Raw genomic sequence first — 45,738 nt, 5'->3', positions numbered from 1 at the left:
TTACTAACCGCATGAGAGGTAAAAGCATTAGACATATAATTGAGGTTGTATCTAAAACTCCAAGGATGCCTAAAAATGCTTAACCAACCATGCATGTATCCCTCATTTAATATGAATAAAAAAAATAAGCTACGTAAAGTATAGATATCAAAGTGATAGTTAAGTAAATTTACAAGGAGGATCATGAGATACAGAGCATCCTTTTGGCCATTTTTCAGATCTCAAAATTGAACTGCAAATTTCATGGATCCCTTTTGTTAATGCCTCTTCATACCATTTTTTTGTACAGATATTAAGCTGCGTATTTAGACCAGGAACGAAAAAATATAGTATGCCACGGACTAGATGTCATATAGAGCTACGATTCACTGTTAATTTATTGATTTTAAAATATTTATTTTTAATGAAACTGAACTGAGTTTTGTTATAGTTGGAGGTTATAAGCTAATTTATTGATAATTTTTCCAATTTCTAAAACTACCGTAAATAAATTGTGTAACGGATCTTGTTTTGAAGATATTAACCAAAATCTTTTAGATTTTTGCACTACAATCTGTAGATACAGAAAGATCATTTTTTACTTTGAATCGAATTCGTTAATTTATCATGCTTGCTCTGATAGCAGCAGAAGTTTGGGGGAGTGTGTCTCATGTCCGATTTAAATTTATCCCTACAGCAGTTTATAGATGTTTCTAACGGCAGTAAAAATGCAGGTCAGGTTGATGTAGTGCGTGATGGTCGTAACGGTTACAAACTGACCAAGGTAAACCATCATGTTCACTTTACCGGACTGAATAATACTAAAATCTCACCTGATAATGTTGTAAGAATTAAAGAGAGTTTTATCAAAGCTCTTGAGAATGCTAATTATAATCAGGACGTGATAAACGAAATTAAAAAAGAACTGGGGCTTACTGAGGATGTACATAGTACCATGCAACAAAAAAAGGATATGTACAACCGTCGTTTTACCCCTCTTACCCGTCAGCAAATAAAAGATTATATCTCCCTTGCCAGTGGTCAGAATCCTGATGACAATCCAAATCTGAAGGTACAGCAGAATGTGCTGAAAGGTCTGCCAAAGGATCACAATAGGACCGCTTCAAAGGTATTTAAAATTGTGTCCTACCTTTCTGGTGTAAAAATTACCGATATGCCTGAATTAAATGAAGAAGGTCTTAGATTCTTTAAAAAGCAGCCTAAAATACTGGGTGAATTCTATAAGAAGGTCAACGAGCTTATCAGAATGCAGGCTGAGAATCCTGGTGCTCAGGAGCATCAGCTTTCTGTAAATTTATTCACAACCAATAATCATGACCATCTGACATTAAAAATTACAAGAAATGAAAATAACATTTCTATTCTGTCAGGTAGCATTAACATTGATGGTTATGAAATTCCACTTAATTATAATGTTTCCCCTCAGGAGTATCTGAATACTATCGATCGTAATCTGGTTGAATTCATGGATGTAATGCCGGATGCAAGAGATGAAAACAACATCAGTATTGGTCGTAACTATCTGCTTAAAAATCTTGCGGATTTAAAAAAAGATTTACTCTCTCAGGATGAGCTTAATGGAACTCAGCCAAATCATTTGCGTTCACTGGCATTGGAAATTTTGAAAAAAGATAACGAAAATCTACCTGAGAATATAGAACGTTTATCTACTGAAGTAATTGTAAATTTAGCAACAATTCGTCTGAGGGCTAATGATCTGTCAATAGCAGAGCTGAATTCTTTAGTCGGCAGAGCTGTGGACACTATGCAGGAGATGGCAAATTTCCTTGTACCAGGACACGTACAGCATGAAGAACCACAGCAGGTAAACAACAACGTAATTGTTGATAACAACCCTCAGCCACAGCAGGAAAATTACAACGTAATTGTTGAGAATAACCTTCAGCAGCCACAGCAGGGAAACAATAACGTTAATGTTAACAATAACCCTCAGCCACAGCAGAATGTCAACAATAACGCAAAAGTTGAATATGAAGTTGAGGACCCTAATGCAGAAGTTGAAGAAGAATATGAGCTTCCTGAATTCAACGATAATAAAACTCTTACATCTTTTGCAAATAAGCTTTTTGACCTGGGTAATGCGGATAATTTTGACTTTGCAGCTTTTAAGACTTTGCTATTAGAAAATTTTGATGTATTTGTTTCCTTTGGTGTTGAATATATCCAGCTTGGCGACTACGAAGAGGTTCAGGGCGATAAAACTGTTACCATCAAACCAAAATTTACCCCTGATCAGCTGTTATCCATATTTGATAAACTAGCAGCCGAAGCTAAAACAATAACCGGAACTGAAATGGATGGAGGCCATGCCGCCAGAGTTCCAACTGCAAATCTGAAAAAATTCTTACAGTTAGAGTCTAATCCTGAAAATCTGAAGGGAACCATCAAGAGGATCAAGGATTATGTAACGACTCAGCTTGTAAGAGCTCAACAGCCACCTGTGCAAAATCCTGAACCTCCTGTTCAGAACGAGGTTCCAAATCCTGTTCAAAACCAGGCGGTCAATGTCAATAATGTTCAGAACGAACCTGAACAGAATAATGTAAATGTAGAAGTCAACAACGTCAACGTTGATGCACAGGACAAGGTTGACGAAGTAAATATAAACGAAATCAATGAAATCAATGAAGAGGAAATCAAGAAGGATCCTCATTTAGCAGAGGCTATCAAAGTTGAAGACTCAGCTATTCGTGACATGTTAAATGTAATCATGGAAGTTCCTGGTACAGGAAGCAAAGCCTATCAGATACTTAGACTATATGAGTCTATGTACAATGGCAAGACCTTCAAAGCTTTAGTTTATGCAGTTGAAGATAAAGAGGCTCTGAAAAAAGCCTTATCACCAAAGCTTCAGCCTCTGGTCGATGATATTCACGCAATGCTTAAAGAGATCCTGAAAGGACTTCATAATATCTGGCAGGAAAATGATAGTTATAACAAAAAAATCAATATAAACAATCTTTCTGTAGATGATTTTGAAACTCTTAATTTTTATTTTTCTAATCAATCAAAAGTCTTGGATAGAGATAAAGAGATCTATGCAAAGATTATTGATACTTTTGCCAAGGCAACTGCTAATTCTTCTTTAGTAGAGAAGGCTGCTCAGAATTTCCAGAGTTTTATTAACGAAATCTTTAAACTCGAAGGCGAGTTAAAGATTGAGAGTTCCTACGATAAGATGTCTGTGGAAGAGATCAAAAACAGTCTTGCCAATAAGAATCTTGATCAGATTCTGGAGGATGCAAAGACAGGTAAGGGCCAGCCAGGAAAAACAGCCTTTAATCTTCTGGTTCTCAAGAACTATTTTATAATGCTTCCTAAGGAAGATATTATAAAGATCATGGGCGAAGCATTTATGAGTGAACCTTCGGATCCTGATAAGAATGAATTGGCCATTGCTCCAAACAAGCGTCTATTCAGTTCCATCCTCAAAGGCTGTGGACCTTTGATGCAGAAGATGCTTCAGGGTATGAGCAAGGATCTGGCAGATAAGAGCTATGGCGATGTATTTGATGAGCTGAAGAGTAATCTTAAGCACATTGACGACCAATATGTAAGCCAAACTGTAGAATCATATATATCTCAGAACAGAAATAAGCATGTTTATGTTACCGTGAAGGAATCACTGGGGTCTGCTTCTGTTGCTGAAACCTTTAAATGTAAAGTTAAAACTAAAACAAGATTACCGGAGTCCGGCTGGTATGAGAGAACTCGAGACTGTGTTGTCAAGGTTAAGCGCCCAGGTGTCCAGCAGCGTGCTGAAAATGAGGCCAAGATCTTTAATGAGATTGCTAAACAGGTTCCTGGTATGTCTGAGTCCTGGAATAACCAGCTTCAAAGCATCATGAGAGAGTTTGATTTTGAAAATGAAGCCAAAAACATTGATGAGTGCTACGATGTCTTTGAGGTTCAGCATAATAAAGAATCAAAAGATAAGGACATTGCTCCTCATGTAAGTTCATTGTCAAGAGACAATCTTATCCCGGTAACGAATGAGATTATTGTAACTCAGGTAATTAATGGAGACACTGTCGATAAGGTTTATACCGATCTTGAAAACGATATTAACAATGAGTTTAAGAATATCTTTAAGATTAACAGCGAGACTGGAACCTGGGAAGTTGATAAGAACGGCAATCCTGTTATCCGAGAAGATGTTCATATTAGAGACATCATACTTGCACGAAGAAATTTGCCTACATATATACAGCAAATCTTTGATTTAAACAGTCTTGTAAAAGAGGCAACCGGAAAGTGGCTTAAAGAGGTTATCTTCAACACCGGTGTTATTCATAATGATATTCATGGTGGTAACCTTATGATCACTCACGATGGTGCTGATGATACTATTACTTTCATTGACTTTGGTAATGTTATAAAAATCTCTAAGGAATCACAGGCTCAGTTTAAAGATCTGCTGTCCTATACTATGCAGCGCGATAGCCAGAAATTCACTGATACCATGCTCTTAATGATTCCAAATAAGCCTAATGCGGAGCAGAAGGCAAAAATGACTGCCATTGTTGAATCGATTATGCAGAAAGGTCATTCTACAGATGATGCCGGCTATCGATTATCAGCAATTATTGTTGAACTTAGAAAGCTTGGTATTACCTTCTCCTCAGAACTTGAAGGTATTGCCAACGGACTAAACAGAATGCAGGCATTTGCGGAGAATACCAATAGGCTATTAAAGGAAACCAAAAAACTCTACGAGTTAACAATTGGTAAGGAACAGCTTTCCCCTTATAAGAATACTCAGAGTGAAATTGAGGATGGATATGAAGGTGAGCTCTTTGATGGACTTATTGATTACTGTTTTGATAAGAACGCAGATTACGATGAATGTGTAGATAAGATTGATACTTTAAGAGAAACACTTAAGGATCCAAATTCTGAGGTAAGAGTAAAGCTTCCATTCAAGATTCTCAAGGACGCCTTTGACGGTAATTTCAGCTATACTGAAAAATTCGTTGAAAATTACATAAATAAGAATTACGTAAATGAGCTGGAGCTGGATCAACATAATTATGTTGAGAACATAACCAAGCTCAAAAACAGAGTTAAAGAGGCAAAAGAAGTCGGAATCAGTCTACAGCAGATCCAGTCAATTATGGAGAAAAAGACTATTCCTGAGGAACTTAAGCCTCATGAGCAGCTGATAAATCAGCTTATCTCTCAGCTTTCAGACTTTACAGGAAACGTGGTATATCTACTTGATAGACGAGCATATACAGCTAAGTTCAATACTAATGAGCTGCCTAGAATTAAAAATGTCGAGCCTACAGTAGATAAGAATGGCAAGGTCTTAAGTGATCCATTTGAGACGAACAGCCTTTCTGTAGAAGGCGTATTAGGTAATATGATTACTAAAGTTAATAATTTCACAATGACTCAGGTTAATCCTCCTGTTGCCGGTGAAATTGCTAATCAGAATAATCAGAAACCTCTGGTTGAAGTCTCAAACAATCCTCTGGGACATGAAAGGACTGAAGGTAAAATTGCAAGTTAACAAAACGAATTCTGTACAGCCATATAAGGCTGTACAGCCTTTATGAGATCCGGCTCGGCTCTCTAGTTTGTACTATTCAGTCAATAGAGGATGATCGTCTATACATTTTAAGCTCTTTCAAAAGAGCTTTTTTTCTGTCTAACGTTTTAATATCTTTAAGAATCTGATAATGCTCCGATACGATTTTCTGATCTGCAAAATTCTGTGATAGGAATACTCCAATTCGTACAGTATCAGGAAAAATGAAAATTCTGGCTTAATACTCTTATAGTAAAGGAGAAGAAGATTCTTCTGAATAACATTTGAATGCTTTTGTAATGAAAAAACGCTAATAAAACAGTGGAAAAGTTTTACAGGAGAAGGTGAATTGTTGTTTAGTTAGACTATTTTTCGGAGAGTAGCGAATGATTGTACGTGGATTACATCGTTGCCTGGAAATAAATAACCCCCGCCGAAACGAGGGTCATATTAGAAGTTCAAGCTAAAATTACTTGCCTGACTCTTCCATTGACTTGATTAACTCAAGAACCTTGTTTGAGTAACCGATCTCGTTGTCGTACCAAGCAACTAACTTAACGAAGTTGTCGGTTAAAGCGATACCAGCCTTCTCGTCGAAGATAGAAGTACGGGTGTCACCTAGGAAGTCTGATGATACAACAGCATCAGCAGTGTAACCTAGAATACCCTTTAATGAACCCTCTGAAGCAGCCTTAACAGCAGCACAGATGTCCTCATAAGAAGCACCCTTCTTTAAGGTACAGGTTAAGTCAACCATTGAAACGTCAAGAGTTGGAACACGAACTGACATACCGGTTAACTTGCCGTTTAATGATGGAATTACCTTACCAACAGCCTTAGCAGCACCAGTTGATGAAGGAATGATGTTACCAGCAGCTGCACGACCACCGCGCCAATCCTTCATTGAAGGACCGTCAACAGTCTTCTGAGTAGCAGTTGTTGAGTGAACAGTTGTCATTAAGCCGTTCTCTAAGCCGAACTCATCGTTGATAACCTTAGCTAAAGGAGCTAAACAGTTAGTGGTGCATGATGCATTTGAAACGATGTCCTGACCAGCATAAGTGTCATTGTTAACACCCATAACGAACATTGGGGTTGAATCCTTTGAAGGAGCTGACATAACAACACGCTTTGCACCAGCCTGGATGTGAGCACGTGCCTTCTCATCAGTTAAGAATAGGCCAGTTGACTCAACAACGTACTCTGCACCAACGTCACCCCACTTTAGATTTGCTGGATCACGCTCTGCAGTAACACGGATGGTGTTGCCGTTTACAACTAAGTTACCGTCAACAACATCGATGGTGCCGTTGAAAATGCCGTGCATGGTGTCATACTTTAACATGTATGCCATGTAATCTGGTGGGCATAGGTCATTGATACCAACAACCTGAATACCTAACTCTGGACGTAGGATTGATGCGCGGAATACGAAACGACCGATACGGCCAAAGCCGTTAATACCAACTTTAATAGTCATATTAAAAGTTACCCGTAGTTAACAATTGACAAAAAAATAAAAACATTAAAAAGATACTATATTTCTGACGATTGTCAAGATTAGCTCTTTTTAACTATACACTTTTATAAAAGTAGCTTTATCATCTAAAGCAGGTATAGTGTAGAACATTGTTTAAAATTTTCAAATCTATTTTTGGTATTAGTTCAAAAAAATTCCTTAAGATAAGCTTAAAAATTATTCTGCTTAATATAACATACTGATTTTTTTGTTAAAATACAGTAAGAAAAACGTTATTTTGTCTCTGAAAATTTTTTTCTTAATTTTTAAGTTAATTATATAAATGTGACCTACTTCAAAATAAAATAGTGCAGTGTGTCATATTTTTCTATCTCTTTAATTATTAGTGGTTTTTTAACAAAAAACACACAATATTAACCGTCAATGCATAATTTGAAACAGATCACAACTTATGTGCAGATTTTGAGCACAGCTCAAATTTCTGAATAAAAAAACAGTGCAATTCCCATATTGTGCAAGCATTTTTACCTCTTAATAGGTATCATACTCATGGATTAAATCCTAGGATCAATATTTATAAATATAACTCTTATTAAAGATCTCAGGTTTAATCTATATTTATAAAGGTACAGGTCTGCTTTTTCTGATCTTAAACCGGCAGTAATTCACCATCCTGTACCGGAGTCAAATTTGCTTTAAATTAAACCAACTATAAATAAAAATGGTAAAACCATGATTGACATTCAATTACTAGCAGATGAAAAGGGGATAGCTCGCACCTATCTGGATGCAACTAACAAGCTTGTTTATATTTCTGAAGAAAGTAGAAAATCTCTACTCGAAATATTGGGCTACCCTGTAAATGATGAACGTGCTCTTAAAAAGGTTCTCGATAAAGAGGAGCTTGAAGAGTTTTCTAATGTTCTTGATCCTGTAACCGTGCTTACAGATGATGAGAATCATCAGTTCCTGATCAGAACTCCTGAAGCTTTAGGGGAAGATGAATCAGCAGTTCTAACTGTAGTCCTTGGCCTGGAGGATGGACGCAAGATCGAGCGTTCTATTCCGCTTGAGCAGGTTGAGATCGCCGATTACAAAGAGGTTCAGGGTACTGTATATGATATCCGCCGCTATAAACTGATAAGCGCTCTTCCATTCGGTTATCACAACTGCACTGTTACCGTAACATCCAAGAAAAAGACTCTAAAATCCATCTGCATGTCTTTAATTGTCTGTCCATCAAAGGTATACACTCCAAAAGAAATCCTTGAGGGCAAAAAAGTATGGGGCGTAAGCTCACAGCTTTATACTGTAAGATCAAAGAATAACTGGGGTATCGGCGATTTTGAGGACTTAAAGCAGCTGCTATTAGGTGTTCACAGATGTGGCGGTCAGTTCGTCGGTCTTAATCCTATGCACGCAGGCTATCCTGCTGTCCCAGATGAGTCTGCAGTAAGTCCATACTCTCCATCCTCAAGAAACTTTATTAATGTTATTTATATTAGTGTTACCTCAGTACCTGAGTTATTAAACTGCAAACCAGCTCAGGATCTGATTCACTCAGAGAAGTTCCAGCAGCGTCTGCATGTTCTTCGTGATAAGGAATATGTTGATTACCGTGGTGTAATCGAGGCTAAGATAGAAGTTCTGCGTCTTATCTTTGACAATGTAAAGGTTGACGATAAACGTTCTGCTCGTGGCAACAAGTTCCTTCGCTTTATGGAGCAGGGCGGTGAGCAGCTTTTAAACATGGCTACCTACGATGCACTTCAGGCTCACTACTATGATATGGGAGTTAATGCATATTCATGGGAAGTCTTTGAAAAGGAATATCAGAACGTAAATTCTCCTTTTGTCGAACAGTGGCGAAAGGACCATTATAGGGATATCCTGTTCTACTGTTATCTTCAGTTCCTCGCTTCTGAACAGCTTGAGGATGCCTACAGATGTGCCAAGGATGCTGGCATGATGATTGGTACATATCGTGACTTAGCTGTTGGTGTGGCTAAACAGAGCTGCGATGTCTGGTCTGATGTAGATAATGTATTCTCTCCTACCGGCTCAATCGGTGCACCTCCTGATCCTTTAGGGCCACTGGGCCAGAGCTGGGGCTTATCACCTATGACTCCGAACGCCTTAAGAAAGGCAGCATACAGACCAATGATAAAAATGTATCAGTCCAACATGAAATCATGTGGAGCTATCAGAATCGATCATGCTGCAGGATTATTTAGACTTTGGATCACAAAGTTAGGATCTCCTGCTTGCGAAGGTGCATACGTTCATTATAGTATGCATGATTTACTCGGAATCATTTCTCTTGAGTCACACCGCAATAAATGTTTGGTTATTGCAGAGGATTTAGGAACGATTCCTGTGGAATTAACCCGTGCATTGAAGAAGGTTGGAGCTTTCTCCTATAAGATCTTTTTTGATGAGCGCGCTGAGGATGGCGGCTATATTGCGCCACGTGATTATCAGGCTCAGGCCATGTCTGCACTTACAACTCATGACATGCCGACTCTGGTAGGATGGTGGAGCTGCTTAGATCTGTCCTTAGGTAAGGAACTTGGCATTTACACCGAGGAGGAAGCTGTAAATCTTTCAGAAATAAGAGCGATTCAAAAACAGCGTATTCTCGACAGTATGCATGGACTTGGCAGTGTCAGTGCTGATTTTCCAAGAGACGCTAAAGACGTTCAGATGACTCTTGATTTTGCAAAAGCACTGCAGATTCACATGTGTAACGGTTCCTGCTCTTTATTCAGTACCCAGATTGAAGACTGGATTGGAGTTGAAAAGCCGGTTAATATTCCTGGAACGAATACTGAGTATCCAAACTGGCGCAGAAAGTTAACTGCGGATCTTGAATTCATATTTGATCAGGATCACGTAAAGTCAATGACTAAGGAAATGACTGACGCCAGAAATAAATAAAAAAAATATGTATTTTGAGGAGACAGCATAATGCTGATTGATGATTTAAATAACGCAAAGATTGGCAATCCTTTCGAAACACTTGGTCTTCAGAAGCTAGAGGGGAGCTCTTATATTTTAAGAGCCTGGCTTCCAAGTGCTCAGAGCGTTGAAGTCTATTCTATTGATGGAAAAGATTTCATCTGCACTCTGACTATGGTTCACCCTGATGGTCTGTTTGAAGAAAAGATTTCAACCGAGAAACCTTTTCACTATATGTTCAAGGTAACCTACAAAGATGCTACCGTGGACATTATTGATCCTTACCAGTTCAGAGACGAGGCTTTCTTTGGTCTGAACACCATGAATGAAGATCCTGAGAATATCTACAGAACCTTAGGTGCTCAGCTGATTGAACTGGATGTTGACGGTGTAAAGATCAAGGGTACCAAGTTTGCTGTGTATGCTCCATCTGCAACAGCAGTCAGTGTTATCGGTGATTTCAACTTCTGGGATGGCCGTCGTCTGCCAATGGCCAAGAGCCTTTTAGGTCACTGGGTTCTGTTTGTTCCTGGTTTAGGCGCTGGTCTACGCTATAAGTACGAGATTAAGGATCCGTTCGGCAACCGTCTTCCTCATAAGGCAGACCCTGTTGGTTTCTATCATGAGCAGTATCCTTCATTTGCTTCAATTATTTCTGATCAGCACTCCTATACCTGGCATGATCAGGAGTGGAAGAAGTCTCAGCTTAACAACAAGCTTGAGCAGCCTATCTCTATCTATGAGCTTCATCTGGGTTCATGGAAGAAGGATGAGAACGGTCAGCCTTTAACATATCGTGAGCTTGCAAAAGACCTATTAGATTATGTTAAGGAAATGGGCTATACCCACATCGAGCTAATGCCAATCATGGAGCATCCATTCTCAGGCTCATGGGGCTATCAGCCAACTGGTCTGTTTGCTCCTACCTCAAGATTCGGCAGTATTGATGACTTCAAGTTCTTTGTGGATACATTCCACCAGAACGGAATCGGTGTGATTTTAGACTGGGTTCCAGCTCACTTCCCAACCGATGCCTTTGGTCTTGCCAAGTTTGACGGTACCTGTGTTTACGAATACGAAGATCCTCGTCGTGGATGGCATCCTGACTGGAATTCTCTGATTTATGACTTCGGTCGAGAGACTGTTCGCAGATTCCTTATTGCTTCTGCTTTAGTATGGCTGGATTTATATCACATTGACGGTCTGCGTGTTGATGCTGTAGCTTCAATGCTTTACTGGGATTACTCAAGAAAAGACGGTGAGTGGATCCCTAACGTTGATGGCGGTAACATCAACTATGAGGCTGTAAGCTTCCTGAAGTGGTTCAACGAGGAAGTTTACAAGAAGTATCCTCATGCCTTCACTATCGCTGAAGAATCAACCGCCTTTACCGGCGTTTCACGTCCTACATTCTCTGGCGGCTTAGGCTTCGGCTTCAAGTGGAACATGGGCTGGATGCACGACTCATTAGAGTACATGCAGACTGATCCATTCTTCCGTAAGTATCACCACGGTGAGATGTCTTTCTCTATGATTTATGCCTTCAATGAGAACTTCATCCTGTCAATCTCTCATGATGAGGTTACTCACGGAAAGCATTCTCTGCTTTATAAGATGCCTGGTGATGAGTGGCAGCAGGCCGCTAATATGCGTGCTTATCTGACCTACATGTATGCTCACCCAGGTAAGAAGCTGAACTTCATGGGCTCAGAAATCGGTCAGGGTTCTGAGTGGAATGATGATGCTCAGTTAGACTGGTGGCTACTGAAGTATCCTAAGCATCAGGGTATTCAGAAACTGGTTAAGGATCTGAATAAGCTGTACAGATCAGAGCCATGTCTATGGAGAACCGACTACGATCCTGCCTCCTTCAAGTGGCTTGATGTTAACGATGCAGATCACAGCGTGTTTGCTATGCAGCGTAACAATGGCAAGGACTTCATTGTTGCAGTATCCAACTTCACTCCAGTTCCTTATGTTGCATACCGCCTAGGTGTACCTGAGCCAGGTACCTACGAGGTAATCTTCAACTCTGATGATAAGCAGTACTGGGGAAGTGCATACGGTACCGGTGAGAGCAAGCTGGTAGCTTCAAATATTTCATGGCAGAGCTGCTATCACTCAATCGTACTGGATCTGCCTCCACTATCAACTCTGATCATCAAGAAGATTTCTGACTAACAGGATAATCTTTGGATGAAAAAAAGGAGGAGCTCTTTAAAGAGCACCTCCTTTTTAAATTCTTTTTCAAAAGGATCTTTTGAACTCCCTCTAGAGTAAATCCCTCATTAGCTGTCTCTTCTTCTCTTTTCTTTTTCACCTAGTGAAGCTTCGTTTGTTCAACCTGAGGCATTTCTGAGAAGGTAATAGCTCCATATTTTTGTACATTTTTTACATCATTGAAACCATTGTCCAACCACCACTTGTTGTTCAGACTTGCCTTGTTTTCCTTTTTATCTGCGGTCAGGCCATTGTGGTCAGACCATTGGAATATAACCTTAATTCCTTTTGACTCGAAGAACTGCACTCCAAGTTTACCGGTCTGTCTGAAGAAGGCGTTAGCTATTATATTTCCAAATCCTTTTGCTTCGCTGTATTCATTGTGATGTTTATTCTTATTCTCCATCACGTGTCGATTAGGAAAATGCTTATCTAAAACTGCTTCATATTCCTGCTTGTTTAGAGCACCTTCCTTAGATTTAATGGCACATTCCTTAAGTACACTTATGTACTTATCAATGGTACCGTTAATGAGACAGTTCTTTCGATCCGAAGGTTCCATCTGTTTGAGAATAAAACCTTTTAAAGTGTCATCAATACCGTATTTTCTTACCTGCTCTGCCCAGCCGGTTGTCTTTGCTCCGTGTGAGCTAGGCTGACTTCCTTCGTTAATAAAGCTTGCAACTTTCTTGAAGATATCGACCTTATCGGCATTATCTTTTAGATACTGTTTCCACTCTGCGCGGATATCTAGGGTGATATCTTCCTTATGACCTATAACATCATCCGCTGATAAGCCTTTATCAATAGTGCCGTTTCTAATACTGTTAAACGTATTGATGGGGTCTTTACTTACATTTTCCTTTTCTATCCCAATGGATGAATTGTAAGTATCGATTGTCGTTGGCTTAAAGGCTTTTTTCACATTAACCACTTCATCTGAGGCAATCTTTGCTGGTTGTTTTACATCTGACATGCCATGAAGAATCACCTGCTTGATCTTTTCGTTATTACCGATTTCTTTTGCAATATTAAATTTTTCGCTAATCACGATCTTGTCTGCAGTTAATTTATCCTGAAGATGAGATTTTGTCTCTTTTGACATATTGAGGTTATTAAAATAACCGGCATTGATCTTGCTGTTATCAACTTTCACGCTGAAAAATGAATTCCCTAGACGGATTTTGCCGTTCTGCAGCGTATTGGTATCCTTCTCAACGAATGCAGATGCATCTATCTGATTGACTGAATTTACATTAAGTACAGGTCCTGACATATCCGCCTCTTTGTTCTAATACTCTAAAAATATCACTACATACATCAAATATAAACTGTTTCTCCATGGAATAAAAGTATCAGATAGATTCAGATCACATTATTAGAAATAATTAGTGAAAGTGAATTTATACAAATGAGCATACAGTCAGTAAACTATCTGTATTATCATCTGCGCCTACAGCAAAATAATAAAGGAGGCTTATCTAAGGCCTCCTTCCTGTTTGAGATTGAATGAAACAAACTAAAGAGAAACGTTCTGTATTCTCGGTATCTAACTAATTGTTCCTGTGTTATATTTTTTACAGTAACATTTTACATTTCTCTTTTTTTCTTGTAGTTAGCGATTCTTAGTTGTTAATTCTTCCGATTATTTCTGATGCTGAGCTTGAGCTTGAATCATCTGCTGTATCTGGTGTCTCGCTGAGTCTGTCACGGTAGTGTTTCTCAAACACCATGAATTCCTCAACAATTTCAGGAAATTCATTTTCTTCAATATCTTTGATATCAATACTTACATAGGCAAGTAGAACATCATCATCCTCGTCATAAGCTACTGTTGGTCCTGATTTGTATAGAGGATTGATGGCAGAAGACAGAAAATCAATAACCAGATCGTATTTCAAATCATCAGGCAACCCCTTTGCCAGTACGCCCAGAAGAACAATTCTTTCTTCATTCTCAAATTTGCGGATACAGCATCCAAGATCTAATTCCTCTATCTGTAGATTACAGCTGTCGTCCACGAATTCAAGCTTTATTCCCAGGGTTTTTCCTAATACTTCAAGTAGTTTGTCATACGATTCTTTTGAACTAATCACACTCTGCCTCTCATATAATCTGAAGTTCTAATAAGAGAACCACATATAATCATTATATACATCATAATTTTGTATAATAAAAGTATAAAAATGCTTAGGTTCACATTCTTTGGATATAAATTTGTAAAAAGCTGTTTTTTGTTGCAAAAATCTTCAATGTTATTCGCAACTGTATATATATCAGTAACAATATAAAATTCACCTCTGCTGAAACTTTTTTTGTGTCATTTGTCTGCTATTTTTTCTATAAGGTCAAAATTCACAAAAAGGTAGGTCTTTTTTACGATTTTTTTCAAAAATCAGATAACTTCACAGAGTTGATAAGAAAATCTGTTCTAAATTCCTATAAAGGTAAATTTGCTAAGTTTAATTTCCGATAATTAGGGAAAGTTCCGACTTAATTTTTCATAACAAAAAACAGCATTGAAGCTGTAAAAAAAGAATAATAATTTTTTAAGATAAAACAACAGAGCTTGAGAACTGAGGAATGTGGTATGAATCAACCTATCTCGCGGCATGTGGATTTCAGGCTTGTGCCTTTAGGCGTAACTGTAACTGAAGGCGGATGTTATTTTTCAGTATGGTCCCCGAATGCAGAGCAGATAGTGGTCCATCTCTATGATAAAAGCGAACACGAAATCCGAAAGGTAAGTCTTCCTGAAAAGAAGGGCAGTGTCTGGTATGGCTTCATAGATGGTGTACAGGTTGGTGATCTGTACGGATATGAGGCTATCGGTGAGTATGACCCTTCACGTGGCTTTTATTTCATGAAGGATCATATTCTGGTTGATCCATATGCCAAGGCCCTGTCAAAACCTTTTGTCTATACAGAGGATCGCTATAAAAATCACTATGATGACTTCATTCCTAAAGCTATCATCTGTGATGATTCCGATTTTGACTGGCAGGGAATTCAGAAGCCTGCTATTTCTTTAGATGATCTTCTAATCTATGAGTGCAATGTAAAAGGCATGACCATGCTTAACGAGGATGTTCCTCCTGAGCATAGGGGAAAATTCCTTGGTATGTGCCACGAGAAGGTTATTGCACACTTAAAGAGACTCGGAATTACTGCTGTTCAGTTAAATCCAATCTATGCCTACGTTTCAGAACCTCATTTATCTAAGATTGGCAAAGTTAACTACTGGGGCTACAATCCTGTATGTTACTTTGCTCCCGATCCAAGATTTGCGGTAAACCCAAGGAATGCCGTCAATGAGTTCAAGGAAATGGTTCGAGAGTTCCATCGAAACGGTATTGCTGTGATTCTTGATGTGGTTTACAACCATACCGGTGAAGGCGGCAATGGCGGCAGCGTTTTAAGTCTTAAGGGCTTTGATGCCCATAACTACTATGTTCATCCCCGCAATGAGGATGGTTCTTCTGATTTTGGAAATTTCTTTGATGTTACCGGCTGCGGTAACTCGGTCAACGTGGATTCCAGACCGACTCTGAATCTGGTACTTAATTCAATGACTCACTGGCTTGAAAATATGAAGGTTGACGGGTTCAGATTTGATCTCTGTGTAACCCTTTGTCGCGAGAGTCATGGTGATGTGTTCAATGATTTTGATCCTAACTGCGCATTTTTAAAGGGGTGTTTCTGCAATGATTCTATTAACAAGTCCATTCTTATTGCTGAGCCTTGGGATATTGGAAACAATGGTTATCATGTGGGCGGCTTTCCGCAGGGCTGGGCTGAGCAGAACGACAGATTCCGAGACACGGTAAGACGTTTCTGGCGAGGAGACAAGGGCCTTATCGGTGAGTACATCACCCGTATCATGGGCTCACGTGATATTTACTTAAAGGAGACCAGATCCATTAAATCCAGTCTGAATTTTGTAACTTATCACGACGGCTTTACTCTTCATGATCTGGTTTCCTACAACTCTAAGCACAATGAGGCTAATGGGGAGGATAACCGCGACGGCTGTAATGACAATTACTCCACCAACTGCGGAAAGGAAGGTCCTACCACTGACAAGAAGGTTAACGCCAAGCGCTGGCAGATGAAGCGCAATCTTATTGCATCCACCATTCTAAGTCAGGGTATTCCGCACCTATTAGGCGGAGATGAGTTCTCTCGTACTCAGCTAGGCAATAACAATGCCTACTGTCAGGATAATGAAATCTCCTGGACAAAATGGGATTACTCCGAGGAGAACAAGAATTTCATTTCCTTTATCTCCATGCTAAATCAGATTCGTCATGAATCCATGATGCTGCGAGAGCTTCTTCTGGTGGATGACAGCTACCGTGTGAGCTCAAAACGTGCCAGCTACGATGCCCACTGGTTCAGACCTGACGGAGCTCAGATGCATTCTGCTGACTGGAATAATCCCGATACTGATACCGTGATGCTGGTGGCAGGTGCAGTAAACGATGAGGAAGGTGAGAGCTGGTGTGTGGTTTTCACCCAGAGGGCCAAATCCCAGAGTGTGAAACTGCCTCTGGTTTCACCTGGAAGAGAATGGGTAGAGATTTTTAATACGGCAACTGACAATGGTCTGCCTGAATCAAGTCATGCGGTAAAGATCATTACTACCACCTGTCCATGTGTAAGAGTATTTAAGCTTCGAAATACAGTGGTTAAAAAGATTGTAGACTCAATCTCAATTGAGTCTAAGACCAGACATTCTAATCGTTCTTAGGAATGTTGTTTATCGTGGACGCTATACTTAGGCTCTGCTTTGGTATAGCGTTTTTTTTGAATTGAAGGCGTCTGATTTCAGACGCCTTCCTGTGTGGTTTAGAATACGTTTTTCTGTCTAAAGAGTAACATCTCTGATGGCGCCAATAGCCATAAGTTTTGGCTTATTTTCACCGGCAGCTGAGCTCTTATTCATAAGATCAAGAATAGTCTTTACGTACTCAGGGGCAAGAATACCAGATGCAGTCTTTATGAACAGGGATTTAAAGAGATTGGCCTTGTTTCCGATCTCAGATGACAGATGTAACAGAGAGATTTCATCATTATCATCATGCTGAACAGCTGCCTTGATTTCTTCAAATACCCCAAAGAGATCTTTAGAATCATCGATAAGTTTTAAAGACAGGGCATCCTGACAGAGGAAGACTTTTCCTTCGGCAAAGACTCGGTAGTCTGTGTTCTTTAAGTCTTTTCTGGAGTTTTTAACCAGGGAGATAAAGTTCTCGTAGATACCTTCTACCTCAAGGGTATTCATTCTGCGCTGAGACTCGGGCATTCTCACTGCAAGAGGTGATCTTTCCAGCTCGGAGGTTTCAACACCATCCTGTCTTACACCGTATTCGTTTAAGAGATCGTGTATACCAAGACCCACTGAGAAGACACCTATAGAACCTGTAATGGTAGTAGGTGTGGCATAGAGTCTGTCGCAGGCGGTACTGATCCAGTAGGCTCCAGAGGCACAGAGGGAGTTCATGGAAACATAAACCGGTATTTCACGGGTTTCCTTGAGCTTTAGAATCAGATTTCTGATTTTCTCTGAGGCGGAAACTGAGCCGCCAGGGGAGTTGATGTAGAAGATAACACCTTTAATATTTTTATCCTCAAGAATACTCTCAATCTGTGAGGCTATATTGTCAGGGGTAAATTCTGTTGGTCTCTCTGAGTAATCCATGATCTCACCGATGCCGTATAATACCGCAATCTCTGATTTACCCTCTGCACTTTCTACAGTTACACTCTTATCAGCACCATTCTTTCTGTGCTTCTTTTTTAGAGTTTTAGCTGCAGTAACTGGATTTACTGAGTCAGCAAGGTCCTGATAGTCGGTCATGAGTGGATTGAGCATATTATCTTCATAGCCGTAATCCTTTGAATAGGCATATTCAAGATTCAGCTGTGAGTTGATTTCATCCACCAGTCCCATATGCTTAAGCAGCTGAGCCTCAGAGCCTCTGAATCTCTCAAGCTCTTCAAGGAAGCGCTGCGGATTATCAAAGACTCTGGTTAAGGAGGCAGATGCATCAGCTCTTGAGTTTAACGAATCCTTGTAGAGCTTCCATAGAGAGTCAAAGATATGCTGATACTCTTTTTTTACCCCCTCAGACATTCTGTTCTCTGTAAAGATTTCCACGGCGCTCTTAAATTCACCGGCCTTGAAGACCAAAGGCTCCACTCTTAATCTGTCTAAGAGATCTTTAAAATACAGATTGGCACTGGCAAAGCCCTTAAAATCAAAGCCGCCTAACGGATCGATTACGATTCTATCGGCTGCAGTGGCGATTCTGTAGGCAGATGCTCCATAGCTTTCTGCAAAGGCGGTTATTTTTGTATCAGGCTTTTTCTTTTTGTACTCACGAACTGCATTATAGATACGTTCTGCAACCGGGAAGGTGGTCATGCAGTCGGTGAGGTTTAGGTATATTTCTTTTATTTCATTCTCATCCTGAGCCGCTTTTAGTGCTTTTTCTATGGAGAGAATATCATTGATGCGGCGGTTGTTGAGTTTCTCATCAAGGTTGCGGGTGAGCTTTGAGTAGTCATCATCCGGCAGAGGATACTCGTATACAGGACCGTTTAAATCAAAGCACAGTACCTGCTCAACCTGTCCGGTTTTATAGGAACTCTTTCCTGAGATCTCAGAAATGACCTCGGCCCCCCTGTCTGTAACTGTATTTACAAGTCCCACCAGAGCAAATATCGCAATGATTAGCAGAATAAAAATGATATTGAAAACCGTGTTGCGGATGAAGGTGATAATGGATCCTATCATCATAAAGATATGACAAAAACTTTTTATCAGGGAAGGGGAGTTACTGTGTTTAGAACTGCCGGTCTGAATAGTTATGTAGTCATTGCGGTTTTGGGAGGTGGAATTATCAGGATCTTTAAAATCCATAATGCATATCCTCAAAATAAGAAGACAGGACTGTCGGGTCCTGTCTTGGGAGAGTTGTTTGTGTTATTTGGTTGCAGCTGGAGCCTGAGAGGTTGACTGAACAATCTTCATAACAGAGCTTACCATGCCGGATACGTCTGATAGGTTGTTTGGCACAATCAGAGTATTGTTGGTCTTGGCAAGATTTGAGAAAGCCTCAATATACTGCTCTGCAACCTTTAGGTTTACAGCGGTGTTGCCGCCTTCAGCCTGAGTTGCCTGAGCAATGGTTTCAAGAGCCTTGGCTGTTGCATTGGCAATGGCGATGGTAGCCTGTGCCTTACCTTCAGCGATATTGATTTCAGACTGCTTCTCACCTTCAGATTTGGCAATGGCAGCCTCTCTGGCACCGTTAGCAAGGTTAATCTGTTCCTGCTTTCTACCCTCAGACTCGAAGATAACTGCTCTTTTCTCTCTTTCTGCGGTGATCTGTCGCTGCATTGCCTGCAGAATTACAGCTGGAGGAGTCAGATCCTTGATTTCATAGCGAAGTACCTTAACACCCCAGTTTAAGGCTGCCTCATCGATGGCTGCAACCACCTGATTGTTGATGACATCACGCTCCTCAAAGGTCTCGTCCAGAACCATCTTACCGATAACAGAACGCAGAGTGGTCTGAGCCAGCTGAGTGATGGCGATGATGTAGTTGGAGGTACCGTAGGAGGCCAGCTTAGGATCGGTTACCTGGAAGTAGAGAATACCGTCTACTGAAAGCTGGGTGTTATCACGGGTGATACATACCTGGCTTGGAGTATCCAGAGGAATTTCCTTTAGAGAATGCTTGTAGGCAACCTTGTCGATAAAAGGAATAATGAAGTTTAGACCAGGATTTAAAACCTTGTGGAATTTACCCAGTCTTTCAATAACCCATGCAGTCTGCTGCGGGATAACCTTGATGGCCTTAACAGCAAAAATGATTGCAATAATAATCAGGATCAGTGCAACGCTGCCGCCTGAAATGTCCATATCTAAATACATTTATATGCTCCTTTACTATTTGATTAAAATCAGTCTGGTACCGTCAACCTTCTCAATGTGGTATATTCCTGCCTCAAGTTTTCCTTCTTTAGCAAAGGCCTTCCACAAAGAACCTCTGTAGCTGACAGTGGCACCTCCGTCAGAATCGATTTTCTCGACGGTAATAATCTGTCCCTTATCAAGATTGTCACAGTCCTGATTTGGGGTAAGCTTTTTTCTGATATTGCGCCTGAAGATGAAGGCTGTAATCACACCTGCAATTGCCACCACTGCAGCAATGATGCACTGTGCGGTAAAAGTTGTTCCCATAAAGGCGAAGATACAGGCGATGGCACAGCCGGCTACCAGAGCCAGAAGATAGATACTGCCAATCATCATCTCCACACCTAAAAGCACCAGGCCTAAGATCAGCCAGATAAGATAGTTATCCATTTCCTATTTCTCCTTAGTGCTTTTTCTCTTGCTGAGCTTTGAGGAGACCACTGCTACAAAGATTATGTAGACGATCATAGGAAACAGTATGATTTCCTCATCCTCTGTATCAACTGTGACAGCTATAACTCCGGTGATGGTAGCTGCAAACAGAAATCCAATGAAGAGCAGAACCTTGAGTATTTTATTTATCGCAGATTCATAGGTTACAGAGCCTGAGCCGGTGGTATTTGAATAGCTCTGCGCTGGGGTTGTGTTCTGCGTGGTGCCGGGAATTTTTGCCTGTGCAGGGGAACGGTTCAGATTCTTTTGTGAAATGGTCTTTTCAATTGAAGGACTGTTCAGCACTCCTGCGTGCTGCTGATGTTCTTTCTGAGATTTGTAAATCTCATCCTTGATCTCATCAATTGAGGTTCTCCCCAGTCTTTCGATAAGAGATACATAATCTCCATCTTTAGGTTCAAAAGGAATATTGCTCATAGAATCCTTATATCTCTTTGTAAGAGCGGTGATTTTTTATCTAACTGCGTTTTGGTCAGAAAGTATCGTTTGTTCTTGTAGTGCAGATTAAGTCTGCTGTTTTGCATGAAAAATTATAGCACAGCCGTCTGTTTTAATCGGGAATGAGCTAGTCTTTTTTTAAATCCGTCAAAAAAAAGCTTCTGCATATACACTACTTTACTTATGCTTTTGTTAGCAGAAAGAATACAGGTTTTTTTGTAGGTGTTAATTTTTTTATAAATTAGAGAAAAAAAACATAAAAAAAATTTCTTTCTTATCATAAATATATTTATATTATATTAAAAATCAATAAGTAATATTGTTTACTGCTGTTTGGCTATATGTTTTTTTATGGTAGCTCACATTATTGAATTTCTACTACAAATGTAGGTCAAAAAATATCCTAATATTATATATAGTTCTACAATGTTTGTTGGGGATGCTTCTGTGTAAATTCAAAAGACTGCAGGTTGTCTTTCAAAATACCCTATGAAGTCCGTTTTGAGCATAGTTAATGGTTTGTATGTGGATTGAGGTGCAATATGTCTGAGCTAAACGTAAATAATATCAATAATGGTCAGAATAATTATGTAAATAACGATCAGAATAATCCTGATGACGAGAAAGTCAGTATACTTGCTGAGATAAACGGACTTAATACAGCTCATGAAGATCTGGATGTACTGGATGATAATGGTCCTGATGAGATAATCAATGATTTTGAAGTCATTGATGAGATTACTGATGTTCCAGAGCTGTCCGATGCTCTTGTAAGCAAGAACAAAGCACTGAAAATCTTCAAGTCTCCTCTTGAAACTCACGACAGCTTTGAGAGAACCTTAAAACGTAAGCATAAATTCAATTTCTTTGAAAAAGTTCTCTGTGTGGTAACCTTCGGTCTGGCATCAAAACTTATCAATCATCTTAATAAGAGCAATGACCACAGGGAGGCTATGGAGCTTAAGAACAACACCTTAGCCATTAACCAGACCCTGGCTCATATGTCAAAGGGGAATGAAAAAGAGCGTGTAGGCATTGACCTTTATGATGGCGGCAAAGCGATTCACTGTATCTTAGAACGTGATGAAAAAGCTCAGCTTTTTATCAAGCTCCCTGGCGTAGCACATAAAATCAAACTGCCTTACGATCTTGATCATATGAAGACTCTTATTGCCACCGATATCTGCTCTCACATTGATATTTTTGGCCTGGATTCTGCTCTTATTGGTCTGGATTCTCAGGATAAGGATATTAACCGCAGAGGCATGCTGACCAACATTCTCTCCCATATGACCGGAGGAGAGAAGAAATATCATGAGTTAAGTGTTATGGACTTTAATTCATTAGAGTCCATTGTTTCTCAAATTCGAGATAATTCAGATAATCTTCGACAAAGTGGTCAGAGTGATGAACAGATTCAGCAGAGTAACAAGACGTACCTTGATAATCAGCTGCAGCTGATTGAACAGAGGCATCTGCTTCTCAATTCTAAGATTAACAGTTCCGTAGGAAATAAATCTTCAGTTTATGAAAATTCGATTAAGGAGATTCAGCTCAGGCTTCATGAAAGTGAACTTGAGAAACTGAATCTTGAGCGTAAGCCTTTAAGGGTGCATTCTGATTTCCTGACAAAGACAATATCTGAACAGGAAAATTCCATCAAAGATCTGGAAGCAAAGAAAGATTTAAACGCTGAAGATCTGATGAACTTAAAGAATTTAAAGGTCTGGTTAAATGAAAACAAGGAAAAACTGGATTCTGTTTCAAAGCAGCTTCTGGATCTTGATATACAAATCAGGGATAAGCAGGTAGCTCTGGATGAAGAAAAGGAGGAATTTGCTAAGCCAAAAGAGCCTGAGCAGGTTGCTGAGGAGGGGGACAATGTTCCACAGAATCAGGACGAAATTGTAAAGCACAGTCCAAAAATCAACAGCTTATATGTAGATTCCATTATTGATAAGCTTGAAGCTGAGAAGAAGAAATCTCCTCAGGGGATTGATGATAAACTCAATACCTCTGTTATTCAGAAGGGAACAGATAACAAGTACACTCAGAAGATAGCTGATCTGCAGCAGAAGATTAGTCTGGTAAAAGAAGCCAATAAGGATGTTATCGAGAAGTATGATAATGATCTGAAGACTCTCAAGGGTAAATCTGAAAATGAGCTTAAAAACTTTTATGCTGCCGATGCTCTTGGCTCAAAGATTATAAATCTTAACAATGAGTTTACCAAGAACAGAGCTCTTAAGACCAGTTATGACGAGAAAGTAGCCAGCCTAAAGAGTGAAATCGACAAGCTCAAGCAGAGTCAGGACCCTGTCGCTCAGGAAAATCTTAAAACTCTCACTACAGAGCTTAATACTCTGACCAGTAATCCTTCTTATCTGACAGACGCTCAGATAATGAAGAACTTCGTGCTTGAAAACAAAGAGCTGTTCGCTTCATTGAATGCGGAGATAGCAAAGCTTAAGAAGGAGAATAACTCTTATGATGACATGCAGGCTTTCATGAATACTGCAATCGGTAAGCTCCTGAATAAGGAGATTGCTGACGTCGTTTATCAAATCTGTAGAGAGATAGGCTTTGACAAGCAGACATCTGACTCCGTTTATAGAGCGGTTACGGCCCATGAAGCGCAGTCGAATATTATCGACGGTTTTAACTTCTTCTTAAAAAAGCTGGGCAAGAGTATCTCTGAAAAACAGGATGTGCTGGGTGTTTCTTTTGCTCGTATAGCCGGAGATATCTCCAATCTGAGTGTTGTTAAGGCTCAGAATCTGGTTACCGAGCTTTCTATTGCTCTGGATGGAAAAAAGCTGAACTACCAGAGCTTCCAGGAACTTAAAAAGAAATACATTACCATCATGTATAACTTTGAGTCTGGGGCTAAGAAAAACTCAATAAACAAGCAGGTTCCTAATTACCTTCTAAATCTTTTAAAGGGTCTGACCAAAGCAAATAACAGTGACGAATTTGATAGGGTGCTTGACAGCTACGGAAAAGCACAGAATATGATGGTTACTGTTAAACAGATTCAGGATGATGTTAAAGTAGGACTTAATGCAAATGATGCACTGAAGATGATCTTTGCAGATGATAATGATCCTAATTCCATCGATGAGAACAAACCCGTTTTCAATTTATTCACTGATCTGGTTAAGAATCCGGACAAGAATGCAATCTATGCTGCTATAAATGCATTAAAACCTTATATGACAGAAGAATCCTTCTCTGTCTTAGAGGGAGTCGCTGGTATTTTCGTAAGCTTTGTCCTGTCTCCTCATGTGAAGGCGGAGCTGGCCAAAGACCCTAATACCGATCTGGGAGCTCTTTTCAAAAAGATGATGGGGGATGCCCTTAAGGGTAACTTTGTGTCGATAATTACCTTAATGGAAAAAAAGATTGAAAGTACCCCTATAACCGAGACAGAGGAACTTAAAAACCAGCTTTACGAGTATAGGTCGGATAACTGGAATTCAAGTAAAGACAGACTTTGTGTCAAGGTTAATGCTCTATTCAGCAGAATTGAGAATATCAATATTGCTAAAGGCTTTGAAAGACTCGAGCAGCTCAGTTCTTCAGGTAAGCTGACAGCGGAAGCTTTGAAAGCCGAATTAGCGAATAATCCATCTATTCTCATTGCGGTTGCTACAAAATCTCTGCCTGATAATCTAACTCCTCAGCAGAGGTATCTGGTAGCTCATCTGAATCTGGCCTTTAGCCCATTGATATCGGTTCTGACGAAATCATTTACCGATGGTAAGCCTACCTCAAGACTTGAGGATGATGATTTTAGAGAGCTGGTTTCAAAGCTCATACTAAGCCATAGTTATGATCCTATTACTCTGGGCGAGAATAAATATAACCCTATCACCGACGATATCAGAGGTGTTTATTCTACTGCCATAACTACTGCTGTTTCAATTATTCCTAAGGTTGTTACTTCTCTGGATACAGGCAGAGTGAAAATAGGTTCAGCAACTCTCTCTGATGAGGGTGCAGCTGATTATCATATGGCTTTGGGCGACCTGAACCGTATTATTGAAGAAGTTAACAATGATGAGAATTTATACTCAGGTCGAGTTAACAATATTAATCTGGGATTCGAGGCTAATCAGAAGCAGCTGTTACAGGAGCAGCGAGCCTTCTGGGTTCATAATTTCCTGGCGGATCTGATTTTGGAAGAGGATGGAAATCAGATAGATAAGGAAATTGATAAACTCAACAGCGGTGAGGGGAAAGTTGTCGAGCCAGGTGCAAAACTGCAGCGTCTAATGATGAAGCATGCCAAGGCACTGGCCTATATGATTAAAGACCCTCAGGCCTTAAATACTCTGCCATCGATGATTAAAACAAAGGTTGCCGATCTTATCGGACAGATAAAGGAATCCGGTATGGATTTTCTTGGTGGCGAAGGCGATACATTTACTGATGTGCAGCTTGAAAACAGTGCTGCCCTGATTCGCAACTTCCTTGATTTTGATGTTAAAAAGGGAGTCAGTGAACTTACAGACGCACAGCTTGAAGTTAAACTAAGTCTAATCAAGGCTGAAAAGGATCTGGACGAGTCAGTTGATTCAATTCTGGATGAGGTTTCTAATATGATTGTAGAGCCTGAACTGGAAGAGGGAGCTGCTGATAATGAAGCCAATGTTCAAGCTCAGCAGCCGGTGCAGAACAATGTTGAGGCTGTAGGTGATGAGGAGCCTGATGAAGATCTTGATGACGAAAACGCTCCTAAGGTTGTACGCAAAAATGTCGATCCTCTAGATCCTAATTCAACACTTCAGGATCTTGAAGCAGCTTCTGGCAATACAGAGAACGTCATGACACAGTTTGTTACCAATGTCCGTAAGACTTATTTCACTAAGCTTTCAAAACTGGACAAGCTTTCAATGGTGGCAGCTGCTATCAGATACTCAAGAGCTGAAATTGACGGTAAACTTTCTACAGACAAGATGATTGGTGCCGCTTTCAAGGGCGCAGGTCCTATTATGCAGAAACTGCTGCAGAAGACTCCTCAGAACGAAATCAGCGAAACTCTAAAGCAGTCTTTCTCTGACATGAAGAGTAATCTTGCTCCTATTCCTGAGAATGTGGTTCAGGCTCACCTTCTGGAGGTTATTAATAATTCAGATGGCAAGATCAAGAAAATTGATATTCAGCGCTCTTTAGGTGCTGCTTCTGTCGGCGAGGCTTTCTTATGTAAGGTTTATACCGCAGACAAACCTGAAGGTGTTGACTGTGTTATCAAGATCCTAAGACCTGATGTAATGAACAAGGCGCTGCGTGAGATGGAAATCTTTAGGGAAGCTGCCAAAAAGATTCCTGGTATGGATGTTACCTTTGAAGGTTCCCTAAAGACAATTATGGAGGAGCTTGATCTTACTATTGAGGCTCAGAATGTGGTTTCAGGTCAGATTTACAGTAATTTTGACAGTAAGGTGCAGAGCATGAAGCTCTTTGATCTGGTTCCTCCTTCAACCGATGTGCTGATTATTGAAAAGGCTCCGGGCGTAACTGTTAATAATGTTGTCACCTCTATGGAGGATAACCTTTTATATAATATTCTCAAACCGGTGAATACGATGGGACACGAGATTCCAGGCATTGACCCTGTACCATCCTATACCTCTGTTAACGAGTTTATTAACGGATATACTTCAATCTCTATTCCGGAAGAGACTTCGCAGGATATTCAGAAAAAACTTCTTGATGAATATGAAGCTCTGATTGAGCAGAGAAACAATCTGGTTAAATTCTCAAAAGAATGGGTTACTCAGGGTATCTTTGACACCGGTTTCTATCACGGAGACCTTCATGCCGGCAATATCATGACCTCAAAGGATAAGCTTACCGTTATTGACTTTGGTAACTGTGTTAAGCTGACAGCTCTTCAGCAGGAGAACATCATCAGAATGATGGCTGCTTCTTTAGACAAGAACGGTCCTGTATTTATGCAGGGACTTAAGTCTCTGCTCTCTGAAAAGAGTCTGGAGAGACTTGCAAATGTGAAGGAGGGCCAAGATAAGACTGTAGAACAGTATCTTACTGAGGTGATATCAGCAATTCTTAAGAAAGGCTCGGAAGAGGATACCGGTCTGAAGATTAAGCTGGTTATGGAGGCTATTTTAAAGGAAGGTATAGAGATTCCTGCTCCTATCTATAATTTTGAGGTATGTCAGCTCTCTATTCAGAATACCATTGAGGAGATGAACCAGCAGATTTCTACCATAAATGATATGTTCCTCGCCTTTGGTCAGGGCGTAAATGCAGATCATCATTTTAATCTCTGTCCAAGTATGGGCTTTGCTCAGAAAGCATCAGAGACATTCAAGGATGTTACTAATTTCAAGGAAGCTAGCAAGGCTCTTTTAAAACTCTATAACGAAGAGCTTGATAAGCTTCAGAATGATCCTGATGATGAGTTAAAGAAAAAGATTAAGCACATTGCTAAGCAGGCAACATCGTCTAATATAGATGAAGAACTCAATGAGCATGCAAAGGCTGCCTTTACTTTCAATGATGATGATCATTTCCGTGAGCTGTATTCTAACTGGCAGACACTTCGTATGGCCAACGCTAAGAAGGGAGATGAAAACGAAGAGCCAACTGTTCAGGAGATTAAGGCTGAGGATGATGCCTTTGAAGCATTCTTCGCCTATTACAAGGAAAAGCAGACCGTTATGATGCAGAAGGAATATGAACATCTCAAACGCTTCCTAGAACTTAGAAATAAGCCGGATGAGAGCTTCCTGACTGGTATGGCCGAGGTACTGCAGACCTATAAATGGGATGCAATGGGAACACTGGGAACCCTTAATAGTATCAAGTTTGCTGTAAAAAGTCTGTTTGCTTAGAAATCTTCAGAGGCGATACTGAGAGTATTGCACAGTCTCTCAGTTGGTCCTCTGAAATGCTAGGTCTACGCTCTGAGGAACAGGAGATAGCAATCTCCGGATGTTCTGATTATTGAAAAGGCTCCTGGTGTGACGGTAAACAGTGTTATCAATTCTCTTGAAAATAAGGTGTTAGATGACATTCTTTAGCCTATAACTCATCCTGTGTCCAGAATTCCTGGTCTGGAATTTGACTCAGAGTATGCGACTATTGATGACTTTGAAGCTTTCTTTTTTTGAAAACTTCAAACATAAAGGCTGTAATATAACACCTTGTATATTTTGGAAAAGAGCTAGTTTCTTCAAACCTTATATCTATATTCTGTGAACTCTTAAATAAATAATCAGTCTCATGTCACAATTACAAAAACTTTAAATAATGTAGTGCTAAAGAATGTTTATACTAAAAAGAAGAGTTTCTAATATTTTAAATAGCTAATAAGGTTGTGATTATGGTAGACGCAGTAAATGACTTACACTTGAGATCACAGTTTGCAGTAGATCTTTTAACCAAGAATGACGCAATTGCCTCAAAGAATATTACCGAGAAAAAGAGCTTTTCAATTTTTGACTGGGTAAAGAGCATCTTTTCCTTTGGTGCTGCTAAGTCAAGTATTGAAAGAACCAAAAGTGAGACGGCAAAGACACTTGTTTCAGATACCAATGAGCTATACAAGAACCTTCGTGATTTGGCCAACAATCCAACAAAGACTAGCTCAACTTTTGAGCTGTCAAAAGATTCAGAAAAACTTAATATCGAAATCAAGCGTCCGGATGCACAGTCTGGAAAAATAAGCGTAACCATCACCGGACGAGATGGTCGTCAGGAGCTTGAAGTTCCATTTAAACTTCAGGAACTAATTCGTCGTTTTGAAAATGATATTGTAAGTAATCCTGAGCTGTACGGAAGAGAGAATGCTCAGGATGTTATGAAAAACTCCATCTCTAGAAATCTGGATGAAAATGGAAATGCCAAGCTGGATTCTGCAGAGCTAGGAGGACAGGCACGAGAGCTTTGTATAAATGCAATCTGTGCTGCTACCGGTGCTGACCCTACCTCCTTTAACGATGTGCCTTTAGATCTGATGTACCGTATGGGCATGACTGCCGTTGACGGACGTTACAAGGACGATAAAGAGGCTTTTGACTATTACTTTGCCTTCTCAAAGGAAATGGGCCTGTACAATCAGACCAACAGCCCTGAAGTCAATGAAATGATCACCCATTTCGAGAATCTTCAGAAAAGCGGCAAACCAGAAGATATCAAGGTAAAGATTTCCTATACAGCTCCTGCTGAGCTTGAAGAGCCAAAGAAGGAGTCCGAGAAAGGGCCTCTGAAAACCACAGAGAAGGAAGTCAGAAATCTTGTTGCTGATCTTATCTCCGACAGTGAGAGCTGGAAGTCAGACGTGAAATCTGCGAAGGCTAATGCTACTCACATGAGAATGGTCTTTGCAAAGCATCTTAATACCATTGCGGATCTTTTAATCAAACCTGAGCTGGTGCTTAATGTTGAGCCATTAATTGTAGAACCTTTAAACAAATTCCTAGATAGTATCAAAGAGTTCAAAACTGAAGACACCGGAGAAAAACTCAAGCAGTTAATGCATGATCCGAATACTCTGGATCTGCCTGAGTTCAAAGATCTTGACCCAGATGTCAAGGCTCAACTTAAAAAGACAATCGACGGCATTCCAAAGGATCCTAACAGTACCTTTTTCCTGTTCAACAAGCTGGCTTTTTTAGGAAAACTGACCCTAATGACAGCATTTGTGCCAGACGATGCGCTTACCAAAGTATATGGTCAGATGGAAGAAGTTCTGGGCAAGGGTACGGAAATGTTCCAGGACACCATGAATGTCTATCTGATGAAGATCTGCGATGAGATTGATAAGACTCTTGGGGTTGTCAAAGGAAAAGAACGTTTTGTCGATATGGATCCTGAAAATACTGATGACTGCTTGAAGGTACAGGAGATGCTCCTTGAGCATGTAAACTTCATGAAGAATCCTCAGATTGAGATGCTGTGCAAGGCTGACAGTGCTCTTGCTGATGAAATAAAGCAATTCAAGGAATCCTCTGCAGAAAAGAGAGAGGAGCTGGCACCTGATCTGGTTCATAAGCTTCTTACTCATCCAAAGCTCAGTGTTCTCAACGGCTATAAGACCGATACGGTTGAACTTATGAAGCTCGAAGAAAACGCTATTAATGACACCAAGGATACCTCTGTTCTTTATTTAACTTTAAAGAATCATCTTGACGGTACCGCCTATAACAAGGATATCGCTAAGTTCCTGTCTCTGTGTGATCCTGTAAAGCTCGATGAAACCAAGAAGTTCTTTGCAGATCCTGAGACCGGAAAAAACAGCATTGATGATCTTGTAAAGCAGCTGAGCACTGAGCTTAAGAATGCATTGCAGATAAATGCTACCCTTGAAAACAAAAAGCTTGTCGACTGCTCTGATGAGGAGCTAACCAAGCTTATCAAATACAGAGATGTAACCGAAAATGCGGCTCTCAATAAGCTGATTAAGGAAAAGAAGGGCTTAAATGACAAGCTGGCTATGTTAAACATGTCAGAGGAAAACAGTCGTCTTTTAGCTATAGGTCAGCCAAAGAAATTCAATGCCGAGGATGTCAAGATCGAGACCTTTATAAGTGATATTAGGGAAGCTATGGATCGTGCTCCTTATATTGCAAATTCAGAGCCTAGCCGCTTTGTAAAAGTCGTGAATACCGAAAAACCGGTCTCTGAGATGACTGCCGAGGAAAAGAAGAACAAGCTGTCTGATATGGCTGCGGACAGTTTCTCTATGAACAGCGGTTACGGACGTTTTATAAGAAATACTCTGGCTCGATACTTTGTGAGTGTGGATACGAAGGACAGAAATCATATGATTGCCTCCCTTGTCCGTTACTCTAAAGGTTCAGATTCCTACGGTGCCAAGCTTGGTGCTCTGATTAAGGGTGTTGGTCCAATTATGCAGAAGGTTCTGCAGGCAATTCCTGTTCCTGAGCCATCAAGTGATACCGATCCTCAGAGCAAGCAGATCCTTGCAGATCTGAAGAAGGCTCTGGCAGATACCAAGTGTAATCTGGCTCCTATTCCTGATAAGGTTGTTCTGGCTCAGCTTCAGGAGATGGTCGAGAAGTCAAATGGCGCGGTTAAATCTATTGAGGTTGTTAAATCTCTGGGTTCAGCCTCTGTAGGTCAGGCTTTCTTAGTTAAGGTTTACTCTGATCAGAGTCCATTTGTAGAGGACTGTGTGGTGAAGATGATTAAACCTGACATCAAGAATCGTGCAGAACGTGAAAAGGATATTTTCTTAGGTGTTGCACGTGAGTATAAGGATGGTATGGAGCAGACTTTCAAGGGACAGCTGGACAGTATCTTAGCCGAGATGGACTTAAGAGAGGAGTCAGAGAATACCAAGAAAGCAAACTGCTATAACAATACCCCATATTCAAAGGTAAAGAGTGCAACCCTTAACGGTAAGGTTCATTCAACAAATTCTGTGATGATGCAGAATCTTGCAAAGGGACAGACTGTGTCCAACTATCTGAACGGCATTACCAAGAAGCTTGACGCAATCACTGAACCTAATATCGTTATGCAGGAGGTTGAAAAGACAGATCCTGTAACAGGTAAGACTTTTAAAGTTAAAGAACCTGTCATGAAGACGATATATAACTCTTCCGAGGCTATTAACGAACCTGCCTTCAAGCATGTAGACACTTTGCAGGATTACATCAGCAAGCGTAATGAGCTTAACGCTATCTACAAAGAACTAGTTGAATGTCAGAAATCTCTGACTGATATGACCCGTGTGTGGGTAACTCAGGCTCTGTATGATGGAGGCTTCTATCATGGAGATCTGCATTCAGGAAATATCATGTATGACAGCTCCACTCGTGAGATGACCATGATTGACTTTGGTAATACCACACAGATGACCTCAGATGAGCAGAAGAATATCTTCAAAACCATGGCAGCACTGATGTTCAAGAAACCAGAGCGTTTCTATTCTTCCTTTGAAGCTCTTTTAACGCCGGAAGGAAAGGCAAAGTTCAATGAGAACAGAGCTGCTATTGAGGATGTTGTTAAGGAGGTTATAGCCTTAGGTACCATGGATGATGTGGGTGCAATGCTAGGCGTATGTATCAACAAAATCTCCAATATGGGTATTGAGATTCCTCCTGCTTTATTCAAGTTCTCTCAGTGTCAGCTGAGACTGAATAACTCCATAGAGCAGGTAAATGATATGATTAAAAAGGTAGCTGCCACCATGTCCAGAATGGCTGGAAATCCAGTGGGTGGAACCAAGCAGTATTATCCACTAGATTTTGCAGGCCGCTGCCTGTATTACACCAGAAAAAACATCGGAAAGCAGTCTCTTGTTGATGCAGATACGATTCAGACTGAGCTTGATCAGATAAATATGCTGCGTAATGAGCTTGATAATGACGGCAACTTCAGTAGTGTGCCTGGATATATGTCTGATGAGCCAAACTATCATTTCTATCCAGAGGTACAACGCATTATGGCCGAGCACCTCGATAATGTTAAAAAAGGCAAACCTGACACTGATGAATACAACGTCTGTATTGCCCCTTACTTTAATCGTTTAAGACGTGAAATCGAAATGTATGAGTTTGACCCATCATTTGTTAATGTTCAGGCTGTTGCAGATAAACTCGATGAAATCCTGAGAGCTGATCTTTATGCCTATGAACAGAACTTTAAGGATACGATTATCAAGAGTAGTACAGAAATGCCTTCCTTTATGAAGGTTATGAATGAGGTAGGAAAGAGTAAGCCTATATCGACTGCTACCAAGGTTGGTATCTCAGCTACTTTTGATGCTATCTTAACTATGATTAGTGCAAATAATACCTAATCCTGATATACAAGGATCGTATTTTCTAACAATCATATTTTGTTCTTGATTAAGCCTGAGCAGACTTCGGTGTGTTCAGGCTATTTTGTTTCTGCAAAAAAAAGTTTGTGTCCTGAGCGCGTGAAAAATCTCCTTTACAGCATTAGTCTGTCTTAATTCCTCCTGTGATTAAGCTCTATAATCTGAAATTTCAGTTAGAGAGTCGCAACCACAATTGTGTTGCACTATTTTGGAAGAAAAAATGCTCTGTAAATCAAATATATAAAAAATATAGATATAACTGATACTAATAAGTTATTTTAGAGTATAATCACACAAATTTTTTTTAGGAGGATTTTATGTTACGCATTATGGAAGAGGCTCTAACATACGATGACGTTCTGTTAGTCCCAGCACACTCAACTGTTTTACCAAATACTGCTGATCTTCGTACCAGACTGACCTCCAATATTCAGCTGAATATTCCAATGATCTCTGCAGCAATGGATACTGTTACAGAATCCAATCTGGCAATTGCTTTAGCTCAGGAAGGCGGCATTGGCTTTATTCACAAAAACATGTCAATTGAGCGCCAGGCTCAGGAAATCGCCAGAGTAAAACGTTATGAAAACGGTATGGTAACCAAACCTGTTACCGTTCACCCTGAGGCAACCATTCGTGAGGTTCTGCAGCTGGCTGCAAAATGCGGTTTCAATGGATTCCCCGTAGTTGATGAGAAAGAGAATCTTCTAGGTATCATCACTGGCCGTGATACCAGATTCCTAACCAAGCTTGATGTTAAGGTTCACGAGGTAATGACTCCAAAGGACAGACTGGTTACAGTTCGTGAAAATGAGTCTCGTGAGAATGTTCAGGCTTTAATGCAGAAACATAGAATTGAAAAAGTTTTAGTTGTTGATTCTACATTCAAGTTAAAAGGTCTAATTACTGTTAAGGATTTCCAGAAATCCTCAAACAAACCAAATGCATGTAAGGATGCAATGGGCAGACTTCGTGTTGGTGGTGCTATTGGTGCCGGCGCAGGTAATGAGGAAAGAGCAAAGGCCCTTGTTGAAGCAGGTGTAGACGTTCTTTTAGTTGACTCTTCACACGGTCACTCACAGGGCGTTCTGGACAGATTAAAGTGGCTTCGCAAGGAATACCCTGAACTGCCAATCATCGGTGGTAACGTTGCAACAGCAGCTGGTGCTCTGGCATTAGCTGAGGCTGGTGTTAATGCTGTTAAGGTAGGTATCGGTCCTGGTTCTATCTGTACCACCCGTATTGTTACCGGTTGCGGTGTTCCTCAGATGACTGCAGTATCAAATGCTGTTGATGCTCTAAAGGGCTCAGATGTAACTGTTATCGCTGACGGTGGTATCCGTTATTCTGGTGATATTGCCAAGGCTCTGGCTGCAGGTGCCAACTGTGTAATGGTTGGTTCAATGTTTGCTGGTACTGAGGAAGCTCCTGGTGAGATTGAAATCTATCAGGGCCGTTCATTCAAGTCATATCGTGGCATGGGTTCTCTTGCTGCAATGTCAAAAGGTTCTGCAGACCGTTATTTCCAGTCTGACAATGCTGCTGACAAGCTTGTTCCTGAAGGTATCGAAGGTCGTGTAGCCTATAAGGGTATGCTAAAGGGCATTATTCATCAGCAGATGGGAGGTCTGCGTTCTGCAATGGGGCTGACCGGCTGTGCAACAATTGACGAGCTGCGTACTAAGGCTCAGTTTGTTCGCATCACCTCAGCAGGCTTCAGCGAGTCACATGTTCACGACGTTTCAATCACCAAGGAAGCTCCTAATTATCAGAGCCACGTATAAGAAACGTTAAAAAACAGAGCACCTGATGTATAATACTAAGGTGCTTTTTCATTTATGGTCCTGTAATATCTTTGATTTATTCAGCTTACAGGATAATCTCAACAAGAGTAGTAAATATGTCTTCACAGAACATACATTCTGAAAAAATCCTCATCCTAGATTTCGGTTCCCAGGTAACTCAGCTGATTGCCCGTCGTATCCGTGAAATCGGTGTATACTGCGAAATCTATCCATTTGATGCTGATTTAAGCTTAATTAAAGATTTCAATGCTCAGGGTATTATTCTTTCTGGAAGCCCTGAGTCTACTACTGAGGACAACTCTCCTCGTGCTCCTTCTTGGGTATTTGAGGCTGGTGTTCCTGTTTTAGGTATCTGTTACGGTCTTCAGACTATGACTGTCCAGTTAGGAGGTACCGTTCAGGGCTCAAGCAAGAGAGAATATGGCCATGCTACTGTTGAAGTAAAGGCAGCTTGTCCTCTTTTTGATGGTCTGACTGACCATGTCGGTGAGAAAAAGCTTGATGTGTGGATGTCACACGGTGACAAGGTAACCTCAATTCCTGAGGGCTTCGTAACCGTAGGCAGCACTGACACCTGCCCATATGCCGCTGTATATAATGCAGAGAAGCAGTTCTACGGTGTACAGTTCCACCCAGAGGTAACACACTCTGTTCAGGGCGCTGAGATGTTAAAGCGCTTTGCTTTAAATGTATGCGGTCTGCATGGGCTGTGGTCTCCTAGCGCAATTATCGATGACGCTGTTGCCAGAATCCGTGAGCAGGTTGGTGACAAGAAGGTTTTATTAGGTCTTTCAGGCGGTGTTGATTCATCTGTTACCGCCTTGCTGCTGCAGAAAGCAATCGGTAAACAGCTGACCTGTGTATTCGTTGATAACGGTCTTCTAAGACTGAACGAAGGTCAGCAGGTTAAGCAGATGTTTGAGCCTATGGATCTTAACTTTGTATATGCCGATGCATCAGACAGATTCCTTGAAGCTTTAAAGGGGATTTCTGATCCTGAGTTAAAGCGTAAGGCAATCGGCAAGACTTTTATTGATGTGTTTGCTGATGAGGCAAGAAAACTTGATGATGTTGAGTTCCTTGCTCAGGGTACTATTTACCCAGATGTTATTGAATCTGCTGCTGCAAAATCAGGAAAGGCTCATGTTATAAAGTCTCACCACAACGTTGGCGGTCTTCCAGATGATCTTAAGTTCAAGCTGGTTGAGCCATTACGTGAGCTTTTCAAGGATGAAGTAAGACGTATCGGTATTGCGTTAGGCCTTCCTGAGAGCATGGTAATGCGTCATCCTTTCCCAGGTCCTGGCTTAGGTGTTAGAGTTCTAGGTGAGGTTAAGAAAGAGTATCTTGATCTTCTAAGACGTGCTGATGCAATCTTTATGGAAGAACTAAACAAGACCGGCTGGTATCAGAAGGTAAGCCAAGCATTCACTGTATTCCTTCCAGTAAGAGCCGTTGGTGTTATGGGCGATCACCGTAGCTATGACTTCGTAGTATCTTTAAGAGCTGTAAAGACCATCGATTTTATGACTGCAAAGTGGGCAGAACTTCCATATGATCTGTTGGGCCATATCTCTAACAGAATCATCAATGAGATTAACGGTATTTCCCGTGTAGTCTATGATATTTCTGGAAAACCACCAGCAACTATTGAATGGGAATAGTAGATAGTCTCACAGCTATCTGAAGAAAGGAGTCTTGTTTGAGAAAATGAGACTCTTTTTTTTGAGTTATCTTTGCCGCCGGAAGACCCCTTGTAGCCATGGGGAGCAGGTCAACTTGAGTATATAAGCCAATATAAGAACATTTCTTTTGAAGAGAAAAGATGACACCCCCTCCGACACCCAACTAATGTTGGATGCAATTATTAGAGGCTTTTTGTAGTTCTAGACAGACAATGCTGTAACCATCATGTCTTTAACTGATTGAGTTGAAGTTTCCTTTTTATCATTTGTATCAAAGGAATTTCCTTTAACTCTTTCTTTGAGCTCCCTTAATTTGCTTACAAAATAAGACAAATTCTTCTCAAAGAGTTCATATTCACACTCATAGGTTACGACCATATTCAGACAAAGATCTTCAGTCGCAGGACTAATGCTTGTAAATACATCCCCTAAATGATTTTCCTGCAGCATTCCGTACAGTACCTTACTGTCGCAGTTTTCTGCAGAAATGATTGGAGCGTAGATGTATAAGACATTATCTCTGATTTCAAAATTGACAGGATCTCTATCAAAGATGAGACAGCAGGTGTTCTGCGGACTCATAATGATAGAGACCTTCAGTCTGGAACCTAATGTATCAATCAGTGATACAAAATTATTTTCCTTATTAAACATAATTCTTATTGAGTTCTATCTTAACCTCTCCGGTGTCGATTCCAATCGCAATCTGATCCAAAGTGATACCAGTATTATTAACAGCCATCATTCCCTCTGGAAGCTGGATCCAGCCCATGATTGCACTTGGACGGATTTTTGTAATGTTTACTTCTCCACCTGTTTCATCAATATTCTTCAGCTTGTTCTTCAGAAGAATATCCTTCATTGAATAGGAATGCTCACCTTCATCAAGTTTGTTTGTGTCTATAATATAAATTCGTCCTTTAGGATCTGTCAGATAATTCATGCAGCAGTGAATATTATCTGCAGATGAAACTCCACATCGACCGGTGGCACCTTTTGTCAATCCTAATCCCATTGCCTCTGTCTTTTTATCAGGAGCACTCAGATCTTCACGAGATAAGAAACCTCCTGCCTGCTTGATTTCGTCAGGAGAACGATTATCAGCTCTGAAAACCAGCCCCTTAAACTCATAGACATCGCGTTTGATATTTTCATTGTCCATTGCTTCAGATGTCTTAACTGCAGAACCTCTTGAAACATCATTTTTAAGCTGAAGTCTTACAAAGTCGGTAAGATCTGTCTCATTCCTGATTACAGGCATCTTACCTATAGAAATCTGTTCTCTTTCTTTTACAGCCATATGCAACAGCTGTAGTATTTTCTCATATTCTTTCTGATTTAACTTACGCTGTTCTCTCAAATCGTCAGAATCTTTTTTTGCTCTCTCAATATTTGCTTTAATTTCTTCGAGTTCGACACCTGCTTTTAGTACTTCAAAAGCACTGTTAGCGATACTAGCAGCAAAAGGGCTCAGTTCTGTAGCTACAATCTTGTCAATCTGCTTTCTAAGTTCAACAGGAGATTCTGGTAGCTCAGGCTTTTCAACTGGAGGAGGATTGTTTAACTTTGCGTTCTCCAGATTCTCAGGAACTTTGTTATCCTGAACTTTGATTTCATTATCCTGAGGAATAATTGGGCCGATGTTAATATTATTGATATCCAGTTTATCTGACATTTTAATTCTCCCCAAATCTAAACCGTATCATCACATACCTGAATTGTGAATTTTATTTGAATTATTTATCTGTTTTTTTTTATTCAAGATGAATAATTGTAACTACATTTAAATTTTAATTTATTATTGGAGAGTTTTGTAGTTAAATTAGCTGTTTTGTGACAATGAGCATTAATTTTTATAAAAAATAACAAATCTAGAACTAAGTTTCTTCTATTTTCGATATTCTAACAATGTGAATAATGTTTTGAGATGCCATTGTGAAAAGATATATAGTGTGTGCTTTGTTTTTTGCTTCTGTATTCAGCTTTGGCTGCAGAGATTATCAGAATAATAAAAACAGTGGCACAAATGAAATTGAGGTTAAGGTTGTAAGCCTCGAAAAAAAAGATGTGTCTCTCGTTGCCCATCTGAACGGTAGCGTGAGAGCTTATGAAAGTGCTGATATCAGACCACAGATCAGCGGAATTATTCGAGATCAGCTTTTCTCCGGAGGGGAGACTGTAAAAAAAGGGCAGCCCCTATATCAGATTGATGACCGTCCTTTTAAAAATCGATATAACTACACTGAGGCAGAATACCAGAAATACTGTGCCAAGTTCAATCTGGTTAAAATTAAGCTGGATAGATACCGAAATCTTCAGAAAACCAACTCGGTAAGTAATCAGGAGTTGGAAAATGTAAAATCAGAATACGCTGAAGCTCTTGCTCAGCAGAAAATTTCTCTTGCAAATTTTGAAGATGCAAAGCTTAATCTTGAATATACAAGAGTCCTCTCTCCTATAGATGGTATCGTAGGCAAATCAAATGTTACCAAGGGGGCCCTGGTAACTCAGAACCAGAATGAGCTTCTAACTTCTGTAGTAGATATTTCAAAGGTATATGTAGATCTTCAGCAGAGTGCAGATGCCTTTAGAAAATGGCAGCTTAAATTAAAAAATGGCGAACTTCACATGCCCCATGATGGTTTTAAAGTGAAGGTTTCTCTTTCAGATGATAATCGATACGTAAAAGAAGGCACTTTTAAGTTCCATGAGGTTGTTGTCAATGAAGATTCTGGAAACCTGACTCTTCGTGCAATCTTTGATAATGAGGATCATATTCTTCTGCCGGGTATGACCGTAAGTGCAATTATTGACTATGGTGTTGCAAGATCTGCATTGAGCATTCCGGAAAGTGCCATTATCAGAGAACCAAAGGGCACAACCTTTGTCTTTGTAGTAAAGGATGATACAGCTATAAGACAGCAGGTTGATTTAACCCAGTCTGTAAACGGCTATTACCTTGTAAAGTCAGGGCTCGCAGAGGGGGATAAGGTAGTTGTCAGCGGAAAGAAACTGCTAAAAAATGGAATCAAGGTAAAGGTTGCATCTGGAGAGTAGAGGATGTTAAGTCGTTTTTTTATCTACCGCCCTGTTCTTGCAACCGTTGTTGCCTTTATTACTATTCTGATGGGCTTTCTGTGTGTTCCTAATCTTGAGATCGCCCGTTTTCCTAATATTGCACCTCCCTCAGTAAGATTAACCTTAAGATATAACGGTGCCTCTGCCATTACCATTGAAAACTCAGTTGTTCAGGTGGTGGAACAGCAGATGTCAGGTCTGGATGGACTTCTTTATTTTTCATCCCGCTCAACCTCCGAGGGTGATGCCAACATCAGTTTCAGCTTTGATCCATCAATTGATCCGGATGTTGCACAGATGCAGATTCAGAACCGACTGCAGAATATCATGAGCCGACTTCCTCAGGCTGTTCAGGATAATGGAGTCTCGGTTAGAAAGGTTTCTGAGGATACACTGCAGCGAATAGCTTTTTACTGTGTTGACGGTTCTATGTCTCAGGAAGACATCTCGGATTTTGTGGTTTCGGTGCTGCAGGATCAGTTAAGCCGAATTAACGGAGTGGGCAGTGTTTCGGTATTTGGTTCGGCTTTTGCTGTCAGAATCTGGCTTAATCTGGATAAGATGGCATCGTACAAGCTAAATCCTCAGGATGTGGTTAATGCCTTAAGTTCTCAGAACCGACAGATTTCATCCGGACAGCTTGGTGCTTTGCCTAACGATTATGACGAACCTATAAATATCACCATCAAATCCCGAGAGATGCTCAGTTCTATTGAGGATTTTGAAAAGGTTGTCCTAAAATCCTATGAGAACGGTGCAACTGTATTTTTAAAGGATGTGGCAAGAATTGAGTTTGGCAGAGAGAGTTATACATTCTCCGGTAACTATAACGGCTATCCGGTAACTGCAGTTTCAATTGATCTTACTGATGGGGCTAATGCTGTTGAAACTGCGCAGAGAATTGAAGATTTTCTGGAAAGTGTCAGACATAATCTGCCTGAAGGTCTTAAATATGCCATCCCTTATGACACGGTTCCTTTTGTAACAGCATCTTTGCATGAAGTATTAAAAACTCTGGCTGAAGCGCTGTTTCTGGTGGCTCTCGTAATTCTGATTTTCTTAAGAGATATAAGAGCGACCCTGATAGTCTGTCTGACCATTCCAATTGTTATCAGTGCTACTTTCAGTGTGCTTTATCTTTTAGGTTATTCCATCAATACTCTTACCTTGTTTGGTATTGTACTTTCAATTGGTCTGCTGGTGGACGACGCAATTGTGGTGGTAGAGAACATCAACCGTCTTATGGTAGAGCAGGGGCTTTCCCCAAAAGATGCTGCCTTAAAATCCATGTCAGAAATATCTTCAGCTTTATTTGGTGTTGGTCTTGTTATCGCCGCGGTATTTATTCCAATGGGCTTTTTCTCCGGGGCTACAGGAAAAATCTATAGACAGTTTTCTGTAAGCATTGTCAGTGCCATGCTTTTTTCAATTGCGGTGGCACTGATTATTACTCCATCGTGGTGTGCTAAATATCTAAAAAAACCGGTTCCTCGACTTTCACATACCTCATTACCTTATAAGAAATTTGATTTAGGCGTAAGACTCTTAGAGTTAGGTAGAGAAAAGTTCCTGATTTATGTTGCTTATCTTTTGAAGCATCTTAAGGTCTGTTTTCTGGTTTCTGTATTTTTTGCTGTACTGAGTATTGGTCTTGTAAAAGTTATTCCTTCCTCATTCCTTCCAACCGAGGATCAGGGAATTCTTTTTGCAAATATTACTATGCCGGCAGGAGCTTCTCAGAAACAGACAAAAGCTGTTGCCAATGAGGTTCAGAGCTATTTTGAGGAGAATGAAAAGGATAATATTGACGGTATTATGGCTTCGCTTGGCTTCAGCGGAGGCGGATCTAGAGGTCAGTCTGTAGCTTCTGTTTTCGTAAAGCTTAAAAACTGGGATGACCGACCAGGTGCCGACAATACAGCCATGGCCATCAAGGACAGGGCATATGCTCATTTTAAAAATCATGATGCAGCAAGAATCAATGTGGTTCTGCCAAGTGGAGTCCGTGGCATGGGGCCTTCTGCAGGATTCAGTATTCAGGTGCAGAATATCATGGGTGTTGATCGAGACACTTTTGTAAAAGATATAAATGAAATTGTTGCCACAGCTAATCAGAGTGGAGTAATTACCAATGTTCGTTCTGATTCAATGCCGGATTCTCCTCAGCTTATCATGTCCTTTAATGACAGTATGGCTATATCTCATCACTTGTCTCCAGAGGTTATAAATAACAATATTTCTGTTGCCTGGGCTGGCAAGTATGTCAACGATTTTCTAGATAGAGGCCGTATCAAGAGAGTTTATGTGCAGGCTGATGCAAAGTATCGAACCTCTCTCTCTGATTTATTCAAGATGAATCTTGTTAACTCTCAGGATCAGCTTGTTCCTCTCAATAGTGTGGCAAAAGCAAGATTTGATTACGGCCCCGTACAGAGTCAGCGCTTTAATGGAATCTCTTCTATTCCAATTTCTGGTGATCCAGTTAGCGGGATTAGTTCTGGTCAGGCAATGGATATGATTGCCAAAATTGTTTCTGAGCATCCTAATAATTACTCTTATGCCTGGCAGGGGCAGTCTTTTCAGGAGAAACTTTTAGGAGCTCAGTCTTCAAAGCTGTTCTTTCTTTCTGCTCTGATTGTGTTTCTGATTCTTGCTGCCTTGTATGAAAGCTGGACTATTCCTGTATCAGTGATTTTTATTATTCCTTTCGGTATTCTAGGTGCTTTGGTCTTTGTATTTATGAGATCTCTTGTAAATGACGTCTATCTGCAGATAGGTCTGTTAACGTCGGGGGCTTTGGCCTGTAAGAATGCAATTCTTTTAATTGAATATGCTCATAAATTCAATTTAAGAGGTCTGTCTCTTATGAAGAGTGCGCAAAAAGCCGCATTTATTCGTTTCAGACCTATTGTTATGACATCTGTAGCTTTTCTTTTAGGTGTATTTCCTCTGATGTTTGCAACAGGTGCTGGTGCTGCCAGTCAGATTTCGATTGGAACCGCAATTGTTGGAGGCACATTTTTCGCAACCTTCATAGGAGTGTCCTTTATACCAGGATTTTTCGTGATGGTGACTTATGTTTTCTTATTTAGAAAAAAGAATTTGCGAAAAAAAAGCTCATAATATGATCAGAGGGGATTAGTCTGGGAGTGATTTGTATGGATGCTATAGAGTGTATTCTGTCCAGAAAAAGTGTAAGAGAATTCTCTAACAAGGAGATTTCAGAGCAGGATCTTAAAACTGTTTTGACTGCGGGTATGAGTGGGCCAAGTGCTCTAAATATGAGACCATTTGAATTTATTGTAACCAGAAATAAAGAGCAGTTGGAGAAGATTTACACTGAAAACGGAATTTACTATGCTCCAATTCAACAGGCTAATGTTGGAATTATTGTCTGTGGTGATAGTGATAAAGCTTATCTGGCTAAAGACGGTTACTGGCTTATTGACAGTTCAATTGCTGCTCAGAATATAATTTTGGCAGCTAATGCTTTGGGAATCGGAAGTGTTTGGCTAGGGGCGTATCCAGAGAAACAAAAGTGTTTATCTCTTCAGAAAATATTATCACTGTCCAGTCATGTTATACCTGTAGCAGTTATTGCTTTAGGTTATCCGCTTGATGATAAAAGGGAAATTCGAGACCTTTATGAAGAAGAAAAGATTCATAGGGATACATGGTAAAAAAATTTTAATTGTATAAGAGAATAAACGATCAATCTCTCATTTTTTTCTGCTATAATGTGCGCCATCGCTAAGCGATGAGGTATGTAATATACTTGAATTAATAGATAATCTATTGATATAAAATAAAAACTATTCTTTTGTTTTTGTGATCCAATATACAAAAGAGACCATACAGCTACTACATTTTTGTAGTAGCTGTAGATACGGCTGTTCACCATGTTTGAAGGCAAACTCATAAAACTACTTATAGCAATTCTTTTTGCTGTTATATCACTTTCAACGATAAGTGCTCATTCAGAGGCTACTAATGTAACCTCTGCCGTGGTTGTTTTTTCTCCAAATTCGCATACCAAGGAAGTTGGTAAAATGATTGCCAACTCCAAAGAGGCCCCTCTTTTTGAGATTGTACCTAAACAGCCTTATTCTGCCGATGACCTTAATTACAGACTGGAAAGCTGCAGGGCTATATTAGAGTCAACTGATCGTAATGCAAGACCTGAGATAGCTAATGATTTAAAAATTGTACAAAAGTACGATGTGATCTACCTGGGTGCTCCAGTATGGTTTAGAAAACCACCTAAGATAATTTTAACTTTCCTGGATAAATATAATTTGCAAGGAAAGAAAATCTATGTCTTTGTTACATCTGGTGGTTCTCCTGTCTACAATTACCTCGAGGAACTCCGATCTCATTATCCTTCGCTGAATTTTGTTGAAGGACGTCGCTTCCGTCCTGATGAGATTCAGTCAAATGTTGATGAATGGCTGGAAAAACTTAAATAAATTCTTCTTGTACAATTCTCTTATTTTTACGCGTTCAATATAATTTTATAAAAAAAGTGATAAAGATCTTCTTTAGGTGGATTGTATATTATATTTTTTTGCTCCCATCTAATTTTCTTCATTTTTAAACTGAAATTTCTGTGAAATTATTTAAAATTTTTCCTCGTCATGTATAAAGTCTTTTATACAATGAAAAAAAAAATAAATTAAAGACATAATGGAGTTTACACAATGAAGATTAAATCAATGGCTTTTGCCTTGTGCGCATCTATGCTTGCATTATCAAGTTCTGTATATGCATCTAGACCTGCTGATTTTGGCAATAAATACCAGCTTGAAGAGATGGTGGTTTTAAGTCGTCACAATATCCGTTCTCCTTTATCAGGTAACGGTTCTGCATTAGGCAATGTTACCCCTCATAAGTGGTTTAATTGGACATCTGGTCCTAGTGAGCTATCTCTTCGCGGCGGTCAGCTTGAAACTATGATGGGACAGTATTTCTGTAAGAGACTAGTAGCTGAAGGTCTGATGACAGAAAACTATATTCCTGCTGAAGGTGAAATGCGTTTCTACGCCAACTCAATGCAGAGAACTATTGCAACAGCTCAGTATTTCTCATCAGGTATGCTTCCTGTTGCTAATGTAACTATCGAACATAAGTTCGCTCCATCAAAGATGGATCCTGTATTTAATCCTCAGTTAACCTTTATTTCTAATGAATTCATGTATCAGGCAATGAAGGAAATTGGTCACATGGGCGGTGATGCCGGACTTCAGGGTATTGGTAAGAATATGTCTGCTCAGTACAGAACCATTGAAAAGGCTCTGGATCTGAAGGATTCTCCTGTTGCCAAGTCAGATGGTTTAACTAAGTTTAGAGACGATGATCTGCAGATTATTCTTGAGATTAACAAGGAACCTGCAATGAAGGGCTCTTTAAAGCTAGCAAATTCTGCATCTGATGCCTTTATTCTTCAGTACTATGAAGAAAAAGATCCTGTTAAGGCTGGCTTTGGTCATAAGTTAACTCAGAAAGAGTGGGAGCTTATCGCTTCTATCAAGGATATCTATGGAGATGTTCTTTTCACTGCACCTTCTGTTGCAGTAAATGTTGCTCATCCTCTGCTGAAGGTTATGAGTGAAGAGCTTGGTTTAAATACCCGTAAGTTCACTTTCCTTTGTGGTCATGATTCAAATATCGCCAGTGTTTTAGCAGCACTGGATGTTGAAGAGTATTCACTTCCAAACAGCATTGAGAAGAAAACTCCAATTGGCTCAAAGCTTGTTCTTGAGAAATTCAAGGCTAAAGATGGCAAGGAATATGTTGGTCTAAGCATTGTTTATCAGAGTACTTCTCAGTTACGTGAGCGTACCGCTTTAACTTTAGAAACTCCTCCTGAGTGTTTCCCAATCAAGTTAAAAGGCTTAAAGGCTAACAGCGAAGGTCTATATCTGTTAGAGGATGTTCAGAACAGATTTAAGAAAGCAATCGATGCTTACGATGATCTGCCAAAAGATCAGGAAGTAAAAAAAGCAGCTTAATAACTAATTAAATCTTCTCCTCATTATTTAGAGATTAGCGCAGAAAAGTTCTAATCTCTTTTTTTTATGTTGTTTTATTGTTTGTAAAATAAAATATACTATTTAATTTTTTAAAAACCGCATAAATAAGCGAAAGTTTTAAAATGTGACAAACTTCTAATAAAAAATGTTTGACACTAAATAAAAAAAGTCTATAATGCATTTCCGTTGTCACGAACGACAACGACAAATAAAACCAAGCGTTTTAAAAGTTCTTTAAA

22 protein-coding genes are annotated in these 45,738 nt (G+C 40.0%); 13 read left to right on the top strand and 9 right to left on the bottom strand.

Features of this window, described 5'->3' with window-relative positions; genetic code table 11:
• Positions 1-649: 649 nt before the first annotated feature.
• Complete coding sequence (locus QZU45_RS03010) at positions 650-5,533, top strand: AarF/UbiB family protein (RefSeq protein WP_295351417.1); 4,884 nt, start codon at positions 650-652, stop codon at positions 5,531-5,533.
• Positions 5,534-6,020: 487 nt separating this feature from the next.
• Here QZU45_RS03010 and gap read toward each other — a convergent pair whose 3' ends face one another.
• Positions 6,021-7,031, bottom strand: a complete 1,011-nt coding sequence (gap, locus tag QZU45_RS03005) for a type I glyceraldehyde-3-phosphate dehydrogenase (RefSeq protein ID WP_074945333.1) — start codon at positions 7,029-7,031, stop codon at positions 6,021-6,023.
• A gap of 732 nt (positions 7,032-7,763) precedes the next feature.
• Here gap and malQ point away from each other — a divergent pair.
• A complete protein-coding gene (gene malQ / locus QZU45_RS03000; protein WP_295351412.1) occupies positions 7,764-9,968 on the top strand; it encodes a 4-alpha-glucanotransferase in 2,205 nt (734 codons plus the stop codon).
• 30 nt (positions 9,969-9,998) lie between these two features.
• Complete coding sequence (gene glgB / locus QZU45_RS02995; RefSeq protein WP_295351409.1) at positions 9,999-12,170, top strand: 1,4-alpha-glucan branching protein GlgB; 2,172 nt, start codon at positions 9,999-10,001, stop codon at positions 12,168-12,170.
• Positions 12,171-12,309: 139 nt separating this feature from the next.
• On the opposite strand, the gene QZU45_RS02990 is transcribed toward glgB, so the two are convergent.
• Together QZU45_RS02990 and QZU45_RS02985 are read right to left on the bottom strand one after the other, a co-directional pair.
• Positions 12,310-13,485 (bottom strand): hypothetical protein, encoded by a 1,176-nt coding sequence (locus QZU45_RS02990; protein WP_295351406.1) that lies wholly within the window; start codon positions 13,483-13,485, stop codon positions 12,310-12,312.
• A 349-nt stretch (positions 13,486-13,834) separates the two neighbouring features.
• Positions 13,835-14,305: a CesT family type III secretion system chaperone gene (locus QZU45_RS02985; RefSeq protein WP_295351403.1), complete on the bottom strand. Its 471-nt coding sequence runs from the start codon at positions 14,303-14,305 to the stop codon at positions 13,835-13,837.
• 494 nt (positions 14,306-14,799) lie between these two features.
• Here QZU45_RS02985 and glgX point away from each other — a divergent pair, with 494 nt between their 5' ends.
• Positions 14,800-16,959 carry a glycogen debranching protein GlgX gene (gene glgX / locus QZU45_RS02980; RefSeq protein ID WP_295351401.1) on the top strand — a complete coding sequence of 720 codons (2,160 nt, stop codon included), beginning with the start codon at positions 14,800-14,802 and terminating at the stop codon, positions 16,957-16,959.
• A 117-nt stretch (positions 16,960-17,076) separates the two neighbouring features.
• Here glgX and sppA read toward each other — a convergent pair whose 3' ends face one another.
• From sppA to QZU45_RS02960, 4 genes are all read right to left on the bottom strand, one after another.
• Positions 17,077-19,134: a signal peptide peptidase SppA gene (gene sppA / locus QZU45_RS02975; RefSeq protein ID WP_295351399.1), complete on the bottom strand. Its 2,058-nt coding sequence runs from the start codon at positions 19,132-19,134 to the stop codon at positions 17,077-17,079.
• 63 nt (positions 19,135-19,197) lie between these two features.
• A complete protein-coding gene (locus QZU45_RS02970; RefSeq protein ID WP_295351396.1) occupies positions 19,198-20,151 on the bottom strand; it encodes an SPFH domain-containing protein in 954 nt (317 codons plus the stop codon).
• Between the two features lie 15 nt (positions 20,152-20,166).
• Positions 20,167-20,583 carry an NfeD family protein gene (locus tag QZU45_RS02965; protein WP_295351394.1) on the bottom strand — a complete coding sequence of 139 codons (417 nt, stop codon included), beginning with the start codon at positions 20,581-20,583 and terminating at the stop codon, positions 20,167-20,169.
• Between the two features lie 3 nt (positions 20,584-20,586).
• Positions 20,587-21,063, bottom strand: a complete 477-nt coding sequence (locus QZU45_RS02960) for a hypothetical protein (RefSeq protein WP_295351391.1) — start codon at positions 21,061-21,063, stop codon at positions 20,587-20,589.
• Between the two features lie 563 nt (positions 21,064-21,626).
• Between QZU45_RS02960 and QZU45_RS02955 the strand changes: the two genes are divergently transcribed.
• From QZU45_RS02955 to guaA, 4 genes are all read left to right on the top strand, one after another.
• Positions 21,627-27,944 carry an AarF/UbiB family protein gene (locus tag QZU45_RS02955; protein WP_295351388.1) on the top strand — a complete coding sequence of 2,106 codons (6,318 nt, stop codon included), beginning with the start codon at positions 21,627-21,629 and terminating at the stop codon, positions 27,942-27,944.
• A gap of 491 nt (positions 27,945-28,435) precedes the next feature.
• On the top strand, positions 28,436-32,881 hold the full coding sequence (locus QZU45_RS02950) for an AarF/UbiB family protein (protein ID WP_295351385.1): 4,446 nt from the start codon (positions 28,436-28,438) through the stop codon (positions 32,879-32,881).
• A 338-nt stretch (positions 32,882-33,219) separates the two neighbouring features.
• A complete protein-coding gene (guaB, locus tag QZU45_RS02945) occupies positions 33,220-34,686 on the top strand; it encodes an IMP dehydrogenase (protein WP_295351382.1) in 1,467 nt (488 codons plus the stop codon).
• Positions 34,687-34,802: 116 nt separating this feature from the next.
• Positions 34,803-36,371 carry a glutamine-hydrolyzing GMP synthase gene (gene guaA / locus QZU45_RS02940; RefSeq protein ID WP_295351379.1) on the top strand — a complete coding sequence of 523 codons (1,569 nt, stop codon included), beginning with the start codon at positions 34,803-34,805 and terminating at the stop codon, positions 36,369-36,371.
• 222 nt (positions 36,372-36,593) lie between these two features.
• On the opposite strand, the gene QZU45_RS02935 is transcribed toward guaA, so the two are convergent.
• Both QZU45_RS02935 and QZU45_RS02930 read right to left on the bottom strand, forming a co-directional pair.
• Positions 36,594-37,046: a hypothetical protein gene (locus QZU45_RS02935; protein WP_295351376.1), complete on the bottom strand. Its 453-nt coding sequence runs from the start codon at positions 37,044-37,046 to the stop codon at positions 36,594-36,596.
• Positions 37,039-38,067 carry a hypothetical protein gene (locus QZU45_RS02930; protein ID WP_295351374.1) on the bottom strand — a complete coding sequence of 343 codons (1,029 nt, stop codon included), beginning with the start codon at positions 38,065-38,067 and terminating at the stop codon, positions 37,039-37,041. Before QZU45_RS02930 ends, QZU45_RS02935 begins: the two co-directional genes overlap by 8 nt.
• Positions 38,068-38,327: 260 nt before the next feature.
• On the opposite strand from QZU45_RS02930, the gene QZU45_RS02925 reads away from it, so the two are divergent.
• The 5 genes from QZU45_RS02925 (at position 38,328) to QZU45_RS02905 (ending at position 45,478) form a co-directional block, all read left to right on the top strand.
• Entirely contained in the window at positions 38,328-39,449 is a 1,122-nt protein-coding gene (locus QZU45_RS02925; protein ID WP_295351371.1) for an efflux RND transporter periplasmic adaptor subunit, read from the top strand.
• A gap of 3 nt (positions 39,450-39,452) precedes the next feature.
• Positions 39,453-42,593, top strand: coding sequence for an efflux RND transporter permease subunit (locus QZU45_RS02920; protein WP_295351369.1), 3,141 nt, complete (start codon positions 39,453-39,455; stop codon positions 42,591-42,593).
• Between the two features lie 35 nt (positions 42,594-42,628).
• Positions 42,629-43,150 carry a nitroreductase family protein gene (locus tag QZU45_RS02915; RefSeq protein WP_295351366.1) on the top strand — a complete coding sequence of 174 codons (522 nt, stop codon included), beginning with the start codon at positions 42,629-42,631 and terminating at the stop codon, positions 43,148-43,150.
• 219 nt (positions 43,151-43,369) lie between these two features.
• Entirely contained in the window at positions 43,370-43,936 is a 567-nt protein-coding gene (locus tag QZU45_RS02910) for a flavodoxin (RefSeq protein ID WP_295351363.1), read from the top strand.
• A 231-nt stretch (positions 43,937-44,167) separates the two neighbouring features.
• Positions 44,168-45,478: a histidine-type phosphatase gene (locus tag QZU45_RS02905; RefSeq protein ID WP_295351360.1), complete on the top strand. Its 1,311-nt coding sequence runs from the start codon at positions 44,168-44,170 to the stop codon at positions 45,476-45,478.
• Positions 45,479-45,738: the final 260 nt, after the last annotated feature.

It is taken from the genome of uncultured Succinivibrio sp. (assembly GCF_902756765.1).
GTDB lineage: Bacteria > Pseudomonadota > Gammaproteobacteria > Enterobacterales > Succinivibrionaceae > Succinivibrio.
Note: the sequence above shows the minus strand (reverse complement) of the source record. Positions and strands in the feature narration are given on the sequence as shown.

What these genes read in the sequence shown, in the direction of transcription:
- QZU45_RS02930 (WP_295351374.1), bottom strand. Translation starts at nt 38,067, where the DNA reads ATGTCAGATAAACTGGATATCAATAATATTAACATCGGCCCAATTATT.
- QZU45_RS02905 (WP_295351360.1), top strand. Translation starts at nt 44,168, where the DNA reads ATGAAGATTAAATCAATGGCTTTTGCCTTGTGCGCATCTATGCTTGCA.
- guaB (WP_295351382.1), top strand. Translation starts at nt 33,220, where the DNA reads ATGTTACGCATTATGGAAGAGGCTCTAACATACGATGACGTTCTGTTA.
- QZU45_RS02910 (WP_295351363.1), top strand. Translation starts at nt 43,370, where the DNA reads ATGTTTGAAGGCAAACTCATAAAACTACTTATAGCAATTCTTTTTGCT.
- QZU45_RS03010 (WP_295351417.1), top strand. Translation starts at nt 650, where the DNA reads ATGTCCGATTTAAATTTATCCCTACAGCAGTTTATAGATGTTTCTAAC.
- guaA (WP_295351379.1), top strand. Translation starts at nt 34,803, where the DNA reads ATGTCTTCACAGAACATACATTCTGAAAAAATCCTCATCCTAGATTTC.
- QZU45_RS02955 (WP_295351388.1), top strand. Translation starts at nt 21,627, where the DNA reads ATGTCTGAGCTAAACGTAAATAATATCAATAATGGTCAGAATAATTAT.
- QZU45_RS02970 (WP_295351396.1), bottom strand. Translation starts at nt 20,151, where the DNA reads ATGTATTTAGATATGGACATTTCAGGCGGCAGCGTTGCACTGATCCTG.
- QZU45_RS02920 (WP_295351369.1), top strand. Translation starts at nt 39,453, where the DNA reads ATGTTAAGTCGTTTTTTTATCTACCGCCCTGTTCTTGCAACCGTTGTT.
- glgX (WP_295351401.1), top strand. Translation starts at nt 14,800, where the DNA reads ATGAATCAACCTATCTCGCGGCATGTGGATTTCAGGCTTGTGCCTTTA.
- QZU45_RS02935 (WP_295351376.1), bottom strand. Translation starts at nt 37,046, where the DNA reads ATGTTTAATAAGGAAAATAATTTTGTATCACTGATTGATACATTAGGT.
- QZU45_RS02990 (WP_295351406.1), bottom strand. Translation starts at nt 13,485, where the DNA reads ATGTCAGGACCTGTACTTAATGTAAATTCAGTCAATCAGATAGATGCA.
- glgB (WP_295351409.1), top strand. Translation starts at nt 9,999, where the DNA reads ATGCTGATTGATGATTTAAATAACGCAAAGATTGGCAATCCTTTCGAA.
- malQ (WP_295351412.1), top strand. Translation starts at nt 7,764, where the DNA reads ATGATTGACATTCAATTACTAGCAGATGAAAAGGGGATAGCTCGCACC.
- sppA (WP_295351399.1), bottom strand. Translation starts at nt 19,134, where the DNA reads ATGGATTTTAAAGATCCTGATAATTCCACCTCCCAAAACCGCAATGAC.
- QZU45_RS02915 (WP_295351366.1), top strand. Translation starts at nt 42,629, where the DNA reads ATGGATGCTATAGAGTGTATTCTGTCCAGAAAAAGTGTAAGAGAATTC.
- QZU45_RS02960 (WP_295351391.1), bottom strand. Translation starts at nt 21,063, where the DNA reads ATGAGCAATATTCCTTTTGAACCTAAAGATGGAGATTATGTATCTCTT.
- QZU45_RS02965 (WP_295351394.1), bottom strand. Translation starts at nt 20,583, where the DNA reads ATGGATAACTATCTTATCTGGCTGATCTTAGGCCTGGTGCTTTTAGGT.
- QZU45_RS02950 (WP_295351385.1), top strand. Translation starts at nt 28,436, where the DNA reads ATGGTAGACGCAGTAAATGACTTACACTTGAGATCACAGTTTGCAGTA.
- gap (WP_074945333.1), bottom strand. Translation starts at nt 7,031, where the DNA reads ATGACTATTAAAGTTGGTATTAACGGCTTTGGCCGTATCGGTCGTTTC.